Genomic DNA, 56040 nt, shown 5'->3' with positions numbered 1-56040 from the left:
GGCCGGCCGATTCTGGCGGCGATTGAAGCGCAGGATTGCGACCAGGTCGCGGTGCTGGTGATCCGCTGGTACGGCGGCATTCAACTGGGCACCGGCGGCCTGGCCCGGGCTTATGGCGGCGGCGCGAACAAGTGCCTGCAAGGTGCACCCAAGGTCGAGTTGATCAGCCGGGTGCCAATGAGTTGTGCCTGCGGATTTGGCGAGTTGGTGTTGGTGAAGTTGCGGGTGGCGGAGTTGGGCGGGTTGGTGGTGGAGGAGTCGTTTACCGCTAATGGCGTGGATCTGAAGTTGGCGATTGGCGAAGCGCAGATCGAAACCCTGCAATTGCAGCTCGCGGATTTGAGTCGCGGGCGGATTCTCTTGCAACGCTAAAAACAAGATCAAAAGATCGCAGCCTTCGGCAGCTCCTACAGGAGATCGCATTCCCGTCCGAAGGCTGCGATCTTTTGGGGCATTCATCATTTCCAATGCACCCGACACTTGCCCACACCTGCTGTGCACCCGCCTGTGGATAACCTGAGCACATCCCGCTGTAACCCTTCTGTCATGCGGCTTTGCGGGCGTTGTTCATTTTTCGTCCAAAGTGCTATCAAAAAAGCTAAATTCACGAAAAAACAATCAGTTAGCTCGGTTTATCACCTTTAGAAGATAGCGATGCAGTGCTTATGCCCGAGCGTCGGGCTTGCGCACAAATACTGTGGAGCAACCTGTGGATAACCCGTTCATGGCTGGCGCAGCCCCATATCTGGCATAGCTTGCAGCCGACTGCTCGTTTTTTGATCAAATTGTTGCGGGCAAAACCGGAGCTTGAATCGAAGACCTTGCCCTCAAGTGGTGCTTGATTCAGACGCGAAACAGTTCGATGCACATCTCTAACGTGCTGAACCGCATGGCTTTACGTAATTCCTGACTCAATGGCCAGAAAATTGCTTTGTCCACAGGCATAACTCCAATCGACCCGAGCCAGTCATGCCCAACCCCGTGCCGATCCCCGATCCGATCCCGAATCAAACCCCGCGCCTGCAACTGCGCAACATCAGTAAACGCTACCCCGGTTGCCTGGCCAACGATGCCATCGACTTGAGCATCGCCCCCGGTGAAATCCATGCCTTGCTCGGCGAAAACGGAGCGGGCAAAAGCACGCTGATGAAGATCATCTACGGCGTCATCCACGCCGATTCCGGGGAAGTGATCTGGCAAGGGCAAAGGGTAAGCATGCGCAATCCGGCCCAGGCGCGGGGGCTTGGGATCGGCATGGTGTTCCAGCACTTTTCGTTGTTCGAAACCTTGAGCGTGGCGCAGAACATTGCGTTGGCCATGGGTGCGGCGGCCGGGACGCCGAAACAGCTTGAACCGAAAATTCGTGAAGTGTCCCAGCGCTACGGCATGGCGCTGGAGCCGGAGCGACTTGTCCACAGCCTCTCGATCGGCGAACGCCAACGCGTAGAAATCATTCGCTGCCTGATGCAGGACATCCGCCTACTGATTCTCGATGAACCGACCTCGGTGCTGACGCCGCAAGAGGCCGACGAATTGTTCGTCACCCTGCGCCGACTGGCCGCCGAAGGCTGCAGCATTTTGTTTATCAGCCACAAACTCGGTGAAGTCCGGGCGCTGTGCCACAGCGCCACGGTGCTGCGCGGCGGGCGGGTGGCCGGGCATTGCGTGCCGGCCGAGTGCTCGGATCAGCAACTGGCGCGGTTGATGGTCGGCGAAGCGGCCGAGCTGATCACCGACTACCCGAAGGTCATCGGCGGCGCGGCATTTTTGAGCGTGAATGGATTGTCCTGGCACAACCCGGACCCGTTCGGTTGCTCGCTCAAAGACCTCAACCTGCAAGTGCGCAGCGGCGAAATTGTCGGCATCGCCGGAGTTGCCGGTAACGGTCAGGATGAGTTGCTGGCGTTGCTTAGCGGCGAGGAACGGCTGAACCGCAACGCAGCGCAAACCATCAGTTTCGCCGGGCAAGCCGTCGCCCATTTGCGCCCCGATGCGCGGCGTAAACTCGGCCTGGCTTTCGTGCCCGCCGAACGTTTGGGTCATGGCGCGGTGCCCGAGTTGAGCCTGGCCGACAACGCCCTGCTTACTGCATTTCAACAAGGGCTGGTGAGCCAGGGATTGATCCAGCGCGGCAAGGTCGAGGCGCTGGCCGAAGAGATCATTCGCCGCTTCGGCGTGAAGACGCCCGACACCCAAACGGCGGCCCGCAGCCTGTCCGGCGGCAACCTGCAGAAATTCATTCTCGGCCGGGAAATCCTCCAGCAACCGAAATTGCTGGTGGCCGCGCACCCGACCTGGGGCGTGGACGTCGGTGCGGCGGCGACCATTCACCGCGCGCTTATTGCCTTGCGCGATGCCGGCGCGGCGATCCTGGTGATCTCCGAAGACCTCGATGAACTGTTCCAGATTGGCGACCGCCTCGGCGCCTTGTGCAGCGGTCGACTGTCACCGCTGCGGGCAACCATCGATACCCGGCTGACCGACGTCGGCGGCTGGATGGCCGGCCAGTTCGACGCGCCTCAATCACCTGTCTCTGCAACGGTTTAACGGAGTTTCACATGCTGCTTTCTCTCGAACCCCGTGGCCAGCAATCGCGCCTGATGTTGTGGTGCTCGCCGTTGCTGGCGGCGGCACTGACTTTGGGCTGCGGCTCGCTGTTGTTTATCGCGCTGGGGCACGATCCGTTGCTGACGTTGCACACGCTGCTGATCGCACCGATCAGCGACTTGTATGGCGTCTCGGAATTGCTGGTCAAAGCCCTGCCGATCCTGCTCTGCGCGTTGGGCCTGGCGGTGGCGTATCAGGCACGAATCTGGAACATCGGCGCAGAAGGTCAACTGCTGCTCGGCGCCTTGGCCGGCAGTGCATTGGCGGTGAACATTATTGACATGCAAAGTCGCTGGGCGCTGGTGTTGATCCTGCTCACCGGCACCCTCGCCGGCGCTGCGTGGGCCGGGCTCACGGCGTGGTTGCGTACACGCTTCAACGCCAACGAAATCCTCACCAGCATCATGCTCAATTACATCGCCCTGAACTTGCTGTTGTTCTGCGTGCACGGGCCGTTGAAGGACCCGGCCGGGTTTAATTTTCCGGAGTCGGCGATGTTCGGTGATGCCAGCCGCTTGCCGTTGTTGATGGAGGACGGTCGCGTGCATGCCGGGGTGTATTTCGCCCTGCTCGCACTGGTCGCGGTGTGGGTGCTGTTGCAGAAAAGCTTTGTCGGCTTCCAGATCAAAGTGCTCGGTCTGGACAAGCGCGCGGCAGGGTTTGTCGGCTTTCGCGAGAAGCGCCTGATCTGGCTGGCGCTGTTGATCAGCGGCGGGTTGGCCGGGTTGGCCGGGGTCTGCGAAGTCACCGGGCCGATCGGTCAATTGGTGCCGCAAGTCTCGCCGGGTTACGGCTACGCGGCGATTACGGTGGCGTTTCTTGGACGGCTGAATCCCATCGGCATTCTGTTTTCCAGCCTGCTGATGGCGCTGCTGTACATCGGTGGCGAGAGCGCGCAGATGAGCATGAACCTGCCGCAAGCGATCACCCAATTGTTCCAGGGGATGATGCTGTTTTTCCTGCTGGCGAGTGATGTGCTGATTCTCTACCGACCGCGTTTGAATGTGCGCTGGGCGCGTCGTGCGCCGGTCGCCGCCGTAACCGCAGGAGCGCTGTGATGGATATCGATCTGCTGAGCAATATTTTCTACGCCATGGTCCGTTGCGGTACGCCGTTGCTGCTGGTGGCGCTGGGCGAACTGATCTGCGAGAAAAGCGGCGTCCTCAATCTGGGCCAGGAAGGCATGATGCTGTTTGGTGCGGTGATCGGTTTTATCGTTGCGCTGAACAGCGGCAATCTGTGGCTCGGCGTGCTGCTGGCGATGCTCGCCGGGATGCTGTTGTCATCGCTGTTTGCCTTGGTGGCGCTGGTGTTCAACGCCAATCAGGTGGCCACCGGGCTGGCGCTGACGATCTTTGGTGTGGGCTTGTCGACCTTTGTTGGCGCGGCGTGGGTCGGTAAACCGCTGGCGGGTTTTGAGCCGGTAGCGATCCCGTATTTAAGCGAGATTCCGCTGATCGGGCGGATGCTGTTTGCCCAGGATCTGTTGGTGTATTTGTCGTTCGTGCTGTTTGCGGTGGTGGCTTGGGTGATTTTGAAAAGCCGCGTCGGGTTGATCATTCAAGCCGTCGGGGAAAACCCTGATGCTGCCAGTGCTATGGGCTTGCCGGTATTGGGTGTGCGCACCTTGGCGGTGTTATTTGGCGGGGCGATGGCCGGGTTGGCTGGCGCGTATTTGTCCCTGGCGTATACGCCGATGTGGGCGGAGAACATGAGCGCCGGGCGTGGCTGGATTGCCCTGGCGCTGGTGGTGTTTGCCAGTTGGCGAGTGTGGCGATTGCTGCTTGGGGCGTATCTGTTTGGACTCGCCAGCATCCTGCATTTGGTGGCGCAGGGATTGGGGCTGGCGATTCCATCGAGTTTGCTGGCGATGCTGCCGTATGTCGCAACCATTGTAGTGTTGGTGCTGCTGTCCCGGGATGCGCTGCGCACGCGGTTGTATGCGCCGGTGTCGTTGGGGCAGCCGTGGCAGGGTGGCCATTAGCCGTTTGCAGGCCCGGCCTCTTCGCGAGCAAGCCCGCTCCCACATTGGATCGGGTTCACACAACTCCCTGTGGGAGCGGGCTTGCTCGCGAAGGCGTCCGCACCGGCAACACCTGAACCACGCCCCACGCCAATTCAAAGACCAAGAAAATCACCAATAGCGAACTGGCGTCATGCAGCAAGGCATACAGCTGCCAGGCCGAAAACAAAAACCGGCCCGCCGCGTCATACCGCCCAAACACCTGCTGCGGATCGCGAATCCGCAACACCGCCCAAACACACACAATCGACCCCAACAGATTCGCCATCAACATATGCATCGGCTCAAACGCCGGCAGTTCACCGGGCAAATTCAACGCCTGGCTCAAACCCGACAGCAATCCATGCAAAGCGGCAAAACTCCACGGCGTGACAAACGCCGCCGTCACGATCAAGTCATACCAGGCGCTGCCGCGCACCACTCGGCGATATTGCGTTGAAGTCCACATCGGTATTGCTCCATAAATTCAGGGAGCAACAAGGCTAAAGCCTGGAGTATGCTCCAGGGTCAAGCCCCTTTGAGACGTCATGATGCGCATCGGTGAATTAGCCCAGGCCAGCGCCGTCAGCCGCGACACGCTGCGCTTCTACGAGCAGCGCGGGTTGATCGCGGCGCAACGCAGCGCCAACGGTTATCGCGATTATCCGGCGGACATGGTGCAACTGGTGCTCTACATCAAGACCGCTCAGCGACTGGGCTTTACCCTCGGCGAGATCGGTAATAGCGTTGCTGCGTTGTGGCAATCGCCCGATCCCGACAGCGCCGTCACGCAGTTGCTGCAAGACAAGCTCAAGCTGATCGAAACCCGAATGGAAGAACTCGGCGCGCTGCGCACTGAGTTGCAGCAACGGCTCGGTCAGCGTTGTCCCTTAAATCCGTGATTCTCATTTATCAAGGAAGCCACTCATGTCCACGGCAAAAACCGCACTTATCATCGGCGCCTCCCGGGGCCTTGGCCTCGGCCTGGTAAAAACCTTGCTGGCCGACGGCTGGCAAGTCACCGCCACCGTGCGCAACCCGCAGAAAGCCGAGGCGCTGCAAGCGCTGGGCAAGGTGCGGATTGAAAAGCTCGACATGGATGATCAGCAAGCGGTCATTGCCTTGAGCCACGAGCTCAAGGGCGAAATGTTTGACCTGCTGTTCGTGAATGCCGGGGTCAAGGGCCCGGAAGTCCAGACACCGGGTGGCGCGACATTGGCCGAAGTCGGGCAACTGTTTTTCACCAACGCCGTGGCGCCGATCAACCTCGCGCAGCGTTTCGTCGGGCAAATTCGTGATGGCAGCGGCGTGCTGGCGTTCATGAGTTCCGGGCTGGGCAGCGTCACCGTACCGGACGCCCCGGAACTGGCGTTGTACAAGGCCAGCAAAGCGGCGCTGAACTCGATGACCAACAGCTTCGTCACGCAACTTGGCGAGCAGAAACTCACCGTGCTGTCGTTGCATCCGGGCTGGGTGAAGACTGATATGGGCGGTGAAGGTGCGGATCTGGATGTGGAAACCAGCACCCGTGGTCTGGTTGACCAAGTGAACGCGTTCACCGGCAAGGGCGGGCATTATTTTGTGAACTACAAAGGCGAAACGATTCCCTGGTGACACCGCGAATCCCCCTGTGGGAGCGGGCTTGCTCGCGAAGAGGGCGTGTCAGTCAACATTTATGTCGCTGACACACCGTATTCGCGAGCAAGCCCGCTCCCACAGGGAATCATTCCAGACAGAGGTTTGCGTCGTCTGGTCGGACCGGGCTTGCCCACAACGCCGTTTTGTTTGAAACTTCGCACCTCGTCCCCCGCGACGACCCTGGATCAGCAGACAGGGTAATCACTGAGCTGGCTAACCTGAACCCACTTTCAGAGGAGCCGGCCAACATGCCTGCGACCCGTACCTGGTTAAAAAATCCCCTCGCGATCTTCACTGCCAATGGCCTCGATGCCCGTGGCGGCCTGGTGCTGCAAGACGGTTTGATCGTCGAAGTGCTCGCCGCTGGCCAGCAACCTTCCACGCCCTGTGGACAAGTCTTCGATGCCCGCGAGCATGTGATCCTGCCCGGCTTGATCAATACGCATCACCACTTCTATCAAACCCTGACCCGCGCCTGGGCGCCGGTGGTCAATCAGCCGTTGTTCCCGTGGCTGAAAACCCTGTACCCGGTCTGGGCGCGCCTTACTCCGGAAAAACTCGCCCTCGCCACTAAAGTCGCGTTGGCCGAGTTGCTGCTGTCCGGTTGCACCACCGCCGCCGATCACCATTACCTGTTTCCCGAAGGCCTCGAGAATGCGATCGACGTACAAGTCGAAAGCGTTCGCGAACTGGGCATGCGCGCCATGCTGACCCGTGGCTCCATGAGCCTCGGCGAAAAGGACGGTGGCCTGCCACCGCAGCAAACCGTGCAGGAAGGTGAAGTAATTCTCGCCGACAGCCAGCGCTTGATCGCCGAGTACCACGAGCGTGGCGATGGCGCGCAAATCCAGATCGCCCTGGCGCCATGCTCGCCGTTTTCGGTGACCCCTGAAATCATGTCCGCCAGCGCCGAACTGGCGAACAAACTCGACGTGCGTCTGCACACGCACCTGGCCGAAACCCTCGACGAAGAAGACTTCTGCCTGCAACGCTTCGGCCTGCGCACCGTGGATTATCTGGACAGCGTCGGCTGGCTCGGCCCGCGCACCTGGCTGGCCCACGGCATTCATTTCAACCCGGACGAAATCGCCCGTCTCGGCGCGGCCGGCACCGGTATTTGCCACTGCCCGAGCTCGAACATGCGCCTGGCGTCCGGCATCTGCCCGACACTGGATTTGACTGCAGCGGGCGCGTTGCTGGGTCTGGGCGTGGACGGTTCGGCGTCCAACGATGCGTCGAACATGATGCTGGAAACCCGCCAGGCGCTGTACATCCAGCGCCTGCGTTACGGCGCAGAGAAGATCACGCCGGAATTGGTTCTGGGTTGGGCGACCAAAGGTTCGGCGAGTCTGCTGGGGCGTACTGATATTGGTGAGCTGGCGGTGGGCAAGCAGGCGGATCTGGCGTTGTTCAAGCTGGATGAACTGCGATTCTCCGGCAGCCATGATCCGGTGTCGGCGTTGCTGCTGTGCGGCGCTGATCGCGCGGATCGGGTGATGGTCGGCGGCAAGTGGCGAGTGATTGATGGGCAGGTTGAAGGGTTGGATCTGAAGGGGTTGATTGCGGATCACAGCCAGGCGGCCCGGCAGTTGATTGCTGGCGTCTGATCGGACGCCTTCGCGGGCAAGCCTCGCTCCTACAGGGTTTTCGCCAGCCAAGGGAATGGCGCAAAACCTGTAGGAGCGAGGCTTGCCCGCGAAGCTCTTAAAGCCCCAACAGCGACAACATGATAAACGTCGCAAACAACACAAAATGCGTCATGCCCTCGATGGCATTGGTTTCCCCGTCATTCAGGTTGATCGCGCTGACAATCAACGTCAGAAAAATCATCACCGTCTGCACCGGCGTCATCGCCATCTGAAATGGCTGCCCCGTATAGAGCGCCATCGCCTCCATCACCGGCACCGTCAGGATCACCGTCGACAACGACGCGCCCATGGCGATGTTCACCACCGACTGCATGCGATTGGCCAGTGCCGCACGCAACGCGGTCAAAATCTCCGGCGCCGCCGAAATCGCCGCCACCAAAATCGCCGTGATCACCGGTGGTGCGCCCGTGCCTTCCAACCCCAGATCGAGGGTCTTGGACATCACTTCGGCCAAGGCGCCAATCACCACCACGCCAAACACCAGCGTCGCGACACTGCGCGTCACGTTGACCGGCTCCGGTGCTTCTTCCGGGACTTTCTTGCGACGTTTTTCCGGGTAGCTGTAGCTGAAGAAATAACTGTGCGGCCCGACCTGCATGCGCAGGAACAAGGCGTAGAGCACGACCATCGCGCCGATGGTGAACCCCGAATAGATCTTCCAGTTGGCCTCGGGAATAAACTCCGGCACCACCATCGAAACGCCCATGGCGGTGAGGATCATCACGCTGTAGCTGCGCGCGGAGTCATCGTTGTAGGACTGTTCGCCATGCTTGATCCCGCCCATCAACGCGGCGAGGCCGAGGATGCCGTTGATGTCGAGCATCACCGCCGAGTAAATCGTGTCGCGCACCAGAGTTGGCGAGGCTTCGTTGCTCATCATGATCGCCAGGATCACCACTTCCACCAGCACGGCGGCGAGGGTCAGGATCATCGTGCCGTAGGGATCGCCGACTTTTTCAGCGAGTAATTCGGCGTGATGGGCCACACGCATCGAGGCGGCGACGATGAAGGCGATCAGCACCAGGCCGGCGACCAGGGCGATGGGCTGGCCGTTGTGCAGCATCCACGGTTCCAGCGGATACGCGACAACGGCGGCGACCAGGGCCAGCAACAGAAATTTTTCTTGCTTGAGGAGTGTGAGCATTGCAGGCCTTTTGCACAGTGGAGCGAAATCAGAGTGATGAGCTACTGACTGCGGAGCGGCGCTAACGTTTCGTTACACCTTAGCGCACCAGTGGATGGCAGCAGTGCCAGGGCATGCACTTTTATCGGACTTGCGGGCCTCTTCGCGGGCAAGCCTCGCTCCTACAGGCATGCAGCGTTCTTGTAGGAGCAAGGCTTGCCCGCGAAGGCCGTTACGCGGTTTTGGATTTATTGTTGTCCTGTTGGTCAGCAATTTGCATTGACCTCGCCATCCTCAAAACAATATGGAGTTCGAGTTCATGCATAAACGTCCGTTGAAGAAGCTGCTGTGCGCCGTTGCTGCGGCCATCGGTCTGAGCGCCAGCCTGACCGCGAGTGCCGCCGACCCGCTGAAAGTCGGCTTCGTCTATATCGGCCCGATCGGTGACCACGGCTGGACGTATCAGCATGAACAGGGACGCAAGGCGCTCGCAGAAAAATTCGGTTCGCAGATCACCACCAATTACGTGGAGAACGTCGCTGAAGGCGCCGATGCCGAGCGGGTGATCCGCAACATGGCCAAGGACAACTACGACCTGATCTTCACCACGTCTTTCGGCTACATGAACCCGACGCTGAAAGTCGCCAAGCAATTTCCCAAGGTGACCTTCGAACACGCCACCGGCTACAAGCAGGACAAGAACCTCGGCACCTACCTGGCGCGCACCTATGAAGGTCGCTACGTCGGCGGTTTCCTCGCGGCGAAGATGACCAAGACCAAGAAAATCGGCTACGTCGCCTCGTTCCCGATCCCTGAAGTAATCCGCGACATCAACGCTATCCAGTTGGCCCTGAACAAGTACAACCCGGGCACCGAAATCAAGGTGGTGTGGGTCAACTCGTGGTTCGATCCGGGCAAAGAGGCGGATGCCGCCAACGCGCTGATCGACCAGGGCGTGGACGTGGTGTTCCAGCACACCGACAGCCCGGCGCCGATCCAGGCCGCCGAACGTCGCGGCGTCTATGCCGTGGGCTACGCTTCGGACATGGCGCACTTCGGGCCGAAAGCGGTGCTGACCTCCATCGTCAACGACTGGGGCCCGCATTACATTCAGGCGACCCAGGCCGTGCTCGACCACACCTGGAAATCCCAGGATTACTGGGGCGGATTGAAGGAAGGCACGGTTGAATTGCCGATCAGCGATTTGGTGCCGGCACCGGTGAAAGCCGAAGCGGAGCAGATCATTGCCGACATCAAGAGCGGCGCGCTGCATCCGTTTACCGGGCCGATCAAGGATCAGGCCGGTGCAGTGAAAATTCCGGCGGGAGCAACGGCGAGCAATGCGGAACTGGCGTCGATGAACTACTACGTTGAAGGCATGAAGGCCGATATTCCGAAGTAATTCCCCAACCCAACACAAATCCAGTGTGGGAGCGGGCTTGCTCGCGAAAGCGGTGTGTCAGCCACATAAAGTTTGACTGACACTCCCTCTTCGCGAGCAAGCCCGCTCCCACATTAGACTTTCAGCGTTCTTGAGGACTGCGCATGAACCAACTCCCCATCATCGACATCGCCCCGCTCTACAGCACCGACGAAAACGCCTGGCAATCCATCGCCACGCAAATCGACCACGCCTGCCGCAACTGGGGCTTTTTCTATATCAAGGGGCACCCGATCAGCGCTGCCCGCATCGACGCGGTGCTCGACCACGCCCAACGCTTCTTCGCTTTACCCGCCGCCGAAAAGCTCAAGATCGACATCACCCAGACGCAGCATCACCGCGGCTACGGCGCCATCGCCACCGAGCAACTGGACCCGAGCAAACCCAGCGACCTGAAAGAAACCTTCGACATGGGCCTGCACCTGTCGGCGGATCACCCGGACGTACTGGCAGAAAAACCCCTGCGCGGTCCCAATCGCCATCCTTCGTTACCCGGTTGGGAAGCGCTGATGGAACAGCATTACGTCGACATGCAGGCCCTCGCCCAAACCCTGCTGCGAGCGATGACGATGGCGCTCGGCATCGAGCGCGACTTCTTCGACACGCGCTTCAATCAACCCGTCAGCGTGCTGCGGATGATCCATTACCCACCGCGCCACACCGCCAGTTCCGCAGAACAACAAGGCGCCGGCGCCCACACCGATTACGGCTGCATCACCCTGCTCTACCAGGACGCGGCCGGTGGTCTGCAAGTGCGCAATGTGAACGGCGAATGGATCGACGCGCCGCCCATCGACGGCACGTTCGTGGTCAACCTCGGCGACATGATGGCGCGCTGGAGCAACGACCGTTACCTGTCGACGCCACACCGGGTGATCAGCCCGCTGGGTGTGGATCGCTACTCGATGCCATTCTTCGCCGAACCGCACCCGGATACGCCTATCGAATGCCTGCCCGGTTGCCAGGATGCCGCGCACCCGGCGAAATATCCCGCGACCACCTGCGCCGAATTCCTGCTCTCGCGCTTCGCCGATACCTACGCCTATCGACGGGAACCGGAAGCAGTTTGATCAACCGTCTGGTCAGGTTTTACCAATTGTTGCGGCGAGCATCTGTAGAATGCCGTCATTGCACCTGATGAGAATTCGAACATGTACGACTGGCTGAACGCCCTGCCCAAGGCAGAACTGCACTTGCACCTGGAAGGCTCGCTGGAGCCCGAGTTGCTGTTTGCCTTGGCCGAACGCAACAAAATCGCCCTGCCGTGGGACGACGTGGAAACTCTGCGCAAGGCGTACGCCTTCAACAACCTGCAAGAGTTTCTCGACCTGTACTACAAGGGTGCGGACGTTTTACGCACCTCGCAGGATTTCTACGACCTGACCTGGGCCTACCTGTTGCGTTGCAAGGCGCAGAACGTGATTCACACCGAACCGTTCTTCGACCCGCAGACCCACACCGACCGTGGCGTGCCTTTCGAAGTGGTGCTCAACGGCATCGCTGCCGCATTGAAAGATGGCGAACAGCAACTGGGCATCACCAGTGGTTTGATCCTGAGCTTCCTGCGCCACTTGAGCGAAGACGAAGCGCAGAAAACCCTCGACCAAGCGCTGCCGTTCCGCGATGCGTTTGTGGCTGTCGGCCTGGACAGTTCGGAGATGGGTCACCCGCCGAGCAAGTTCCAGCGCGTGTTTGATCGTGCCCGTCACGAAGGCTTCCTGACCGTCGCCCACGCGGGCGAAGAAGGCCCGCCGGAGTACATCTGGGAAGCCATCGACCTGCTGAAAATCCAGCGCATCGACCATGGCGTGCGCGCCATCGAAGACGAGCGCCTGATGCAGCGGATCATCGACGAGCAAATCCCGCTGACCGTGTGCCCGTTGTCGAACACCAAACTCTGCGTGTTCGATCACATGTCCCAGCACAACATCCTCGACATGCTGGAACGTGGCGTGAAAGTCACGGTGAACTCCGATGACCCGGCGTACTTCGGCGGCTACGTCACCGAGAACTTCCATGCGCTGTATACCGACCTGGGCATGACCCAGGATCAGGCCAAGCGCCTGGCGCAGAACAGCCTGGATGCGCGGTTGGTGAAACCGTAAGGTCACCGCATAACCATTGTGGGAGCGAGCCTGCTCGCGAATAGGGCGTGTCAGTCGACATTTGTTTAACTGACACACCGCTTTCGCGAGCAGGCTCGCTCCCACATTTTTTTTAGATCGCGGTTGCTTCTGTCAGCTCCTCCAACGACTTGCCCCGCGTCTCCATCCCGAACAACCACACCACCCCCGCCGCAATCGCAAAGCACATCGCCCCCAACGCGAACACCCCGCCCTGCCCGGTAATCGGGAACACCAGCCCGGTCACCAACGGCCCGAGCAACGAACCGACGCGCCCGATCGCCGAGGCAAATCCCGAGCCCGTTGCCCGCGCCGAAGTCGGGTACAGCTCCGGCGTGTAGGTGTAGAGCACCGCCCACATGCCGAACAGGAAGAATTGCATCAACAGACCCGAAGTGATCAACAGGCCGACGTTGCCGCCAAACACCGCACTCTGGCCATACAGAAACGCCATCACCCCACCACCCAGCAGCGTCACGATGCACACCGGTTTGCGTCCCCAGCACTCCACCAACCAGGCAGCCATGAGGAAACCGGGAATCCCGCCGAGGGAAATCAGTACCGTGTAATACACCGACTGGGTCACGGCGAAACCCGACTGCTGCAGCAAAGCGCTGAGCCACGAGGTCAAGCCATAGAAACCAAGCAAGGCGAAGAACCACACGCTCCAGATCATCATCGTGCGCTGGCGGTACAGCGGCGACCAGATCTGCTGCAATGCGGAAAAGAAGTTACCCGGCGTACTCGCCACCCGTGGCAAGCGAATCGGCGTCGGCAACTCCGCGCGCCCCAACGATGTGCGAACCCGCTGTTCAATGCCCAGCAACACCTTGTCCGCCGCGTCATGTCGCCCGGCCTGTTCGAGCCAGCGCGGTGACTCGGGAATGAAGAAGCGAATCGCCAGGACAAACACCGCCGGCACCGCCAACACCAGGAAGATGTCGCGCCAGCCGATCACCGGCAGCAAGAAGTACGAGAGCACCCCGGCAGCAACGAAGCCCAGCGGCCAGAACCCGTCCATCAACGCGATATAACGCCCGCGCTTTTTGGCCGGAATCAACTCCGAAAGCATCGACTGCGCAATGGGAAACTCCATGCCCATGCCGATTCCCAGCAGCACACGGAACAACGTCAAGGTCTCCACGTTCTGCGCCGTGGAGCACAAATAACTGGCGATGCCCCACAACACGATGCTCCACTGGAACACCGGTTTGCGCCCGAAGCGGTCCGCGAGCATGCCGGACAATGACGCTCCCAGCACCATGCCGAAGAAGCTCGAACTGGCCAGCAATCCGGCCTGTGCGCTGCTCAAGCCGAACTCGGTTTTGATCGAGCCGAGCAGGAAAGTCATCATCGCCAAGTCCATGGAGTCGAAGAAAAACGCCAGGGCAATGATGATGAAAATGATGCGGTGATAGCCGCTGATGGGCAGCCGTTCCAAGCGTTCTGCTGCGCTGAATCCTTGTATTTCCATGCCAAACACCCCCGTCCGAAAGTCCCCGGATCGAGTGTGCGCGATAGCGGCTGGGGGTTATTGCTGGATGCGACCTGCCCGCACCCCTGAACGACGCCCGAGACCTCAGACGTCGGCGCCGACGCGTCTACAACGCCATTTCCAGCTCGGCTTCCTTGGCAAAGCGATGAACTTCTCGCTGCCCGGTCGCGGTGATCTGCAAGGCGCGGGAATCGTTGGGCAGGGTCAACCAGCCGGACTGCATGAACAACTGCAACAACGCCGCGCCCACTGAACCACCCATGTGCGGACGGCGTTCACTCCAGTCCGGGCAGGCGCAGGCAATTTGCCCGCTGCGGTGGGCCAGGGCCTGGATGAACACCCCGCGGCTGGCCAGTTGCCTGGAGCCCTTTTGGGTGATGACGACCCGCTGATCGAACTGCTCGATCCAGCCGGCATCCAGCAATCGCTGGTACAGGTCGGCCGCCAGCGTGCCGCCCAAGTGGTCCTCGCAGAGCCGCGCCTGCAACAGCGACGAGGGTGCGGCCTGACGTTTGCCCAATAGGTTGCCGCGCTTGATCGTCTCCGGAATCTCCCGTGGCGTGCTGGCCAGGGTGGCACTCGCCAGCGCCTCCACTGCCGCGCCAACTTCGGGGGCTGCCAGGCGGAAGAATCTTTTGCGCCCGCGCTCTTCGACTTTCAACAGACCTCCGGCGGACAAACGCCCCAGGTGTGCACTGGCCGAAGACGGCGACAGCCCGGCCAATAAGGCCAGCTCTTCGGTATGCCGCGCGGAGCCATCCATCAAGGCCCACATCATTGCGCTGCGCTTGGGGTCAGCCAGCAGCGTGGCGATCTGGCTGATGCAAGGTGCATGTTCCATGTATTCACTCCCTGTTGAATCGTTTCGTCTGCTGCTCACAGACATCTTGACCAGTAATGTGTCGTCGGCCAAGGCGTGAAAACCGCCATGAACTCGCTCAGGCAAGTCACCCACACCCAGTGTTCCATCGAGCAACCCGCATGGGCTCCCGGGCAAGGACGACTGGAGGCTGGATGCGTCCGGGCCGGCTCGACGGTGCAGGCATAAGGCGGGCGCTAGTATAAGCGGGTTGACCGCCGGTTCCTGCCCTTGGGAGGCCGCGGTTGGTGATAGTTCCTGACAGAAATTTCGCTATTTGCCTGCGACTATTGATCAGTGCCCGATAACGACGGAAATTGACTACTCAACTTCGCGCATCGGCTGGCAAGCATTTCCCGCAAAAGGTTCACCGGCTTACTCAATTGTGCGCGATGGGCGCACAGCAAATTCAGCGGTGCGCGCTCACAGAGCAACTCCGGCAACAACACTTTCAAGCGACCTGCCAGCACATCGGCGCCCACATCAAGCCAGGACTTGTAAGCGATCCCGGCCCCTGCCACCGCCCAAAGCCGGACTACATCGGCGTCATCGCTGAAACGGTCACCGCTGACCGTCAAACCGACTTCACGCTTGCCATCGTGGAAACTCCAACGATCGTGAACCCGGCTGCCCAGCATGAATAACAGGCAATTGTGCTGCGCCAGTTGTTCCAGTTGCCGGGGCTCGCCGTGTCGGGCCAGGTATTCGGGCGATGCGCAGAGCACGCGACGGTTCTGTGGGGCGATGGGCAACGCCACCAGGCTCGAATCCTCCGGCTCGCCGTAACGCAGCGCAATGTCCACCGGTTGACGAAACAGGTCGGCGATGCGATCTCCCAGCAACAAACGCACGGTCAGTTTCGGATGTTCACGCTGAAACTCGTCCAGCCACGGCAGCAACAGGTTGCGACCAAAATCCGAAGGCGCCGACAGTTGCAAGATCCCGCTGACCTGATCCTGACCACTGGCCAGTAAACGCCGCCCTTCATCCAGATTGCTCAGGGCCGCCCGCGCATATTCCAGGAAGCCCTCGCCTTCGGCGGTCAGGCGCAGGCTGCGGGTGGAGCGTGCCAACAGCCGCGCGCCGAGTTGCTGCTCGATGCGCTTGAGTGCCGCACTGGCCACCGCCGCCGACATGTCCATCACCCGTGCCGCCGCCGACAGGCTGCCCAGGTCCGCGGCCCGGACAAACAACTGCAAGTCATCGAAACGCAGCATCTTCAGCCCCGATTATCAAAAAAATATTGAAAGAGACTGCTCTTTTAGCGGGTTTTATCTTGCCGGGAAATAGCCAATCATCTGTCCCATCGAAAATCACTCAGCGTCAGGAGTCGAACATGTCCCAGCCGTTTACCGCCATTGCCACCCTCATCGCCAAACCCGGTCAGCAGGACGCCCTCGAACAGCACCTGCGGGCGCTGCTGGAACCAACCCGCGTCGAGGCCGGTTGCGGTCAATACGATTTGCACCAGGACCTCGCCAACCCGTTGGCCTTCTACATGATCGAACAATGGAGCAGCGACGAAGCCCTGCAAGCCCACGACGACAGCGCCCACATCCAGAATTTCCGCGCCAGGGCCGGTGACTTTCTCGAACACTTCGAGCTCAAGCGCCTGCGCACCCTGGCCTGATTTCTTCCTTTATTACGACGGAGCCCCTTTATGAAAGCGATTGCCTACTACGCCTCCCTGCCGATCAGCGACGCCAAATCCCTGCAAGACATCGAACTGCCAGAACCGGTCGCCGGCCCTCACGACTTGCTGGTGGAAGTCAAAGCAATTTCGGTCAACCCGGTGGACACCAAGGTCCGGCAGAACGTCCAGCCTGAAGGTGGCGCGGCGAAAGTGCTGGGCTGGGACGTGGCCGGTGTGGTCAAAGCCGTTGGCAGTGAAGTCACGCTGTTCAAGGCTGGCGACAAAGTGTTCTACGCCGGCTCCATCGCCCGTGCCGGCGGCAACAGTGAACTGCATGTGGTGGATGAGCGAATTGTCGGGCACATGCCAAAATCCCTCGGTTTTGCTGAAGCCGCCGCGCTGCCACTGACCGCGATCACTGCGTGGGAATTGTTGTTCGAGCGCCTGCAAGTGCGTGAAGGCAACATGGATGAAGGCCAGAGTTTGCTGATCGTCGGCGCGGCCGGTGGCGTGGGTTCGATCCTGACTCAGTTGGCTCATCAACTGACCGGGCTGAAGGTGATCGGCACCGCATCCCGCCCGCAGACCCAGAGTTGGGTGCGTGAGTTGGGCGCCGACCTGGTGATCGATCACAGCCAACCGCTGAGCGAAGAACTCAAGCGTGCGGACGTCCAGCACGTAACCCACGTCGCCAGCCTGACCCAGACCGATGAACATCTGGATCAATTGGTCGAAGCGCTGGCGCCTCAGGGCAAACTGGCGTTGATCGATGATCCGAAGGCGCTGGACGTGACCAAGCTCAAGCGCAAGAGCATCTCGCTGCACTGGGAATTCATGTACACCCGCTCGCTGTTCGAGACAGCCGACATGATCGAGCAGCACAAACTGCTCAACCGTATCGCCGAGCTGATCGATGCCGGGACCTTGAAAACCACAGTGGGTGAGCACTTCGGCACGATCAACGCGAGCAACCTGCGCCGCGCCCATGAACTGCTGGAGAGCGGCAAGGCCAAGGGCAAGATTGTGCTGGAAGGGTTCTGACCCACCCTTGTGTAGGAGCGAGGCTTGCCCGCGAAAGCGTCCTCAAGATCGCCTTCGCGGGCAAGCCTCGCTCCTACAAAAAGCCGTATGGCGAACCGTCAGTCTGAGAGTTGACCGTTGTCACAATTGCGATCGTATTCGGGTCTACAATCGAGACCTCTGCGACACAGTCTTTTACTTAAGGAGGTCAGCAATGAAGATCCTGATAAAAGAAGTGGCAACATCCCAGTGGCAAGTTCGTCTCGATCAACACGCCGTCACGTTCCGCAGCGAAGCTGAAGCGCGCGCCTTCACCCGCACCCTTGAAGCGCGGCTCCACGCCCCTCACCAAATCCCCGACCGCCAGCAGCGTGCCGCTGGCTAACTCCGGTATCAGACCGCGGCTTGGGCCAGCGCCCGGGCATTTTGTAAACGTCGGGTGAGCATCGCGGCGCTCACCACCAGAATTCCGCACAGGCTGATGACCATGGCCATCGGCATGGCGCTGCCGTCGTGCAAAACTCCCACCAGCGCCGATGCCCCGGCGGCGATGCTGAATTGCAGGCACCCGAGCAACGCCGACGCACTGCCGGCGCGGGCGCCCTGCCCGTTCATGGCGCAAGCCGAGGCGTTAGGCAGGATGCAACCGAGGCTGGCGATACACACAAACAATGGAATCAGCAGCGGCCATAGTTGTTCGGTGTGCAACGCGCTGACGGCAAGCAATGTCAGGCCCGCGCCCAGATAAATCCAGACCGTGCGCACCAGCAGGAACGCCGGGCCGCGCTTGGCCAGCAATCGCGCGTTGACCTGCGCCACCAGAATGAATCCCGCCGCGTTGGTACCGAACAGCCAGCCGAAATGCTCGGCCGGCACGCCGTAAAGCTTGATGAAGACAAACGGCGAACCGGAGATGTAGGCAAACATGCCGGCGACAGCCAGACCGCCGGTCAAGGCGTGGCCGAGGTAGACCGGATCAGCCAGCAACCGACCGTACTGACGCAACGCGCCTTTCAACGGTTGGCGCGGCACGTAGTCTGGCAGGCTTTCCGGCAACCCAAGGGCCACGGCCAATGCAGCCAGGGCGCTGAACCCGGTCAGCACCAGGAAGATCGACTGCCAGCCGGTGGTGTTGACCAACAACCCGCCGAGCATCGGTGCCAGGATCGGCGCCAGCCCCATCACCAGCATCAACTGCGAAAAGACTTTTGCCGAGCCCACCGCATCGCATTTATCGCTGACCACCGCCCGTGAAATCACCATCCCCGCGCAACCGCCCAGCGCCTGGATGAATCGCGCGCCCATCAGCCATTCCAGGTTCGGTGCAAACGCGCAGGCCAGGGACGCCACCGTGAACAAGCCGACGCCGGTAAGCAGCGGAATGCGCCGCCCGAACCGATCCGCCACCGGGCCGTAGAGCAACTGACCAATGGATAAGCCGAGGAAATACGCGGCCAGCGTCATCTGCACATGTTTTTCGTCGGTGCCAAATGACTGCGCGATCGCCGGGAACGCCGGCAAGTAGAAATCGATCGCCAGCGGACCGAAAGCGGTCAAGGCGCCAAGAATCAGAATGGTACGGAAGTTCATCGGGCATCCAGTTGGGCGTGAGTCGGCAGCTCGACAGTCTAGCCGGGCGGGGACGCCTTGAACATTCCGATAGGTCGCTAACTATTAAAAACCCCTGGGATGAATGCAAAACTTTTGTGGGAGCGAGCCTGCTCGCGAAGACTGAGCTTCAGTCGACATTAATGTTAATGACACACCGCTTTCGCGAGCAGGCTCGCTCCCACATGGATTTGTGGTTAGCTTCAGGCAACCTTGGCGTCATAGCCTTCTTCAGTGATCGCGGCGATCACCTGCTCGGGGGTCAACGCGCTTTCAACCCCGACCTCCTTTGCCGCCAGATCAACCCGCACACTGGCCGCCGGATCCTTCGCTTGCAGGGCTTGGGTGATGGCTTTGACGCAGTGACCGCAGGACATGCCTTGAACGTTGAACACTTGCATGGAATAACTCCTTGAGTGAGGCTTTTTAGTAACACTGCAGGCAGTCTCGAGCTTGCCACCATGGCAAGGTCAAGTTCTGGAATAAACTGCCGGGCTGGCAATCGCCGTCGCGCTCGGCCAAGCTGCATCATCAATGACTCGACCTCAGGAGATTCAGCCATGCGCTGGTCAGCTCTCAGCCTGTTTGGCTTCCTCAGCCTTTTCGCCGCCCTGCCTTCGGCCAATGCCGCCGGGGAAGATTACGGCGTCCTGATCATTTCCCGCGAGCGCCTGGAAGTCGCGACCTCCTGCGAGATCGGCGTTTATATTCAGGACCAGTTGTCGGCGCGGCTGTTCCAGGAACAGAGCACCTCGTTCAACCTGCCGCCGGGCAATGTGTCCCTACGCCTCAAACTGCTGCCGGGCCAGGCACCGGGTTGCAACGCGGGAATGCTGGCACCGGGCTCGCAGAACATCACGCTCAAGGCTGGCGATGTATTGAAGTTCCGGATTGCGATGACGCAGGAAGGGATGTACCTCAAACCCGCAGCTCTCGAATATTGAGTCGTCTGTAAAAAGATCGCAGCCTTCGGCAGCTCCTACGGGATCGGGTTAACACGCGGTCAATGTAGGAGCTGCCGAAGGCTGCGATCTTTTGATCTGCGACATGGCGCTTGACCTTGCCCGCATGGCAAGGTTGATCCTGTAGGCACTTTCTACAGGGAGCGTGACCGATGTCCGAATCCACCACTTTCGATCTGCCGATTGCCGGCATGACCTGCGCCAGTTGCGCCGGGCGTGTCGAGCGTGCCTTGAGCAAAGTCATCGGCGCCACCGCGGTCAGCGTCAACCTGGCCACGGAACAGGCGCGCATCCAGGCCCCCAGCGACAGCCTGCCAGCCTTGATGGACGCCGTGCAGCAGGCCGGCTACAGCGTGCCGCAGCAAAGTCTGGAATTGAGCATCGACGGCATGACTTGCGCGTCCTGCGTTGGTCGGGTCGAACGGGCCTTGAATAAAGTGCCAGAGGTGAAAAGCGTCAGCGTCAACCTCGCCAACGAACGCGCCCACCTCGAATTGCTCGGCCAGGTCGATCCGCAAATCCTGATCGCCGCAGTGACAAAGGCTGGTTACAACGCCAGCGTCTGGGAAGTCGAACACCCTACCGATAATCAACAAACCCGCCTGCAGCGCGAGCGCTGGATCTTGCTCGCGGCCATAGCCCTGGCCTTGCCGCTGGTGCTGCCGATGCTGCTGCAACCGTTCGGCGTGCACTGGATGCTCCCGGCCTGGGCGCAATTCGCCTTGGCCACGCCGGTGCAATTCATCTTCGGTGCGCGTTTCTACGTGGCGGCCTGGAAAGCCGTGCGCGCCGGTGCCGGCAATATGGATTTGCTGGTCGCCCTGGGCACCAGCGCCGGGTATGGCTTGAGCCTTTATGAGTGGGCCACCGCCGCCGGACGCATGCCGCACCTGTATTTCGAAGCGTCGGCGGTGGTGATTGCGCTAGTGCTGCTGGGCAAATACCTGGAAAGCCGCGCCAAACGCCAGACCGCCAGCGCCATTCGCGCCCTCGAAGCGCTGCGACCAGAACGGGCGATTCAGGTAATCGATGGCCGCGAGCAGGACGTCGCTATCAGTGCCTTGCTCCTGAATGACTTGGTCATGGTCAAACCCGGCGAACGTTTCCCGGTGGACGGCGAAGTAGTGGAAGGCCAAAGCCACGCCGACGAAGCGCTGATCAGCGGCGAAAGCCTGCCCGTACCGAAACAACCCGGCGACAAGGTCACCGGCGGCGCGATCAATGGCGAAGGCCGCTTGCTGGTACGCACCTTGGCGCTCGGTGCGGAAACCGTGTTGGCGCGGATCATTCGTCTGGTGGAAGACGCCCAGGCGGCGAAAGCGCCGATCCAGAAACTGGTGGATAAAGTCAGCCAGGTGTTTGTGCCAACGGTGTTGGTCCTGGCCCTGGCGACATTGATCGGCTGGTGGTTGTACGGCGCGCCCATCGAAACCGCGTTGATCAACGCCGTCGCGGTGTTGGTGATCGCCTGCCCTTGCGCGTTGGGCCTGGCCACGCCGACCGCGATCATGGCCGGCACTGGCGTCGCTGCGCGCTACGGGATTCTGATCAAGGACGCCGAAGCATTGGAGCGTGCCCATGAAGTCAGCGCCGTGGTCTTCGACAAGACCGGCACCCTGACGTCTGGTGCACCACGTATCGCGCATCTAAGTGCGTTGGACGGTGACGAAGCCGCCCTGCTGCAAATGGCCGGCGCGCTGCAACGGGGCAGCGAACACCCGTTGGCCAAGGCTGTGCTGGATGCTTGTGCTGAACGTGGATTGATCGTAGCCGATGTCACCGACAGCCAGTCGCTGACCGGGCGCGGCATTGCCGGCACGCTCGACGGTCGTCGGTTGGCGCTGGGCAATCGTCGTCTGCTGGAAGAAAGCGATTTGAGCACCGGTTCACTAGCCGATTCCGCTAAAACTTGGGAAACCGAAGGCCGAACCCTGTCCTGGTTGATCGAACAAAGCCCCGAACCCCGCGTGCTCGGCCTGTTCGCGTTCGGCGACACCCTCAAGCCCGGCGCCCTGCAAGCGGTGCAGCAACTCAACGCGCGCAACATCAGCAGCCACCTGCTGACCGGCGACAACCGTGGCAGCGCCAAAGTCGTCGCCGAAGCGTTGGGGATTAAAGATGTGCACGCCGAAGTCCTCCCGGCAGACAAAGCCGCCACCGTCGCCGAACTGAAGAAAACCGGCGTAGTGGCGATGGTCGGTGACGGCATCAACGACGCTCCGGCGCTGGCCGCTGCGGATATCGGTATCGCCATGGGCGGCGGCACCGATGTGGCGATGCACGCGGCCGGGATCACCCTGATGCGCGGCGATCCGCGACTGGTGCCGGCGGCGCTGGAGATCAGCCGCAAGACCTACGCGAAGATTCGCCAGAACCTGTTCTGGGCCTTCGTCTATAACCTGATCGGCATTCCGCTGGCGGCGTTCGGCTTCCTCAACCCGGTGCTGGCCGGCGCGGCCATGGCACTGTCGAGCGTCAGCGTGGTGAGCAATGCGCTACTGTTGAAAACCTGGAAACCCAAGGATCTGGAGGACAATCGATGAACATCGGCCAAGCGGCCCGCCACAGCGGCCTGAGCGCGAAGATGATCCGTTATTACGAGTCCATCGGCTTGCTCAAGGCTGCCCATCGCACCGACAGCGGCTACCGGGTCTACGGCGACGACGACCTGCACACGCTGGCCTTTATCAAGCGCTCGCGGGATCTCGGCTTTTCACTGGAAGAGGTCGGCAAATTGCTGACCCTCTGGCAAGACCGCCAGCGGGCCAGCGCCGATGTGAAGGCCCTGGCCCGTCAGCACATCGACGAGCTGAACCAGAAGATCCGCGAACTCGGCCAGTTGCGCGACACCCTGCAGGACCTGGTCGAACACTGCCATGGCGACCACCGCCCGGACTGCCCGATTCTCAAGGAGCTGGCGTCGGGCTGCTGCGCCGAACCCGCACGCGTCTGAGGGACAAACCCTTCACCACCAGCAACGTGGTGAGGGGAATACCGTGGAACAACAGCACCACCGCGCCGGGCGTCCACCAGGCGTAGAACGGTGCGGCGATCAGCATGCCGATGCCGAACCCGGTCATTTGCAGCAGGGTCAGGAAGCTGAAAATCGGCAGGCGCAAGTGATCCGGTTCCCGTTGCAGACGTGACATCAGGCCGACTTCGGAAAACCCGTCGCCCAGCCCGGCCGGCAACGAGAACAGCAGCAAACCGTACAGCGTGTGTTGCTGGAACATCAGGATGAAACCGCAGGACATCAGCAGCACACCGTAGAAAAAACGCCGCTCCAGGTTGATGTTGTCCGAGCCTTTGAGGCGACTGGCGATCCGCGCGCCGATGAGTTTGCCGCTGGCCCAGACTGCCAGCATCAAGCCCAATGTAGTGCTGGCGGATTCGGGCGTCAGCAGTCGCGAGATGATCGGGTACCCGACGTTGTGCGCCGCGCTACCCAAGGTGTCCGCCATGGCCACCGCGAGCATCGCCGCCAGCACTGGAGCCGAGCGTAAACCTTGCAGCAGCGCCGACCATTCTCCTCGCTCAGCCGTTGATCCAGCACTCGGGGCGGCTGCGCGGAAATGCAACGGCACCAGCAGCAACGCCGCCAGCAGGTACGTGACCACGTTCAGCGCGAACACTGCTTCAAAGCCAAACGCCGCGACGACCAACCCCGCCACCAGACTGCCGGCGACCATCGCAATCGACGCCGCCGAGGTTATCCAGGCGTTGGTCTTGAGCAGGTGTTCACGGTCGATCAGGTTCGGCAATTGGCTATTGAGGCCGATGGCGAACATTGAATTGCCGAAGCCCAGGCCGAAGGCAATCACCGGCAGCAGCAAGGCTTGCTGGGGCACCGGCAGAATCAGCAACAGGCCGAGCACCCCGGCGCGCAGCAAGTCGAAGGCAATCAACGGTAGGCGCCCGGCCCAGCGGCGATAGAACGTGGTGCCGATCAAACTGGCAAAAATCCCCCCGGACACGCGGCTGGCGAGGAAGATCGCGACGCTCATGGCGCTGTTGCTCAGCACGTAGACGTAAGTGGCCAGGGCGACCATGTTGAGAAACGCGCCGAAGTCCGAGATCAGACGGGCGGTGATAATCAGGTGGGCATTGCGGGTGGAGTTCACATTCAATCCTTGAGTGTGGGGATGTCCTCTGTAGGAGCTGTCGAGTGAAACGAGGCTGCGATCTTTTGATCTTGTTTTAAAAAATCAAAGTCAAAAGATCGCAGCCTCGTTTCACTCGACAGCTCCTACAGGAGATCTGTGTTTCGACAAAAAAACCCGGCCGAAGCCGGGCTTTTTTAACCGATCACTGCATCCACGGTGGAGGCGGTTCTTCGGTTTTACCCGGTGGCGCATCATCTGCCGCGCGCACCGCTTGCTTGCGCTCTTCGTCCAGGCGTGCCGCCTCGATTTCGCGGATGACGCCGCCAACATCGGCCAGCTCTTCCGGCTCATCGAACTCGCCGGTCAGGATGCTGGCCGGGTGCAAGGTGCCGGCTTCGTACAGGGCCCACATTTCCTTGGCGTACTTGGTCTTTTTCAACTCCGGCGCAAACCGCCCGAAGTAGGACGCCATGTTGCCCACGTCCCGCTCCAGCATGTTGAACGCGTGGTTGTTACCCGCCGCGTCCACTGCCTGGGGCAGGTCGATGATGACCGGGCCGGTCGGGGTCAACAGTACGTTGAACTCAGACAGGTCACCGTGCACCAGACCAGTACACAACATCAGCACGATCTGGGAAATCAGGAACGCGTGATATTCACGGGCCTGGTCCGGCTCCAGCACCACGTCGTTCAGACGCGGCGCGGCATCGCCGTATTCATCGGCTACCAGCTCCATCAGCAGTACGCCTTCGAGGAAGTCATACGGCTTGGGCACCCGCACACCGGCGCCGGCCAGACGAAACAGGGCCGCCACTTCGGCGTTCTGCCAGGCATCCTCGGTTTCTTTCTTGCCGAACTTGGAACCCTTGGCCATCGCCCGAGCCTGACGGCTGTTGCGCACCTTACGGCCTTCCTGATACTCGGCCGCCTGCCGGAAACTGCGTTTATTCGCCTCCTTGTAGACCTTCGCGCAACGTAGCTCGTTACCGCAGCGCACCACATAAACAGCTGCTTCTTTACCACTCATGAGTGGGCGCAGCACCTCGTCGACCAGACCGTCCTCGATCAGGGGTTCAATGCGTTTTGGAGTCTTCATCAGCTTTTATTGTGGGTCCTTTATTACCAAACACGCGAAAGTCATTCGTTATACGGCAATCCTCGCAGCTCGGGGAGGGGTTACCGACCTATGAACATTGCCAATGCACACAATGTGCCGAATTTAAGCGGAAAATTTTGCGCCGTTCATCGACCGGTGGAGATCATAGCTGAGCCGTCGACACTTGTTGGCGAAGGGATGACAGGGCATTTACGACAGAAGCTGACATCCGTATTCCTTCCATTTGTAGGTTTTTTCTCAACGGTCCTCAATTTCCCGTTTTTTCAGCCGAAGTCCTGAGAGAGAAAGGATTTGTCCGACAATCGTCCCGACTAAAACGACGATGCCGCCCTCAAGGAAACGAGTCGATCTATACCGTTTTCGGCTGCCAATAATCCGCGAGTCATCTGCACTGCGTGGGCCTACAAGAAAATCTGGAGCGCGGATGAACATCAAACAGAAGTTGACGTGGGCGTTTGCAATCATCGCCTGCTTGCCGGTGGTGCTGGTTGCCACCCTGGTCGTGTTGAACTTGCGCAGCGATGCCAAGGACAATTTCGTCGACGGCAGTGGTCGCGAGATCCGCCAGGTCGCGAATGCCATGCAGTTGTTTTTCGACGGCATCAGCCAGAACGTCGATTACCTGGCCTCCCAGCCGCTGATCAAGAACACCGACGACAGCCTCAAGACCTACATGGCCGCCAACGCCGAGAGCATTCCTCAGGGCGAGATGGACAAAAAGGTCTTCACGCTCCTGCAGGACCTGGGCAACACCCACCCGTCCTACGCCTACGCGATCGTCGGCACCGCGGCCGGCGGTTATGTGTCCTGGCCGGACGACGCGAAACTGAACAACTACGACCCGCGCCAGCGTCCCTGGTACAAAGCCGCGCAGGCCAAACCCGGCAAGCCGTTTCGCACCGAGGCCTATTACTGGGCCCAGGACGACGCGTCCTACGTCAGCACCGTGCGCACCATCGATAACAAGTTGGGCACCAACGGCGGCGTGGTGAGTATTGATGTGACGCTCAAGCAGCTCACCGAAATCGTCAAACAGATCAAGCTCGGTGAAACCGGCTACCTGATGCTGCTGGAAAACAGCGGCACCGTGCTGGTCGATCCGAAACAACCGGAACACAACTTCAAGGCGCTGGGCAGCCTCGGCGAGGGCTACGCGCAACTGGCCAAGGCCGGCAAAGGCCTGGTGGAAGTCGAGCTGAACGGCGAGCGCTACATGGCCAACGTCTGGCCGTCGGAGCAACTGGGCTGGACCTTTATCGGCCTGATCAAGCAAACCGACGTGATGAGCTCGGCGACCCAACTGACCTGGCTGATCGCGGGCATTGCCGCAGTACTGGCGGTGTTCTTCGCCATCCTCGGCGCCAGTTTCGCCCGCGTCATCGTGCGGCCGATCAGCAGCGTGGCCAGCGGCCTGGAAGGCATCGCACAGGGTGAAGGCGACCTGACCAAGAACCTGGAAATCCGTGGCAGTGACGAAACTGCGCAACTCGCCAGTTGGTTCAACCAGTTCCTGGCGGCGATCCGCAACCTGATCCAGAGCATCGGCGGCGCCGCGAACAAAATCCTCGCGACCTCGCAGAGCTCGACCCGTGTTTCCAGCGACATGGCCGAAGCCGCCGGGCGTCAGCGTGAAGCGGTGGACATGGTGTCCACGGCGTTCCACGAAATGGTCGCCACCGCCAACGAAGTCGCACGCTCGTGCAGCCAGGCCGCCGAGTCGGCCGACAGTGGCCAGCGCCAGGCCCGCGAAGGTCAGCAGCAGATCGATGCCGCAGTGACCAGCGTCGATCGCTTGAGCCAGGAAATCGAATCGTCGGCTCAGTCGATGCAACAACTGGAACGCGACAGCAATGACATTCAGTCGATTCTGGGGACCATTCGCTCGATTGCCGAACAGACCAACCTGTTGGCACTGAACGCCGCGATTGAAGCAGCTCGGGCCGGTGAGCAAGGTCGCGGGTTTGCGGTGGTGGCGGATGAAGTCCGCGCCCTGGCCAAACGCACGGCCGATTCCACGGCGGAAATCGACGGCTTGCTCGGCAACCTCGCCAAGCGCACCAGTCAAGTGACCCAGCAGATGCATGCGAGCCTGGAAGTGTCGCAGCAATCCGTGACCCGGATTGGCGAAGCACGCAGCAGCTTCGGGCAGATTCGTGAGTCGGTGGATGTGATTCGCGACATGAACACGCAGATCGCGACGGCGGCGGAAGAACAGCATCAGGTGGCCGAAGACATCAATCGGCACATCAGCCAGATCCATGGCGATGCGCAGTTGGTGGCGGAACTGGCGAACTCGGCGCGACTGGATTCCCAGAGTTTGGCTGGTTTGTCGAATGAACTGGATGGGTTGGTTCGGCGATTTAGAACCTAAGATCAAAAGATCGCAGCCTTCGGCAGCTCCTACAGGGGATCAGCGCACTTCTGTAGGAGCGAGGCTTGCCCGCGAAGACGGCCTCACTGCCGAAACAATTCCCCCGGGGTAAAGCCGAACAACCCCTTGAACGCCGCAATAAACGCCGACGTCGAGTCATACCCGCAAGCCAGCGCGGCATTGGTCACGCTGTCGCCCTCCTCCAGCAAACTCAACGACGACAGCAACCGCGCGCGCTGACGCCAACCGCGAAAGCTCAACCCCGTCTCACGCTGAAACAACCGCATCAGGGTTTTCTCCGAAGTCCCCAACCGCGCCGCCCATTCTTGCAACGTCACGTTCTGCTCAGGGTTTTCAATCAGCTCGTTGCACAATCCAAGCAAGCGTTCATGCCGGGGCAGCGGTAGCGAGAATTCAACTTCGGGCAAACTCGCCAACTGATCCAACAGCACATTCACCAACCGTGCTTCCTGGCTGTCGCCCTGTGGATATTCCACTGGCAGCAGGCAAAAACTCTTGATCAACTCCCGTGCCAGCGGCGTCACCTCCAGCACCCGACAGCGTCCGTCCGCCCATTGGCAATCCTCGCGACGCACATACAGGCTGCGCATCTCGGCGCGCATCGAGGTGACGACTTGGTGTTCGAGATCGGCGGGAATCCAGATGCCCCACTGCGGCGGCGCGAAGAAACTGCCCTCGGCGGTGTGCACGCCGAGAACGCCGCTGATGGCGTAGGAAAATTGCACCCAGTCGTGACGATGCGGCGGCGTCCAAGAGCCGGCGTTGAGGCTTTCGGCGCGGGCGAATAGTGGACGCGGTAAAGCCGTCAGCGCTGGAATCGAGCGTTCGAGTGAGAGTTGTCCGTTGGACGTCATTGACGGGCCTTATGTCGCAGGGCGGCAGATAACACGACGTTAGGCCAACTCGTCCGCCCCTGACAAACACAATTCCCCTTGTGGGAGCGGGCTTGCTCGCGAAGGCGGTGTATCAGGCAATATTTATGTCGACTGACACACCGCATTCGCGAGCAAGCCCGCTCCCACAGGGATTGTGCAGGGATCAGCGTTCGATGATGGCCGTGACGCCCTGGCCACCCGCCGCGCAGATAGAGATCAACCCCCGCCCCTTGCCTGCCGCATCCAGCAACTTCGCCAGGTTGGCGACGATCCGTCCACCGGTCGCAGCAAACGGATGCCCAGCCGCCAACGAGCTGCCCTTGACGTTGAGTCGGCTGCGATCGATGGAACCCAGCGGCGCGTCGAGGCCGAGGCGGGTTTTGCAGTATTCGGGATCTTCCCAGGCTTTCAGCGTGCACAGCACTTGCGCGGCGAAGGCTTCGTGGATTTCGTAGTAGTCGAAGTCTTGCAAGGTCAGGCCGTTGCGGGCGAGCAAGCGCGGCACGGCATACACTGGCGCCATCAGCAGCCCTTCGGCGCCGTTGACGAAATCCACCGCCGCCGCTTCGCCATCGCGCAAATAGGCAAGGATCGGCAAGCCGCGCTCCTTGGCCCACTCTTCACTGCCCAGCAACACCAGCGACGCGCCATCGGTGAGCGGCGTGGAGTTGCCGGCAGTCATGGTGCCCTTGGCGCTTTTCTCGAACGCCGGTTTGAGCGAGGCGAGTTTTTCCAGGGTCAGGTCCGGGCGCAGGTTGTTGTCGCGGGTCAGGCCAAGGAACGGCGTCATCAGGTCGTTATGCCAGCCTTCGGCGTAGGAAGCGGCCAGTTTCTGATGGCTTTCGAGGGCCAGTTGGTCCTGCTCGGCGCGAGGAATGTTCCAGGTTTGGGCCATCAATTCGCAGTGTTGGCCCATGGACAGGCCGGTGCGCGGTTCGCCGTTACGCGGGAACTCAGGGATCAGGTGGCCGGGACGCAGTTGCAGGAAGGTTTTCAGTTTGTCGCCGGTGGTCTTGGCGCGGTTGGCTTGCAGGAGGATTCTGCGCAGGCCTTCGTTGATGCCGATCGGCGCATCGGAAGTGGTGTCTACGCCGCCGGCAATGCCGCACTCGATCTGGCCCAAGGCAATTTTATTCGCCACCAGCAACGCGGCTTCAAGACCGGTGCCGCAGGCTTGCTGGATGTCGTAGGCCGGGGTGGTCGGCGACAGCCGCGAGCCGAGCACGCATTCGCGGGTCAAGTTGAAATCCCGGGAATGCTTGAGCACCGCCCCCGCCGCCACTTCACCCATGCGCAGACCGTGCAGGTTGAAGCGTTCGATCAAGCCTTCAAGCGCTGCGGTGAGCATCGCCTGGTTACTGGCGGTGGCGTACGGCCCGTTGGAGCGGGCGAAAGGGATACGGTTACCACCAATGATCGCGACGCGGCGCAGCTGGGTCATGAAAAGCTCCTTCCGAAATTTAAAAATGTGTACACGGTCCACTGTGGGAGCGAGCCTGCTCGCGAAGAGGCCGGCACATCCAACATTTCTGCTGACTGACACACCGTCTTCGCGAGCAGGCTCGCTCCCACAGGATCGGTGTTTTCCTGAAAGTCCTGCTACACATCAATCACCTGTGTTCAAGCGTAGGCCTAATCTCATGGATCGAACGACTGATCGCCATTCGTGGTCCACACTTTGAACCCCAGCTGCCGGAGAGCGTTCCATGTCAGACCGTTATATCGACTTCGCCAATTCGTCCATCGGCCATCGTCTGGTCGGGGCCTTGGGCCTGCCGTCGCCGGTGCGTCTGGAACGCTGGCAGGCCGGACGCCTGCGACCGGTCGAAGGGGCACTGCTGATTGGCGGCGGACCGCTGGCAGAAAATGTCAGCGTGTTCGCCAATCGCCTGACCGATGCGATCTACAGCTACGGCACCGAACCGTCCCTGGCCACCGCGTGGATTCCCGGGCATGGCCCGAAACTCAAGGCAGTGGTGTTTGACGCCAGTCACCTGGTGCAGACCGATCAGCTCAAACAACTGCGCGAGTTCTTTCAGCCATTGATGAAAAACCTCGATAGCAGTGCGCACGTAGTGATCCTGGGACGGGCACCGGAAAGCCTCAGCGATCCGATCGCCTCCAGTGTCCAGCGTGCCCTCGAAGGTTTCAGCCGTTCGCTGGCCAAAGAACTGCGCAGCGGCGGCACGTTGCAATTGATTTACGTCGGCGACGGCGCCGAGGATCAGTTGGAAGGACCGCTGCGGTTTTTCCTCTCGCCCAAAAGCGCTTTCGTGTCCGGGCAAGTGATTCGCCTGGTCGCTTGCGATACGCCGGTGCAGGACTGGACGCGTCCGTTATCCGGGCGCAAAGCGCTGGTGACTGGCGCGGCACGCGGCATCGGCGCGTCCATCGCCGAAACCCTGGCGCGTGACGGCGCCGAGGTCATCCTGCTCGACGTACCACCGGCCAAGGCAGATCTCGAAGCCCTCGCTGCACGCCTCGGCGGGCAGAGCATCACTCTGGATATCTGCGCCGAAGACGCCGCCGCGCAGTTGATCGAACACCTGCCCGATGGCATCGACATTGTGGTCCACAACGCCGGCATCACCCGGGATAAAACCCTAGCCAACATGACCCCGGAATTCTGGGATGCGGTGCTGGCGGTCAACCTCAATGCACCGCAAGTGCTGACCAAAGCCCTACTCGATGCCGGTAGCCTGCGCGATAACGGCCGGGTGATTCTGCTGGCTTCCATCAGCGGCATCGCCGGCAATCGCGGGCAAACCAACTACGCCGCGAGCAAGGCCGGGTTGATCGGTTTGGCTCAGGCCTGGGCACCACTGCTGCATGAACGCGGCATCAGTATCAACGCGGTGGCGCCGGGGTTTATCGAAACCCAGATGACCGCGCACATTCCGTTCGGCCTGCGCGAAGCCGGGCGCCGCATGAGTTCCCTGGGCCAGGGCGGTTTGCCGCAAGACGTCGCCGAAGCGGTGGCGTGGCTGGCGCAACCGGGCACCGGCGCATTCACCGGGCAAGCGTTGCGGGTCTGTGGGCAAAATGTCTTGGGAGCGTAGCGATGAGCACTGACTGGCACACACTCAACCGAGAACCGAGCCTGCCCGGTTTGTACGCGCGAGCAGCCCTGCGCCGAAAAATCACCGGTACGACCCTGCCGGATACAGGTTTGCATTGCTGGCTCGATGTCGATCCGAAACGCCTGGCGGATTATCGCAAGGTCTGTGGTTTTGCCGATAACGGGTTGCTGCCACCGACGTATCCACATGTCCTGGCGTTTGCCTTGCAGATGCAATTGCTGACGTCCAAAGAGTTTCCGTTCCCGTTGCTGGGGCTGATTCATTTGAGCAATCGCATTCGCGTGCTGCGGCCCATGGGCGGTGTGCATCGCGCGCGGGTCAGCGTGCAGGTGCAAAACCTGCAACCGCATGCCAAGGGTGCGACGTTCGATTTGATCACGACCCTGGATGATCAGTTGGGCACGCTGTGGGAAGCGCAAAGCCAGATGCTGTGTCGCGGGGTCAAACTCGATGGCGAGCCGATTGAAGAGGTTTTGGCACCGACGCTGGCTCTGACGGAAGTGACGCGCTGGAAAGCCCCGGCGGACATTGGCAGGCAGTACGCCAAGGTGTCCGGGGATTACAACCCGATTCACCTGAGCGCGGCGAGTGCCAAGCTGTTCGGTTTTCCTACGGCGATTGCCCACGGATTGTGGAACAAGGCGCGGACGCTGGCGGCGCTGGCGGATCATCTGCCGACGGCGAACATCGAGATTGCGGTGCAGTTTCGCAAGCCAGTGCGTTTGCCCAGTGAGGTGACATTGCTGGCCAGTGCGGCGGCGTCGAGCGGCGACCTGCAGTTGGTCGGTGCCGGGGAGCTGGAGCATATGGTTGGGCATTGGCGGCCTGTTGCCTGAAGATCAAAAGATCGCAGCCTTCGGCAGCTCCTACAGTGATAGCGCGGCGTACGCTGAATCTGTAGGAGCTGCCGAAGGCTGCGATCTTTTCGGGTCTGGAACATGATTAATTGTGTATATAACTTAAGTGTCCTTCGCGCCCGCTCTCGCCTCGCTAAAAACCCGCGCCATTGATTTAAAACGAATTTCCTTCAAGCCAACCACCCGACCTACACCCAAGGCATTAGTCCTTAGGCTGCATCCGCACGCCCCTGCATAAAGGGGTTAATACCAACTTGAGAATGGTACGAAAGCGCCCCCTGGATTGTGATGCGCACAACGGACGAAGGCATTGTCGGCGAAAGATCGGCAGGCCATCGAAGACAACGAACGTTGTAACAGGTGCAGGGAATCACTCTCATGAAAACTCCAGTGTGGTGCAAGTCGGCAACAGCTTTGGCGTTGATCCTTTCTCTCGGCCTCGCGGGCTGCAGCAGCGGCGGTGGCGGCCATCACAGCACTTCCGGCGGTTCTTCCGACGGTGCGGCGGGTGCGGCGGGCGACGGCAGCGGCGGTTCCGCAAGCGGTGGGACTGACGGCTCGGGTGGTGGTACGGCCGGGACCGGAGGCACTGACGGCACCGGCGGCGGTACGGGTGGAACTGCCGGAACAGGTGGCACCGATGGCACGGGGGGAACTGGTGGCACCGCAGGTACAGGCGGCACAGGTGGTACGGGTGACGGAACTGGCGGAACGGCTGGAACAGGTGGTACTGGAGGTACGGATGGCGGAACCGGTGGCACGGCCGGAACGGGCGGTACTGGTGGAGCTGGCGGCGGGACAGGTGGAACAGGCGGCACTGCTGGCACCGGAGGCACAGGCGGCACCGGTGGCACCGGTGGTGGAACTGGCGGTACTGGCGGGACCGGAGGAACTGGAGGAACTGGAGGAACCGGCGGCACACCCGTCACGCCGCTGGTCACCAGCACCGTGGTTTCCAACCTGGGCAAAACCGTCAGTGGCGTGGGCGATGGTGTCAGCAGCATCGGCAATTCTTTATCGACAGTGCCTGTCGTAGGAGGCGTTGTACAAAGCGCCGTTAACACCACCGGCAATGTCGTGGACAGTATCGGCGGCGGGCTGACTGGGGGTCTCGGCAAGATAGGTACCGACCCGCAAGCCCTCACCAAGACCACCGCCATCGCTGGCAACGTCGTGTCTGATGCCGGCATGGGCGTGACCGATATCAGCGGCAAACTGGCGACCGCCACCGGCAGCATTCCACTGGTGGGCGGTGTGGTCAGCAAAGTCACCCCGGTACTCGGTGGTGTCGGCGAAAAAGTCACCATGCTCGGCGATACCTTGAACGTCGCCACCAGCACCGGGCCATTGGGATCACTCAGCAACGGCCTCGGCAACAAAGTCTTGGTGCCAGTGGTCACGCTGACCGAGGGCCTGACCGGCAAAGTCGGCAGCGCAACCGGCCTGGGCGCTCCAGTCAACGGCCTGGTCAGCAACGTCGCCGGTGCCGTCGGCGGTCTGGGCGGCAAAGTGACGGCGGCCGGCGACGGTAATCCGTTGACCAACACCGTGGGCGCAGCACTGACCAACGTGGCAACCACCGCTGGTGCAACCGGCGGCCTGGTGGCGACTCCGGGCGCCGGTGCGGGCGGCCTCGGCACCACCGGATTGCTGCAAACCGTCGGCGGTGCCGTAGCGAATGTCGGCGCTGGTTTGAATGCCGGCAACACCAACCCGGTCGTCAGTGCCGGCGGTGTGAACCTCGGCGCTGTCGGCGGCACGGTGGCTTCGGTAGGCGGTGCATTGGGTGGTTCGAGCGCACCCAACCTGACCCCGACCGCACCTCTTGCGAGTGTCGGCGGCGCCGTCGGTACGGCATTGAATCCAGTCACCAGCGCCGTCACCACCGTCACTCAACAAGTGGGCACCACCACCGGCATCGGTGCACCGGCCAACGGTCTGGTCACTCAGGTTGGCGGCGCGGTCGGCAACGTCGGCAGCAGCATTGCCGCCGCCGCGCCCAACCCGGTGGTGGCAGCGGTCGGTAACACCGTCACGACCGTCGGCGCCACGGTTGGCGCGGTCGGTGGATTGGTCACCAGCGCTACCGGCGGCGGCACTAACGGCACCGGCACAACCGGCGGAATTGGTGGCTTGCTGGGCGGCCTGACCGGCAACAAACGCTGAATTGCACCTGGCCGATTCGACGGCCTTAACTACGGCGCCTACGCTTGGTTGGAGGCGGAAGATTCGAATGGAGTCTTCCGCTTTTTCTTTTGGAGCATGACACCTCGTGGTTCCGGTTCAGTCAGCTGACGAGCCTCGGGATGTTGCGATATGACCATGGAGTGTCCTATGCGCGTTATGGCTTCCCTGCTGTGCCTGACCGTCAGTACTTTCGCTTTCGCCGACACCCTTCCCACCTTCCTCAACAGTAACGAAACCATCCGCAACCTCCCCGCGCCGAACCTGCCCGCCGACGCCTACCGCCCGAAAGCGGCGCCGCTGCAAGTGCCGGAGCCCGGTGCGCCCCAGGCCCAACCGTTGACGATGGGCACCAAGGTCACGATCAAGACCGTGCAGATCGAGGGCGGGACGCTTTACCCGCTCAACGAACTGGCGACGCTTTATCAACCGCTGCTCGGTCATGAAACCAGCGTCGGCGAATTGATCGAAGCCACCCGCGGTATCACCCGCCGTTATCAGCAGGACGGCTACTTGCTGTCCTACGCCTTCCTGCCCCAACAGGATTTCAGCCAAGGCGTGGCGCGGGTGGTGTTGGTGGAAGGCTACATCAAGGATTACCAGGTTCAGGGTGACCTCGGACGGGTCAAAGGCCTGCTGGACAAACTGGTGGCCAAGCTCCAGGCCGAACGACCACTGACCCGCAAGACCTTCGAGCGCTACACCACGTTGATGACTCGCATCCCCGGCGTGACCGTGCAAGCACAAGTGCCGCCGCCGGGCACCACTGACGGCGCGGCGTACCTGGCGGTGCAAGCCAGTCGCAAACCGTTCACCAGCAGCCTGAGCACCACCGAAGACAACCGCAACAGCACCCAGGCCCTGCTCGGTGTAAGCAGCAATTCCCAGACATCTATGGGCGAACAACTGAGCCTCAGTGGGTTGTTTCCGCCGGGACACGATGATGAGCATTACTATCGCCTGGACTACAGCCAATTCCTCAACGCCGAAGGCACGCAACTGAATCTGTCCGCCTCACGCTACCGCGCCGATCCTGGCACCAACGTGTTGCTCGACAACGGCCTGGAGCTCAAGCCGCACCGGGAAAATGATCGCTACTCCATCGGCTTCAGCCATCCGCTGATCGCCTCGCCGACCGAACAACTCAGCGCCGGTGCGCGGCTATATGCGGTCAACGACAAAACCCGCTACGACGTGGTCGACGACCCACGCAGCGTCGAAATCCGCACCGACATCCGCGCCCTCGCCTTCGAAAGCGACTGGCGCCAGGCCGATGCCCGGCAACTGCGGATTCTCAGTGGTGGTGTGTATCAGGGTCTCGACAGCATGGGGGCGAAAACCAATGCCGACGTGGACCTGAATTTCCTGCGCCTGCGGCTATCGGGCGTGCAGAGCGACAAGTTCTTCGACAACTGGCAAGGCGTGCTCTCGGGCGCGCTGTACTGGAGCGACGACACCCTGCCCGACAGCGAACGCGCGGTGTTCGGTGGGCAGAATTTCGGCCGCGGCTACCCCGACGACCAGGCGTCCGGCGACAAGGGTTGGGGCGTGGCGTATGAGGTGAACTACAGCTTCAACCGCGACGGCAACTGGGTGCGGGTGCTGCAACCGTATGTGGTGCTGGACCGCTCCAAGACCTGGTTCAACCAGCTTCCGGTGCAAGGCAACAACTTGTCCTCGGCAGCGCTGGGGTTGAGGTTTGGCGATGCGAAGTACTACAACGTCGCGCTGGAAGCGGCCAAGCCGATGTCAGATGAAGCGCTGGATACGTTCAACCGACGGCCGCGGTATAGCATCAGTTTCAGTTATCAGTTGTAGGGTGGCGGCGGCGGTCAGGACGCCTTCGCGAGCAGGCTCGCTCCCACAGTTGATCGCATTCTCCTGTGGGAGCGGGCTTGCTCGCGAATTAGTCTTCAGCTTCGACATCATCGTCGGCTGGCACACCGCCTTCGCGAGCAAGCCCGCTCCCACAGGGGAAATTTGCTGTTCACGATAATTGTTCCCGCCGCCAATCAGTGTGGGAGCGGGCCTGCTCGCGAAAGCGCTGTGCCAGTCAACACTTCAGCCGGGGAATTACCCACCCATCACCACAGGCTGCGGAAACAGATTGTTCAATGTCTCCAACAACCGCACGTGGTAAATGGGTTTGCGAAACAGGTCGAGCACCTGCAAGCGCAGCATGTCGCTGACGTCTTCCATGTCCGCATGCCCGGACGTGACGATCACCGGCAGGTGCTGGCGTGAGGTGTGTTCGCGCAGGCGCTTGATCAGCGACATGCCGCTCTCCTCCGGCATGCGCAGGTCCGTGATGACCAGGGCGATATCCGGGTTGCGCGTCAGGTGATGCAGGGCGAGTTTGACCGAAGTGGCCGTAAAGCAACAGAAGCCCTCGCCCTCCAGCAACTCCGCCAGCTCCAGCAACGCGTCCTCTTCGTCGTCAACCAGAAGCAACTGTTGGCGCGGCGGCGAGGAAGCGTTCATGGGCAGCACCTGAGAACTGAATGTAGAACCGAGTGTAGCGTGTCATTCACCCACCGCGAGGTTCGCCGTGGTCAGGGGGTTTGCACCGGCGCGGTCTGGGCCGTTCCACCCAACGCCACCAGCACACTGTTGAAAATCGCCAGGACCTTGGCGCCCACCGGAGTGATGAACACCACGACAACGACTGCAACCATCGCCACCACAATCGCGTATTCGATGGCCGATGCGGCTTCAGTGTTTTTCAGGAACAGACGTGCCCGCAGCATCAGGTATTCAAAGAGCATGGAATTCTCCTTTGTGCCGCAGGCACTCAGTCAACATCAATCCAAAGCCTCGACTAAGGCACCACAGGTTTGACGACCGCCGTACCACCCAGCGATGTCAGGACCGCGTTGAAGATGTTCAGGACCTTGGTACTGACCGGCGACACAAACACCACGACAACCACCGCCACCATGGCCACCACAATCGCGTACTCGATCGCCGAGGCACCTTCAGTGCTTTTGAAGAACAACCGGGCTCTGAGCAACAGATATTCGAGAATCATACGTCTACTCCTTCGCGCCTCTGGCGCCGACGAAACGGTACTGCGACAGGGTTCCACTGTGCTATCAGAGCATTGCCAACAAACCTGCGACCAACAACTGTAACAACGGATTAATCACAAAGTATGAGTGGCAACCCTCAGTCGAAAATCAGCGGTTAATTGGCCAATTCTCAGTACTTTGTACAGATATTTTCGGGCCCGTAATGGCGTTTTGATTTAGATCGACTAGCGTGGAAATAGCGAAATAGTTGCATGTTCATAGCTGCCTGATTGCCAGAGCGCCCCGTCAGGAATGCGGGTTGTGAGAGCAGCGGGAAAGGGAGAGCCGTCATGAACAGCCGCGTCACCATAGGCCTTGCCGGCTTGCTTTTGCTCGGGGCGATTTTTGTCGGTTATTGGGGCTTGGTGCTCAGCCGTCAGCCGGTTCCTGTCGCTGCGCCCGTCGCCCCGCCGAGCGCCGTCGTGAGCGTGGAAAAAACCGTCGCCGCCGCCGAAGACCAGACCCGTCAACCGGTGGTCGTGCTGACTCACGACGTGCCGCCGTTCACCCCGCTGACCGCCGCCGACCTGAGCGTGGAAAAACTTCGCAACCCACCCGCCGGCAGCCTGAACAACCTCGACCAGGCCATCGGCCGCACACCCTGGCGCCACCTCAGTGCAGGCACCTGGCTCAGCGATGACAGCTTCGAAGCCGGGGGCACCTTGGCGCGGATGATTCGCAGCAATGAACGCGCCCTCGCCGTGGCGGTGGACGAAGTGATCGGCGCTGCCGGGCAACTGGTGCCGGGGGATTACGTCGATGTGTTGCTGTTTCTGCGTCAGGACACCAGCAACTTGCAGCAGTCGGCGCAGATCGTCGTGCCCGCCATGCGCGTGCTCGGTGTGGGCGAGCAATACGGCCTGACCAACGACGGCCGACCGGCCTCACCGACCCTCAGCGCCGACGACAAACTCAAACAGGACCAACGCCGAATCGCCGCGCGCACCGTGGTGCTCGCGGTGCCCGAACAACTCTTGAGCCGGTTGATGCTGGCGACCCAGGTCGGCACCTTGCGCCTGGCGGTGCGCAGCAGTGAGGAGCAACGCCTGGCCAAGTACTGGGCTGGCGAAAACCAAGCGACGGGCAAGCTCGACAGCGCCAACAGCCAGCTCTTCCAGTTCACTCAACTGGCCCTCGGCGCGGCACCGAAAAGTCCGGCCAGTGGCGGTCATGGCGGCTCGACGCGCCCCGCCATCGAAGTGATTCGCGGCAATCAGCTGACGCAACAAACCCCATGACTGATCAAGGATGCCGCTGCATGCAGAGTCGTTCCATGCCGATAATCAAACCCGCGCTCTGGGCTTTGATGCTGCTGGCACTGCCCCTGGAAAACGCCTACGCGGTGACCGGCAATTGCGCCGCGCTGGGGCGTTTGCCGCCGGTGATAGAGATCGGCGAAGGCCTGCAACAGGACCTGCAATCGCCAGTGGCGATCACGCGCCTGGCCATCGGCGATCCGAAAATTGCCGACGTGCATCCCAATGGCAGCAGCTCGTTTCTATTGACCGGCATCGCCCCTGGCGCCACCAGCCTGATGATCTGGACCGCCTGCGCCAGCGAACCGCGCCAGAGCATGGTGTTCGTCCAGGGCCGCGCCACTGCCGCACTGACCGGCGACACGTTGCTGCCGTCCGATGACCCGTCGCTGCCGTCGCAGGTACAAACCGATATCCGTTTCGTCGAAGTCAGCCGCACCAAACTCAAGGAAGCCACCGCCTCGTTGATCGGCACTCGCGGCAACTTCCTGTTTGGCTCCCCCGGCACCTTGCCGCCCATCGACGGCGTGCCGACGCCCAGGCTGCCGGTGGATAACAGCCTGTTCAACTTCTCCTGGATCGGCGGCAAAACCATGATGATCATCAACGCGCTCGAGGGCAGCGGCTTCGCCTACACCCTGGCGCGGCCGAGCCTGGTGGCGCTCAGCGGACAGAGCGCAAGCTTCCTCGCCGGCGGTGAAATCCCGATTCCGGTGCCGAGTGCCGGCAGCGATAACGTGTCGATCGAGTACAAGGAATTCGGTATCCGCCTGACGCTGACGCCGACCATCATCGGCCGCAATCGCATCGCCCTGAAGGTCGCGCCAGAGGTCAGCGAACTGGATTTCAGCAACGCGGTGAACATCGCCGGCACTACGGTTCCGGCCCTGACCATCCGCCGCACCGACACCAGCATTTCCCTGGCCGACGGTGAAAGCTTCGTCATCAGCGGCTTGATCAGCACCACCAACAGTTCCCAGGTGAACAAGTTTCCGGGGCTGGGCGATATCCCGGTTCTCGGAGCGTTTTTCCGCAGTTCTCAAATCAATCGCGAAGAACGGGAGTTGCTGATGATCGTCACCCCGCACCTGGTTCAACCCTTGGCTGCCGACGCGCAACTGCCGTCGTTGCCGGGGGAGAAACTGCGCAATTACGACCCGAATTTCTATCGCATGTTCTTCTTGGAAAACGGCAACTTCGACAAACGCAGCGGACTGTCGCAATGAGCCAGAGCCTGAGCCAGACCTTTCTCGCCATCACCCGCAACAGCACCGACCTGGAATGGCTGCAAGGCGCCCTCGCGCCTCTCGGGCAAGTGGTCAGCGCCGGTGGTGGCAGCCTCGACGAATTGCTCGCGCTGGTGGACGTGACCTTCGCCAGCCTGGTGTTTGTCGGCCTCGACCGCGAACACGTGGTGGCCCAGAGCGCGCTGATCGAAGGTGCGCTGGAAGCCAAGCCGATGCTGGCCATCGTTGCCCTCGGCGACGGCATGGACAACCAATTGGTACTCAACGCCATGCGCGCCGGGGCGCGGGATTTCGTTGCCTATGGTTCGCGTTCCAGCGAAGTCGCCGGGCTGGTGCGACGCCTGAGCAAACGCCTGCCGCCCGTAACGCCGAATACGCAGCTGGGCGGCCTCACCGTGTTGTATGGCACCCAGAGCAATGGCGACGGTGCACTGTTGGCCAATCACCTGGCGCTGGTGGTGCAAAAAAGCGGGCAACAAACCTTGCTTCTGGACCTCGGTCTGCCCCGTGGCGACAGCCTCGCATTGCTGGGGCTGGAGAGTTCGTTTCACTTCGGCGACGCGTTGCGCCACTTGCGCCGCCTCGATGCGACGCTGATCGACAGCGCCTTCACCAGCGCCGAAGCCGGACTGCGAATCCTCGCCTACGCCAGCAATGACGCGCCGCTGGAAAGCACCAGCGCCGCCGAGCTGTACATGCTGCTCAGCGCCTTGCGCCAACACTTTCAGCACATCGTGGTGAACCTCACTGGCCAGCCGGACAGCGAAGCGCTGCGCACGTTTGTCAGCCACTGCGACAAGTTGCTGTGGTACAGCGACCAGAATGTTCTCGACTGCCGCCGCAATCTGGCGGTGCTCAACCTGTGGCGAGAAAAAGGCATGAAACTCGATCACGGACGGCTGTTGATCGATCGCTACCTGGGCCATATCGCCCCGGACTCTGACACCCTCGGCAAGACCTTCAACCTGGAAGTCATCGCGGTGCTGGCCTACAGCCCGGAAGTACGTCTGAACGCGAAAAATCAAGGCGTCACCCTGTTCGAACTGGCGCCTCGGGAGAAACTCACGCAAAGCCTGCGGACCCTCGGCGAACGTCTGGCCAAGCGCTCCGAAGGCCTGGCCAAACCCAAGGCCGGTTGGTTCGACCGTTTGAGGGGCGCGCAATGAGCAGCGAAAAACTCTTCGGCGCGCCCCAGCGCAGCACCGCCGGCAACACCGACCATGAAGGCCTGAAACTGGTGCTGCATCGCTACATCATCGATGCCATCGAAGAGTCCGGGAAAAACTTGCTGGAAGGTTCGCGGCAGTTGCTGTCGCAGTTTGTCACCGACAAAGCCGCCGAATACATTGCGCGCCTGCACCTGGCAATTTCCCGTTATGAAATGGAGCGGCTGGCCGAGGAAATCGTCGATGAACTCACCGGTTTCGGTCCGCTGGAAGTCTTGCTGCGCGATCCGGCGGTCACGGAAATCCTGGTCAACGGCCCGCACCGGGTGTTCATCGAACGCGACGGTGTACTGCACCAGAGCGACCTGCGATTTATCGATGCGCACCATGTGGAGCGCGTCATGCAACGCATCCTCGCGCCGTTGGGGCGGCGGCTCGACGAGTCTTCACCGATGGTCGATGCGCGCATGCCGGATGGCAGCCGGGTCAATGCGATCATCCCGCCGATTGCGCTGGATGGTCCGTGTTTGTCGATTCGAAAGTTTCGCAAAGACATGCTCAAAAGCAGCGACCTGGTGGCGATGCAAACCATCGACCAATCGATATTCGAATTCTTTCAGAACGCCGTCGGCAAGCGCTGCAACGTCCTGATCAGCGGCGGCACCGGCACCGGTAAAACCACGTTGCTGAATATCCTCAGTCAACTGATCAACCCCCACGAACGACTGGTGACCATCGAAGACGTGGCCGAGTTGCAACTCGGCCACCCGCATGTGGTGCGCCTGGAAACCCGGCCGCCGAACGCCGAGGGCCATGGTGAAGTGAAGGCCAGCGACTTGATTCGCAACGCCCTGCGGATGCGCCCGGACCGGATCATCCTTGGCGAGATTCGCGGCGTCGAGGTGCTCGACGTGCTGACCGCAATGAACACCGGCCATGACGGCTCGATGAGCACCGTGCACGCCAACAATGCCCAGGACGCATTGCTGCGCCTGGAAACCCTGGTCGGCCTGACCGGGCGCGCAGTGGCGGAGCGTACGCTACGGCAGATGATCTGCGCCGCGCTCGACGTGATCATTCAACTGACACGCATGCCGGATGGCCGACGCTGTGTCAGCGAAGTGGTGGAAGTGGTTGGCGTGCGCGAGGACGTCTATGTCACCAACACCCTGTTCCAGCTCGACCGACGCACCGGTGTCGGTTTCCTGCGCGAGGCGGTCAACCCGGCGGGTGACAAGCTGCGACATGAGCTGAGCCTGGGCTGATTCCATGGAGCATTCGGCATGATCGTCCCGCTGATTCTCAGCCTGATTTGCGTGGTGCTGCTTGGGCTGTCGGTGTGGCTGTTTTTGCACGGGATCCGCAAGACCGGCAACGAACGGGTGCTCACCAGACTCGCTCAGGGACAGCCACAACTGGCGGCGGAAAAAGCCACATGGGTAGGCCTTGAGCGTATGTTTTTAAGGGCGGGTCTGGGTCGTCCCACCGAACGCCTGGGGTTGTGGCTGACGTTGTGGGGCGCGGCGATGCTGCTCGGTTTTTTAGTCGCTGACTGGGTCGGTTTGCTAACCCTTTTACTCGCGCCGCCATTGGCTTTAAGGCTGTACATCTCATGGCTGTATCGCCGTCGCCTCAAGCGCATGATCGAACAATTGCCGCAGCTGCTCGATCACACCGTGCGCAGTCTGAAATCCGGGCGCACTTTGGCCGACGCGGTCATGGGCGGGATCGAGGCCAGTGACGATCCGCTGAAACGCGCCATGGGCCGGGTGCAGCGCAACGTGCAGCTCGGGGTGAATCTGCCGGACGCCGTGAGTGATTTCGCCGAGCTGTATGAACAGGACGAACTGCGCATGTTTGCCCTCGGCCTGAAGGTCAATCATCGCTACGGCGGCAATGCCAGCGAGTTGCTGGAGAACCTGATCAAACTGATTCGCGAACGGGACCAGGGCGCCCGACAACTGCGCGCGATGACCGGCGAAACCCGCATGACGGCATGGGTGTTGGGCTCATTGCCGATGATTCTGGTGAGTTACTTCATGCTGACCAATCCCGGCTACATGCTCGGCATGTGGCACGACTCGGGCGGCCAGACGATGTTGATCATCGCGGTGGTGCTGCAGGTGTTTGGCTGCCTGGCGCTGTGGCGCATGTTGCGGAGTGTCTGACATGGTCTTGCTGGCGAGTCTGATGCTGTTGCTCGGGGCCTTGCTGCTGGTGGTCAACCACTTGCTGCAAGAGCGTCGCCGCGTGCGCCAGGTGACTCAACGCTTGCAGGGGCAACTGGTGCGCGAGAACCGTTTCGGCAGTTGGCTGCGAGTGCTCGGCAACAGCCGGTTCGGCCAGCGTTCGGTCAGCATCGACAGCGAAACCCAGACCCTGCTCAGCCGCTTGGGCTGGCGTCGGGCCAATGAGCGCGCGGTATTTGCGGCGTGTCAGATCGGCACGCCGTTGTTGATGTTGGGGCTGGGGCTGTTCTTGAAAGAAATGTTCTTCCCCCTCGCGGCCAACGGCTGGTTGTTGCCGATGTTCGGTGCCGGCCTCGGTTATTTGCTGCCCAAACGCTTGCTGGCTTATGCGGCTGCACGCAGGCAGCAAACCATCGGCGTGGAAATAGCGACCTTCATCCCGCTGCTGCGCATCCTCTTCGAGTCGGGCATGGCGGTCGAACAGGCGCTGCGGGTACTGAGCACCGAAGGGCAAAAACTCTTGCCGGAACTGACCAGCGAATTGCGCCTGATCCTGGCCCGCGTCGACTCCGGCCTGGAGCTCAGCCAGGAACTGCACAAAGCCGCCGTGATGCTGGCGGTGGATGAATTCAGCGACACCTGCGTGATCCTCGAGCAATTGATCCATCAGGGCGGCGGCGCGATGAAATCCCTGCTGGCGCTCAAGCAACTGCTCGATGATCGGCGCCTGACGCGGCTGCAAGAATACATTTCGAAAATGTCGGCCAAGATGTCGGTGGTGATGATGCTGTTTCTGTTTCCGGCCCTGTTGATCGTCTTGGCCGGCCCCGGATTTACCGCGATTACCCGGGCGTTCGCCAATTGAGTTGCGCACTGTTTGAGGGACCAAGATGAAAGCATTGATCGCTGTTGTGAGCCTGTTGATGCTCGCGGGCTGCGCCACCGATGGCCAGGCGCCGTGGTCGGCAATGATGTCGCCGGCCAGTTGCAGCAAGTTGAGTTCTGATCAGGAACTGGCGTTGAACCTGGCCGATGATTTGGCCAATGACGGCAAGCTGCACGCCAGCCTGGCGAATTTGCAGAGCCTGCCGGATAACCTCAGCGAAGTACGATTGCGCAAGGCCAAGGTTTATCGCCTGCTGGGGCGCAGCGAGGCGGAACCGTTGTATCGCAGCCTGTTGGGGACGTGCCTGTCGGCGGATGCCGAACAAGGCCTGGGCCAGTTGTTCGCCGCACGCGGCGACTACGGCCAGGCCCAGGCCCACCTGCAACGGGCCGCGCGCTTGGCACCGACCAACGAGAAAATCCGCAATGATTTGGGCGTGGTCTACCTCAATCAGTTACGCCTCGAAGATGCGCGTTTCGAATTCCTCACCGCCATCGAACTCAAGCAGCAGGACACGTTGGCGGCGGCGAATCTGGTGACGTTGTTGCTGTATCAGGACAACTGGCAGCAAGCGGCAGAAGTGGTCAGCCGCTCGCACCTGACGCCGGAACAATTCACCGATGCCCAGGCCCGGGCGGAAAAACTCAAGCAGCCGGGCAAGGGGAAAACGGTGGCGGGTGATCAAGTGGCGACGGTGACGAGTGCCCAACCGGTATCGGTTAAATAGGAGTTGGCGATGATGAAATTATTCGGCTTGAGCCTGCTGATACTCCCGTTGAGCTCGATGGCCATCGACGCTGGCCCGTCGTCGGCGCAACAGCAGGAAACCGAGGGTTGGCTGGTGTTGCAAAGCCGCAACCAGGCCGCCTCCAAGACACCGCAAACTGCGAGCGCGGCGGAGCGGGAAGAAGCGATGCAGCGTTGGCTGAAGAAATATCGGTATGAGATTCCGGATTTGTACGACCCGGATGCGGGCGGGAAGATTGAGATCAGCAAGTAGTGCGTCGTGCACAACTGTTGTGTTCACTGAAGATCAACTGTGGGAGCGGGCTTGCTCGCGAAAGCGGCGGCACATCCAACATTAATTTGACTGACACTCCGCTTTCGCGAGCAGGCTCGCTCCCACAGGGGGCAGTGTCGATCACAGATTCTGTGTTCACTGAAGATCAACTGTGGGAGCGAGCTTGCTCGCGAAGGCGGCGGCACATCCAACATTAATTTGACTGACACTCCACTTTCGCGAGCAGGCTCGCTCCCACAGGGGGGCAGTGTCGATCACAGATTCTGTGTTCACTGAAGATCAACTGTGGGAGCGAGCCTGCTCGCGAAGGCGACGGCACATCCAACATTAATTTGACTGACACTCCACTTTCGCGAGCAGGCTCGCTCCCACAAGGTGTCAGTGGGCGGTCACGCGCTGGCGCATCCCGGAGTTACTTGGCGAGAGTGCCAATGCCAGTTGCGTGCGGTTATGCATATGGGTCAACCGCAACACTTGCGACACGTACAGCTTCACCGTGTTTTCGGTAATCCCCAGCTCACAGGCAATCTGATAGTTGGTCTGCCCCTTTCCGACCAACCGCGCCACATCCAGTTGCCGGGGTGACAGCTGATTGAAGATCGACGGCATCTCCTCCTGATCCGCTTGGCTGACCACAAAATCCCCAGGCTCGGAAGACGCGCGCGGACTGCGGCGCACCTTGTCCAGGTCCTGGTAAAGATCATCAATCGACTCGGACAGGTATTGCAGCTTTTGATTCAAGTGCCCCAGTTGCACTTCCTTCTGGCGCTCCTGCAACGACACTTCCTGTCGCTGCAAACCCTCGAGCAACTCATCCAGATCAATCGGCTTCTGGTAGTAATCGGCAATCCCGGCGCGCAAGGCCTTGATCACGTCCTGCTTGTCGGCGCGACCCGTGAGCATGATCGCCTCGAACGCCCGATGTCGGCCGCTCAACCGCTGCAGCTCTTGTACAAGCTGGATGCCATCCATGTCCGGCATGTGCAGATCACACAGCACCAGACCGATGTCTGGATCCTGTGTAAAGCGCTCGATCGCCTGCGTACTGGATTCACACGGTACACAGCGATAACCGCTGCTCTCCAGGAATTCACACAGTTCTTCGACAATGAGTGGCTGATCGTCGACCACAAGGACTTTTACCGCAGACGTAAGCTTGTTCACGTGCTACTCCATGCAGGCTGAAAGCTGACCATTCCTGTACTAATAGCCACCAGTTGTATAACTACTCTAACTTTGAAAGTAGACGCACTTTCCGACTATGTACATAGAACGGGTGGCTTCTGGCGACTAATGGATCCAGACGAGCGTACACGCCATGCCGACCAACACGAACGGCGCATATGGTTGTTTTTCTGACAATTTTGGATTCACATTTCGACGATCATGCTTAAGCCATTGATTCATATGCAGCCAGACTTTTGGCGCAAGCAGCAGCCACAACGCACCCGCCACTCCGGCACCGATAAACGCGCCAAGCAGGTGCATACCGTCGGTCGCCAAACCCAAAGCTGTCATTAGTTTCACATCGCCGGCGCCCATTCGCTTCATCGCGTAGCCCGGCAAGGTGAAGGCCAGCGCCAGTAAAAACGCCCAACCGCCCTGCTTTGCCTCCGCTCCAAGCCATGTGCTGCCGGTCCATAGCAGATACACCAGCGCCGCGGCGCCAGCACCAAGGGTCAGGACGTTGGCGATGTGCCGGTAGCGCGCATCCTGAACCGCGCAAAGGGTTAGCCAGACAATCACGACAAGGCTTTGCATCCGGTAAAAACCGTCCGTTTTGGCTGAATGATTCTATGCTGATATTACGCAGTGACTGTCAGGGTAGACGCACTCATGAAAGCAGGCCTCCCCAATAAGCAAAAAGGCGCTGTGGCGATTGAATTCGCCTTGGTGTTCGTGATCTTTTTCGCGGTGTTCTACGGTTTGGTCAGCTACAGCTTGCCGTTCGTGTTGTTGCAGTCGTTCAATCAGGCCACCGCCGAAGCCGTGCGCCGCAGCGTGGCGGTAGACCCGAATACGCCGAGCTACGCGACCGTGGTGCAAAACACTGCGAACGCTACGTTGCAGCAGCAATTGTCGTGGGTGCCGACTGCGCTGAACCTGGTGATCGGCGTGGATACCAGCGCGGTCTATGACGCCAGCAAAGGCACCCTCACCGTCAGCGTGAATTACCCCACCAGCAAGTTGAATCAGGTCATGCCGTTTCTGGTGCTGCCGGGCGTGGGCACGGTGCCCAACCTGCCGACCAACCTGAGCGCCACGTCGAGTCTGCAATTTTGACCTCCGGGGACAAGCTTTTCGCTCGCTTGCTCAAGCGCCCCACCCTCCCCGCCATCGAGGCGTCCGAGCCGTTGCGGGTACAACCGCTGGGCTTGCATTTGCATCTGGACGACGAGGGTCGTGTATTGCACATGACCGGACCACTGCGGCACGCGCTGGCCCAACAACCGCCCAACGATCAGCCGTTGCCGCTGCATCGATACGTGCAAGTTCATAGCACCCTGGCGATCGAGGGTCAGCCCGCAGACTGGCAAGGGCAAAGCCTGGACCTGGATTTCCTCGGCCTGGCCGACCAGACCTTGCACCTGCGCGGCTGGGTGCAACCGTGCCCGGGCGGATGGCTGTTGCAGTTGATGGACATCGGCGACCTGTTGCTCGAACGCCATCAGGCCCACAGTCGAGACGAATGCCACGCCGTGGCCGGGCAGATCAGCGAGCATCTGCGCGCGTGCAGTCTGGCGCGGTTGCCGGTGATCGTCAGCGAACAACTGCAAACCATCGCCCAGCGTTGGCACATGCCGTGTGTGGCCCTGGCGTTGCTCGACGAGCAGGAAGAAGGCTGGCAAATCCATCGCCAATTCAGCGCCCACGATGCACCGCAGTTGTGGCAAAACGATCAGCGCCTGGGCACGGTGCTCGACAGTTTGAACGGCTCCGCGCCCCAGCGTTTGAGCATCAGCCACGGCATCAGCGAACACCTGCGCGTGCAAGACTTGTTCGGCAACGCCGAGGGTTTTGCCGTGCCCTACAGCGACGACCACGGTGTCGCCGCATGGCTGCTGTGCGGGTTTTACCCGGTGCACGAACACGCGCCGGACTTGGGTGATCGCGACTGGTTGCTGCTGGTCAGCGCGCTGGCCGGGCCGTTGCTCGGTCGCTTGCGTGAGCAGCATCACCACTTGCAACTGGAGCGGCTGGAATCGTTGCAAGTCTTGCTGGGGACGGGATGGTGGGAAGCTTTTGGTGCCAGCGATGAAATCCTCCTGGCACCGTCCCTCGCCGCCACTTTGCACCTGGACACTACTTGCCTGACGCTGAATGACTGGCTGCTGCAAATCCATCCCGCCGATCGCGAGGAGATGCGCAGTCGCCTGCACGCCTTGCAACAATACGACGAGCCGTTGACCCTGTGCGTGCGCCTGCATCGCTGCGACTCGGAACAGCATCCGCTGTGGTACAGGCTTCAGGGGCAAGCCATCGGTAGCGGCGACAGTCGGCGGCTGGTGGGTTTCATGCTGGACATCAGCGACATCAAGAACCAGCAGCAACACACCGCCGCCGCCCATGCGCGGCTGGACAACCTGATCGCCAGCTCGCCGGCGGTGATCTACGTCCAGCGCTATGTCGAAGGCGCGCTGCACCCGACGTTTTTCAGCGCCAGCCTTCAACCGCTGTTGGGCTGGAGTCTGGAAAACTGCGACGCCGCCGCGTTGATCGAGCGTGTTCACCCCGAGGACCGCGACCGCTATTTCGAGCGCACTCGGCACTTGCTGCGCGAAGGCTCGGTACGCGCACGCTATCGTCTGCGCGACAGTCGCGGCGATTATCACTGGCTGCTCGACGAAGCCAAGTTGTTGCGCGATGACCTCGGGTTGCCAGTGGAAGCGGTCGGCCTGTGGCTCGATGTCACCGAGGCGACCTTGGCCGCCGAGCAGGTGAAACAGAGCGAAGAGCGCTATCGGATTTTGGTGGAAGATTCCCCGGCGATGATCTGCCGTTATCGCCCGGACCTGATCCTGAGCTTCGGCAATCGGCCGCTGGCGACGTACCTGGAATGTGAGCCCGAACAACTCCCCGGCGTGAACCTCGGCAGCTGGATGTCGGACGAACAACGCGCAGCGTTTCTCCAGCGGCTCAGCCTGCTGACCCCGGAGCACCCAGTCAGCAGCGCCGAAATCAACCTGCAATTGCCCGGGCGCGAACACGCCTGGTGGGTCTGGTCGGATCGCGGGGTGTTTGACGATCAGGGGCAGTTGGTTGAAGTCCAGGCTGTGGGCCGCGACAACACCGAGGTCCGGCGCTCCCAGCAACAACTGACCCAGAGCGCGAAAATGGCCACCCTCGGCGAAATGGCCACCGGGCTGGCCCATGAAATCAACCAGCCGCTGAACGTGATGCGCATGGCCATCGTCAACGTGCTCAAGCGCTTGAGCAACGGCGATGTGCAAATCGATTACCTGACCGACAAGCTCAATCGCATCGACACCCAGGTGCAGCGAGCGGCGCGGGTGGTGGATCACATGCGCGTGTTTGGCCGCCGTTCGGAGGTTGAGCAACACCCGTTCAACCCGGTCGACGCCATCGAAGGCACGATGTCGCTGCTGGCCGAAGGCATGCGCGGCAAGGGCGTGGAGCTGCGGGTCAGCGAGACCGGTTTTGAAGTGCAGGTGCGCGGTTATGTCGATCAACTGGAGCAGGTGTTGATCAACCTGATGGTCAACGCCAGGGATGCGCTTTTGAGCAAGCGCGAGGCTGATAGGGAGTTCAAACCGTGGATTTCGGTGTACGCCGAGCGCGATAAGCAATCGGTGCGGTTGTGGGTCGAGGACAACGGTGGCGGTATCGATCCACGCTTGCTGGAGCGGATTTTCGAGCCGTTCTTCACCACGAAACCGGTCGGCGTGGGGACTGGGCTGGGGTTGTCGGTGAGCTATGGGATCGTCGAGAACATGGGCGGGCGACTGAGTGTTGTGAACTCAGAGCACGGTGCTCGATTCTGTATTGAGCTGCCGATTTATCAGGACGATCAGATCACCAGGTAAGCCTTGCCGGGCTGGCCGCAGCTGAGGTTGGCGCCGACCTGGATTTTCCCGACTTCGATGCCCAGGACTTTCAGGACATTGTTGAGCAGGTTGTCCAGCAGCGGGCTCAGGATCGAATTCAGGGTTGTCGTCAGCAGCGTTATCACACCGCTGAGCAACGTGTTCAGGGTGTTGAAGACGATCGCCAGCAAGGGACCTGCATTGAAGGTCGGTGTGTGCAGGATCAATTGCACGCCATTGACCGCTTGCGACATCCCGGCAATCGCGTTGGAGGCGGTCAGGGTGTAAGGCGGATCGGAGGGAGCCAGCCCGACTTTCGGCGGGTTGGTAAATGCGCTGCTGGCGCTGGTCTGCAAGGCGGGACTGTCGATCCGCAGCTCCGCACCGCCGCCCGAGAAGGGAACGCCTGCATAGCGGATATCGAGCAAGGTCACGGGGCTGACGCTCATGGGCGACGTTGATGAAGCCCAGTCCGAGTTGATTCGCCCGACACGCAGTTCAGCCACGGAGGTGGTCGTATTGGCGGTGAGGCTTTTGTTGGTATCGCTGACGCAGGTGTAATCGGTGACGTAACTGCTGCCGCCACCTGCTTCGAGGCTGACGTCCAGATTGGGATTGGGCAGGACGTACAAGTCCAGCCCCAGCAACCCGGTGACCACTGACAGGGTGCTGGTCACGACACCGATCAGGTTGGTGACCAGGGACAAATCCACGGACACCAGCACCCGGACCTGGGCGGTACGCACGTAGATTCGATTGGCGCCCAATGGCGCCAGTTTTGCCAATGCGGGGTTGCCCACTACCGAAAATTGCGCGGGCTCGATGACTTTTAGCTTGGCGGTAGCGCCGACGCCAAGGCCCAGCAAATTTACGGGGATGGTGCCTGCGACGGCACTCTTGCTGTTGCCGAGTTCGAGGAAGGCCTGGACCAGTTGAAGCGCGTTTACGCTGGCATTCAGCGCGGACGACGTCGTGCCGGTTTGCAGATTCAAGATGTCGCCCAAACGCACCTTCACAGGGCTGACGACTGCGCTGACCAATGAATTCAAGCCGAGTTGTACATCCGCAGTCGCGCCGTTGAGGCGAGCCACAGTGGCGGCGGCCTGCAGCAATTGGCCGACGGTGGCATCGGCGGCGAGCAGTTGGGTGTAGTTGCCTGCGGTGACGTGCAGGTCGATGGCGAGCTGATCCATGAAGTTGAGCAGGTTGACGTTGGCGGCGAGCAAACCGTTCCAGCTGGCGACGGTCAGGTTGATCGGTACGCCGCCGAGGGCGGAGCTCATACCGTTCAACAGGTTGACGTCGACCAGGGTGCTGCGAATCGTCAATTGGGCCACTGGCGGCACCGGCAGCGCGGCTACGGCTGTGGCATTGAGTTGAGTGTTCAGGCTGACCGGCGTGCCGCTGACCAAGGCCTGCACACCGCCGGCAAAACTGGTGGTGACGGTGCGGCTGGCAACGACTTTGATTGCTGCGGCCTGGGTGGCATCCTCGGTGAAATTGCGCAGCCCGGTGGCCGCCGTCAGCAGCGTGCCGCAGGTGGTGGCGAGGGTGTTGCTGGCGTCGAGGGTGAAGCCGTTGCGCGTCGCACTTTGATTGGCATAACTGGCGGCGGTGAGCCCCGGCAGGCAGGTGCCGCCGCGACTGACGGCCTCCAGCGCGGCGGTGTCGACCACCCGCTGCAGCTTGCGCTGCTCCATGTAGAGCCGGCCGGTGTCGACCACCAATAGCATCAACAACAGCGCCAACCCGAGGGTCGCCGCCGCCATCAAACCGATAGCCCCCCGCTGCCGGGCCGGACCGCGAAACCGCGACATCGCGAACTCCTTCGCTGGCGCACCGATCAGTGCCGCCTCCATTGGTGAAATGCAGTGTAGACAAGGGTTGGCGAGGTTGCTGACGACACGCCAGCGCAGACCACACAAAACCAAATGTGGGAGCGAGCCTGCTCGCGAAGGCGGTGTGTCAGGCACATCCATGGTGAATGTGCCGGCGCCTTCGCGAGCAAGCTTTGCTCCTACAGTGGATCTTCGTGGACACGGAATCAGCGCACGACGCAGTTCCCTTGTAGGAGCGAAGCTTGCTCGCGAAGGCGGTGTGTCAGGTACATCCATGGTGAATGTGCCGCCGTCTTCGCGAGCAAGCCCGCTCCCACATTAGATCTGCATGGACACGGAATCAGCGTATGGCACAGATCCCCTGTGGGAGCGGGCTTGCTCGCGAAGGCGGTTTGTCATTCACCACAGATCCCACATTGAATGGTGGTGGTTAGCGCGGTGGATAATTCGCCAGGATCCGGCTTACCGTTTCGCGCACGGCATTGCTGCGATCAGTCGGGTTGGGAGTGCTGCTGAGCATTTGCTCATCGCTGCCGCGCCACACCAGTTTGCCGTCCTTGCCGTCGAGCAGGTCGATCTGGATGGTCGCTACTTTATAGGTGATGTTGCGGGTTTCGTTGTACATCGGTCCGCCCCAATAACCATTCCATGGGCCGCCCCAACCGCCGCCGTAGTTGGTGGTCACTTGTTGCTGGCGGTCTTCGACGATCAGGTAGGTCTGCACGCTCACATCACCCTTCTGGCCCGCGGCAGCCGGGCGTAAACCGCGCTGGTCCAGCTGATCGGCCACGGCCTGGCGAATCCGTTGTTCGGTCAGGTCGCTCTTGATCCGTGGGTCATCGGGGCGGTATTGCAGGGCGGGGTCTTTCCAGCTCCAGCTGCGATAGGCGGCGAAGTCGCGGCTGGCATCGAAGTCATGATTGACCTGGTGAGCCGCGCAAGCACTGAGCAGCGCGGCCACGGCCAGTAAAGCGAGGGGGCGGAACATGATAATTCTCCGTTGGAAGACAAGAACCATGGGAATGCTTCTTATCTACAAGAAGCTAACTAGGAGGATACGCCGACATTGCCTTTTCCACAGCCTCCCGAATCGCATCCGCGCGCTGGCTCTGATTGCCCTGGCTGGCGGTTTCGGCGCTGGCGCTCCAGACCGGCTGGCCGCTGCCCGCGTCGAACAGATCGACCCGCACCACCACAACCTGCTCCTGATAAGTACGCACGATCGGAACGCTGTTGTACATGCCGTAACCACCACCGTAACGGTTGTAGCCACCATAACCGCCGCCGTAATAACCGTAGTCGTCCTGAACCTGACGCAAGCGGGTTTCCAGGTGCAGGTTGGCGCTGACGAACAGGTCCGCCGGGCGATTGTCGTGCAACGGGCGCAAGCCACGCTGATCGAGGGCATTGCTGACCGCTTCAGCCACTTGCGCCGAATCCGCCCAGGCCGAGCCCGGCGGCAGTTGCCCGTTGAGCCAGGCCCAACTGCGGTAACGCCCGTAGTCCCGAGGCGCCGCCGGATAAGCGCTGCGGTCGAAGGTATTCGCCGCTTGCGGTGGGGCTGGCGGCAAGGGGTTGGATGTCGCCACATAAGGGTTGCTGCCCTGGCAGGCCGCCAACCCCAGACACATCAGCAGTAACCCTGAACGCGCTTTCATTTCGTTCTCCGATCAGATCGGCCGGCAGATCCAGTGCAAGTAGCGCCCAAGCCCGGCAAAGCTTGGGTGACGACGGTGGGCCAGCTCCATTTCCAGCAAGTCCACCAGTTCGGCGCGGGCCTGGAATTCCACCGGCATGTAGTCGTGGAAAACCCGTACCCCGCTTTGAGTTTCGACCTGCCACATACCTTCAAGTTGCGCCGCCAGTTCTCGTGGATCAAGGGGCTGTTGCGGGGTCAGGCTCTGCTTCTCGCCGGCCATGTCGTTCTTGCGCATCTTGCGAAAGTGGCCCTTGAGCAGGTTGCGGTAAATCAGCGCGTCGCGGTTATAGAAGGCCAGGGACAACCAGCCATCCTTGGTGGTGAGCTGATGCAGCACCGGCAGGATCGCGTGGGGTTCGGCGAGCCATTCCAACACGGCGTGACACAGCACCAGGTCGTAGGGTTCGGTGAGTTGGCCGAGCAAATCCTGCCACGGCGCCTGGATGAAGGTCGCGTTCTGCCCGGCGTCGGCGAAACGTTGGCGAGCGCCTTCGAGCATCGGCGCGGCCGGTTCGGCGAGGGTGACGTCATGCCCGCGTTGGGCCAGCCACAACGACATGTGACCCAGACCGGCGCCGATGTCCAGCACTCGCAACGGACGATCCGGCAAGGTTTCGGCCAGATCGGCCTGCAACACCGCCAGGCGAATCGCGCCTTTGGCCCCACCGTAGATTTTTTCGGCGAAACGGGTCGCCAGCTGATCGAAATGACGGTCGCTCATCAGCTGAACCGCCGTTCGCTGTCCGCGAGTTTGCTGCGCACCACTTCGTTCATGTCCAACCCCAACTCGCTGCACAGCAGTAATAGATAGAGCACGATGTCGCCGACTTCCTGCCCGGCATGCGCGAGTTTGTCCGCCGGCAACTGGCGCGACTGGTCTTCGGTCAGCCACTGGAAGATTTCCACCAGCTCGGACATTTCCACGCTCGCGGCCATGGCCAGGTTTTTCGGGCTGTGAAATTGCCGCCAGTCGTTGCGGTCGCGGATGGCGTGCAGGCGTTCGGTCAGTTCAACAAGGTTCATCGGGCTCTCCTGAAGGCGTATAGCTTCGGGGGGATGGGCAATGAAGGCAAGGCCTTCTCCTGTAGGAGCGAAGCTTGCTCGCGAAGGCGGCGTGTCAGTCGGCATTAATGTTAAATGTACCGCCGTCTTCGCGAGCAAGCTTCGCTCCTACAGGGTTCATCAACAGGCCGGATACTTTGCGCCATACTCACACGATCCCGGCATCAGGGAACTCGGCACCGCGATCCGTGGCCCAAGTCTGGCGCGGCAAACTTGCCACCACTTTCATCAGGACGCCCACATGCAGGTAGAAAGTTTTTTCGAATGGCTCGGCCAGGCACTCGGTTCGGTCATCCGCTTTATCGTTGACGGCCTCAGCGGTCTGTTCAACCTCCTCAGTCACGCCGGCGGCAACTTCGTCGAAGGGCTGTCCCGGGCGCTGGGCATGGACACATCGATCATCAGCATCATCGCGCTGATCCTCGGGCTGATGCTGTTGTGGTCGGCGATCCGGGCGTTCATGAATGCGTCGATCATCATGGGGATTATCTGGTTGCTGCTGGGGCTTTGGTTGCTTAGCTGGATAATCCACTAACACCGCCAATCCCCATGTGGGAGCGAGCCTGCTCGCGAAAGCGGTGGCACATCCAGCATTGATGTGACTGACAACCCGTCTTCGCGAGCAAGCCCGCTCCCACAATGAATCGCTGCGGATTCAGATGTATCGCTACAATGCCCGCTCCCCCAAGGAGCCTGCATGTCCAACCTGATCGCCGACTGGCGCGACCGCCCGACCCACCGCAAGGTCTGGGCCCTCGCCGCGCCCATGATCCTCTCGAATATTTCCGTACCGCT

General features: G+C 61.0%; 55 protein-coding genes and 1 pseudogene (2 of these 56 cut by a window edge). 35 read left to right on the top strand and 21 right to left on the bottom strand.

Annotated elements, in window-relative coordinates:
* The 4 genes from LOY68_RS03515 to LOY68_RS03500 all read left to right on the top strand — a co-directional run.
* A protein-coding gene (locus LOY68_RS03515) for an IMPACT family protein (protein ID WP_265042912.1) crosses the window boundary here: on the top strand, positions 1–372 show its 3' portion. Its footprint begins 210 nt before the window's first position; the window shows 372 of its 582 coding nt (coding positions 211–582); the start codon falls outside the window, past its left edge; the stop codon is at positions 370–372.
* Positions 373–969: 597 nt separating this feature from the next.
* Complete coding sequence (locus LOY68_RS03510; RefSeq protein ID WP_265042910.1) at positions 970–2547, top strand: ABC transporter ATP-binding protein; 1578 nt, start codon at positions 970–972, stop codon at positions 2545–2547.
* A gap of 11 nt (positions 2548–2558) precedes the next feature.
* Positions 2559–3665: an ABC transporter permease gene (locus tag LOY68_RS03505; RefSeq protein ID WP_163908209.1), complete on the top strand. Its 1107-nt coding sequence runs from the start codon at positions 2559–2561 to the stop codon at positions 3663–3665.
* Positions 3665–4591, top strand: a complete 927-nt coding sequence (locus LOY68_RS03500; protein WP_163908207.1) for an ABC transporter permease — start codon at positions 3665–3667, stop codon at positions 4589–4591. Before LOY68_RS03505 ends, LOY68_RS03500 begins: the two co-directional genes overlap by 1 nt.
* Before the next feature lie 55 nt (positions 4592–4646).
* On the opposite strand, the gene LOY68_RS03495 is transcribed toward LOY68_RS03500, so the two are convergent.
* The gene (locus LOY68_RS03495) at positions 4647–5078 is read right to left on the bottom strand and encodes a hypothetical protein (protein ID WP_265042908.1); all 432 of its coding nucleotides are present in this window, start codon (positions 5076–5078) and stop codon (positions 4647–4649) included.
* An 82-nt stretch (positions 5079–5160) separates the two neighbouring features.
* On the opposite strand from LOY68_RS03495, the gene LOY68_RS03490 reads away from it, so the two are divergent.
* The 3 genes from LOY68_RS03490 to LOY68_RS03480 all read left to right on the top strand — a co-directional run bounded on the left by LOY68_RS03490 (position 5161) and on the right by LOY68_RS03480 (position 7854).
* Positions 5161–5511 carry a MerR family transcriptional regulator gene (locus tag LOY68_RS03490; RefSeq protein WP_054043966.1) on the top strand — a complete coding sequence of 117 codons (351 nt, stop codon included), beginning with the start codon at positions 5161–5163 and terminating at the stop codon, positions 5509–5511.
* A gap of 25 nt (positions 5512–5536) precedes the next feature.
* A complete protein-coding gene (locus tag LOY68_RS03485) occupies positions 5537–6223 on the top strand; it encodes an SDR family oxidoreductase (RefSeq protein ID WP_265042906.1) in 687 nt (228 codons plus the stop codon).
* Between the two features lie 272 nt (positions 6224–6495).
* Positions 6496–7854, top strand: coding sequence for an 8-oxoguanine deaminase (locus LOY68_RS03480; protein ID WP_265042905.1), 1359 nt, complete (start codon positions 6496–6498; stop codon positions 7852–7854).
* Positions 7855–7951: 97 nt separating this feature from the next.
* On the opposite strand, the gene LOY68_RS03475 is transcribed toward LOY68_RS03480, so the two are convergent.
* On the bottom strand, positions 7952–9040 hold the full coding sequence (locus LOY68_RS03475; RefSeq protein WP_163908200.1) for a calcium:proton antiporter: 1089 nt from the start codon (positions 9038–9040) through the stop codon (positions 7952–7954).
* Between the two features lie 298 nt (positions 9041–9338).
* Between LOY68_RS03475 and LOY68_RS03470 the strand changes: the two genes are divergently transcribed.
* From LOY68_RS03470 to LOY68_RS03460, 3 genes are all read left to right on the top strand, one after another.
* Positions 9339–10421, top strand: a complete 1083-nt coding sequence (locus LOY68_RS03470; RefSeq protein WP_265042901.1) for a BMP family ABC transporter substrate-binding protein — start codon at positions 9339–9341, stop codon at positions 10419–10421.
* Positions 10422–10564: 143 nt separating this feature from the next.
* Complete coding sequence (locus LOY68_RS03465) at positions 10565–11530, top strand: isopenicillin N synthase family dioxygenase (RefSeq protein WP_265042900.1); 966 nt, start codon at positions 10565–10567, stop codon at positions 11528–11530.
* Between the two features lie 81 nt (positions 11531–11611).
* The gene (locus tag LOY68_RS03460) at positions 11612–12565 is read left to right on the top strand and encodes an adenosine deaminase (RefSeq protein ID WP_054043972.1); all 954 of its coding nucleotides are present in this window, start codon (positions 11612–11614) and stop codon (positions 12563–12565) included.
* A gap of 112 nt (positions 12566–12677) precedes the next feature.
* Here LOY68_RS03460 and LOY68_RS03455 read toward each other — a convergent pair whose 3' ends face one another.
* From LOY68_RS03455 to LOY68_RS03445, 3 genes are all read right to left on the bottom strand, one after another.
* On the bottom strand, positions 12678–14057 hold the full coding sequence (locus tag LOY68_RS03455) for an MFS transporter (RefSeq protein ID WP_265042898.1): 1380 nt from the start codon (positions 14055–14057) through the stop codon (positions 12678–12680).
* Between the two features lie 127 nt (positions 14058–14184).
* Positions 14185–14919: an ArsR/SmtB family transcription factor gene (locus LOY68_RS03450; RefSeq protein WP_163908192.1), complete on the bottom strand. Its 735-nt coding sequence runs from the start codon at positions 14917–14919 to the stop codon at positions 14185–14187.
* Between the two features lie 305 nt (positions 14920–15224).
* Positions 15225–16154 (bottom strand): LysR family transcriptional regulator, encoded by a 930-nt coding sequence (locus tag LOY68_RS03445; protein ID WP_054043975.1) that lies wholly within the window; start codon positions 16152–16154, stop codon positions 15225–15227.
* A 119-nt stretch (positions 16155–16273) separates the two neighbouring features.
* Between LOY68_RS03445 and LOY68_RS03440 the strand changes: the two genes are divergently transcribed.
* The 3 genes from LOY68_RS03440 (at position 16274) to LOY68_RS03430 (ending at position 17975) form a co-directional block, all read left to right on the top strand.
* Positions 16274–16567 (top strand): putative quinol monooxygenase, encoded by a 294-nt coding sequence (locus LOY68_RS03440; RefSeq protein ID WP_265042896.1) that lies wholly within the window; start codon positions 16274–16276, stop codon positions 16565–16567.
* A 30-nt stretch (positions 16568–16597) separates the two neighbouring features.
* Positions 16598–17611 (top strand): zinc-binding alcohol dehydrogenase family protein, encoded by a 1014-nt coding sequence (locus tag LOY68_RS03435; RefSeq protein WP_265042894.1) that lies wholly within the window; start codon positions 16598–16600, stop codon positions 17609–17611.
* Between the two features lie 193 nt (positions 17612–17804).
* Positions 17805–17975 (top strand): hypothetical protein, encoded by a 171-nt coding sequence (locus LOY68_RS03430; protein ID WP_166656054.1) that lies wholly within the window; start codon positions 17805–17807, stop codon positions 17973–17975.
* 8 nt (positions 17976–17983) lie between these two features.
* Here the strand turns inward: LOY68_RS03430 and LOY68_RS03425 are convergent, their stop codons facing one another.
* Together LOY68_RS03425 and LOY68_RS03420 are read right to left on the bottom strand one after the other, a co-directional pair.
* The gene (locus LOY68_RS03425) at positions 17984–19180 is read right to left on the bottom strand and encodes a multidrug effflux MFS transporter (protein WP_054043978.1); all 1197 of its coding nucleotides are present in this window, start codon (positions 19178–19180) and stop codon (positions 17984–17986) included.
* A gap of 221 nt (positions 19181–19401) precedes the next feature.
* Positions 19402–19599: a heavy-metal-associated domain-containing protein gene (locus LOY68_RS03420; protein WP_265042890.1), complete on the bottom strand. Its 198-nt coding sequence runs from the start codon at positions 19597–19599 to the stop codon at positions 19402–19404.
* Positions 19600–19758: 159 nt separating this feature from the next.
* Here LOY68_RS03420 and LOY68_RS03415 point away from each other — a divergent pair, with 159 nt between their 5' ends.
* The 3 genes from LOY68_RS03415 (at position 19759) to cueR (ending at position 23113) form a co-directional block, all read left to right on the top strand.
* The gene (locus LOY68_RS03415; protein WP_054043980.1) at positions 19759–20142 is read left to right on the top strand and encodes a hypothetical protein; all 384 of its coding nucleotides are present in this window, start codon (positions 19759–19761) and stop codon (positions 20140–20142) included.
* A gap of 170 nt (positions 20143–20312) precedes the next feature.
* Entirely contained in the window at positions 20313–22703 is a 2391-nt protein-coding gene (locus LOY68_RS03410; RefSeq protein ID WP_265042887.1) for a heavy metal translocating P-type ATPase, read from the top strand.
* On the top strand, positions 22700–23113 hold the full coding sequence (cueR, locus tag LOY68_RS03405; protein WP_133839309.1) for a Cu(I)-responsive transcriptional regulator: 414 nt from the start codon (positions 22700–22702) through the stop codon (positions 23111–23113). The genes LOY68_RS03410 and cueR overlap by 4 nt, the downstream gene beginning before the upstream one ends.
* On the opposite strand, the gene LOY68_RS03400 is transcribed toward cueR, so the two are convergent.
* Both LOY68_RS03400 and LOY68_RS03395 read right to left on the bottom strand, forming a co-directional pair.
* Positions 23067–24281 (bottom strand): MFS transporter, encoded by a 1215-nt coding sequence (locus tag LOY68_RS03400; protein WP_265042884.1) that lies wholly within the window; start codon positions 24279–24281, stop codon positions 23067–23069. The genes cueR and LOY68_RS03400 overlap by 47 nt on opposite strands.
* Positions 24282–24465: 184 nt before the next feature.
* Positions 24466–25359: a PA4780 family RIO1-like protein kinase gene (locus tag LOY68_RS03395; RefSeq protein ID WP_163908180.1), complete on the bottom strand. Its 894-nt coding sequence runs from the start codon at positions 25357–25359 to the stop codon at positions 24466–24468.
* A gap of 90 nt (positions 25360–25449) precedes the next feature.
* Between LOY68_RS03395 and LOY68_RS03390 the strand changes: the two genes are divergently transcribed.
* From LOY68_RS03390 to LOY68_RS32190, 3 genes and pseudogenes are all read left to right on the top strand, one after another.
* On the top strand, positions 25450–25659 hold the full coding sequence (locus LOY68_RS03390) for a hypothetical protein (RefSeq protein ID WP_265042882.1): 210 nt from the start codon (positions 25450–25452) through the stop codon (positions 25657–25659).
* A gap of 43 nt (positions 25660–25702) precedes the next feature.
* Positions 25703–26893, top strand: a pseudogene (locus LOY68_RS32195) (cache domain-containing protein); the annotation flags it as partial.
* Positions 26894–26983: 90 nt separating this feature from the next.
* Entirely contained in the window at positions 26984–27751 is a 768-nt protein-coding gene (locus LOY68_RS32190) for a methyl-accepting chemotaxis protein (protein ID WP_413787186.1), read from the top strand.
* Positions 27752–27834: 83 nt separating this feature from the next.
* Here LOY68_RS32190 and LOY68_RS03380 read toward each other — a convergent pair whose 3' ends face one another.
* The gene (locus LOY68_RS03380; protein WP_054043985.1) at positions 27835–28626 is read right to left on the bottom strand and encodes an AraC family transcriptional regulator; all 792 of its coding nucleotides are present in this window, start codon (positions 28624–28626) and stop codon (positions 27835–27837) included.
* Positions 28627–28810: 184 nt separating this feature from the next.
* Positions 28811–30088 (bottom strand): acetyl-CoA C-acetyltransferase, encoded by a 1278-nt coding sequence (locus tag LOY68_RS03375; protein WP_054616330.1) that lies wholly within the window; start codon positions 30086–30088, stop codon positions 28811–28813.
* Positions 30089–30353: 265 nt separating this feature from the next.
* Here LOY68_RS03375 and LOY68_RS03370 point away from each other — a divergent pair, with 265 nt between their 5' ends.
* The 4 genes from LOY68_RS03370 to LOY68_RS03355 all read left to right on the top strand — a co-directional run bounded on the left by LOY68_RS03370 (position 30354) and on the right by LOY68_RS03355 (position 36586).
* The gene (locus LOY68_RS03370) at positions 30354–31706 is read left to right on the top strand and encodes a 3-oxoacyl-ACP reductase (RefSeq protein WP_265042879.1); all 1353 of its coding nucleotides are present in this window, start codon (positions 30354–30356) and stop codon (positions 31704–31706) included.
* 2 nt (positions 31707–31708) lie between these two features.
* Positions 31709–32563, top strand: a complete 855-nt coding sequence (locus LOY68_RS03365) for a MaoC family dehydratase (RefSeq protein ID WP_265042877.1) — start codon at positions 31709–31711, stop codon at positions 32561–32563.
* 399 nt (positions 32564–32962) lie between these two features.
* On the top strand, positions 32963–34750 hold the full coding sequence (locus tag LOY68_RS03360) for a collagen-like triple helix repeat-containing protein (RefSeq protein WP_265042875.1): 1788 nt from the start codon (positions 32963–32965) through the stop codon (positions 34748–34750).
* 168 nt (positions 34751–34918) lie between these two features.
* Complete coding sequence (locus tag LOY68_RS03355; RefSeq protein WP_265042873.1) at positions 34919–36586, top strand: ShlB/FhaC/HecB family hemolysin secretion/activation protein; 1668 nt, start codon at positions 34919–34921, stop codon at positions 36584–36586.
* Positions 36587–36841: 255 nt separating this feature from the next.
* Here the strand turns inward: LOY68_RS03355 and LOY68_RS03350 are convergent, their stop codons facing one another.
* The 3 genes from LOY68_RS03350 to LOY68_RS03340 form a co-directional block, all read right to left on the bottom strand.
* The gene (locus LOY68_RS03350) at positions 36842–37249 is read right to left on the bottom strand and encodes a response regulator (protein ID WP_265042872.1); all 408 of its coding nucleotides are present in this window, start codon (positions 37247–37249) and stop codon (positions 36842–36844) included.
* A 71-nt stretch (positions 37250–37320) separates the two neighbouring features.
* A complete protein-coding gene (locus LOY68_RS03345; protein ID WP_054043992.1) occupies positions 37321–37533 on the bottom strand; it encodes a Flp family type IVb pilin in 213 nt (70 codons plus the stop codon).
* Between the two features lie 53 nt (positions 37534–37586).
* Complete coding sequence (locus LOY68_RS03340) at positions 37587–37796, bottom strand: Flp family type IVb pilin (RefSeq protein ID WP_054043993.1); 210 nt, start codon at positions 37794–37796, stop codon at positions 37587–37589.
* Positions 37797–38126: 330 nt separating this feature from the next.
* Between LOY68_RS03340 and cpaB the strand changes: the two genes are divergently transcribed.
* Genes cpaB through LOY68_RS03300 form a run of 8 tightly spaced genes read left to right on the top strand, consistent with a single transcriptional unit; the run spans position 38127 to position 45580 of the window.
* Positions 38127–39074: a Flp pilus assembly protein CpaB gene (cpaB, locus tag LOY68_RS03335; RefSeq protein ID WP_265042869.1), complete on the top strand. Its 948-nt coding sequence runs from the start codon at positions 38127–38129 to the stop codon at positions 39072–39074.
* Positions 39075–39094: 20 nt separating this feature from the next.
* The gene (locus tag LOY68_RS03330) at positions 39095–40318 is read left to right on the top strand and encodes a type II and III secretion system protein family protein (RefSeq protein WP_265042867.1); all 1224 of its coding nucleotides are present in this window, start codon (positions 39095–39097) and stop codon (positions 40316–40318) included.
* The gene (locus LOY68_RS03325; RefSeq protein WP_054043996.1) at positions 40315–41505 is read left to right on the top strand and encodes an AAA family ATPase; all 1191 of its coding nucleotides are present in this window, start codon (positions 40315–40317) and stop codon (positions 41503–41505) included. Before LOY68_RS03330 ends, LOY68_RS03325 begins: the two co-directional genes overlap by 4 nt.
* Complete coding sequence (locus tag LOY68_RS03320; RefSeq protein WP_265042864.1) at positions 41502–42770, top strand: CpaF family protein; 1269 nt, start codon at positions 41502–41504, stop codon at positions 42768–42770. Before LOY68_RS03325 ends, LOY68_RS03320 begins: the two co-directional genes overlap by 4 nt.
* An 18-nt stretch (positions 42771–42788) precedes the next feature.
* The gene (locus LOY68_RS03315) at positions 42789–43673 is read left to right on the top strand and encodes a type II secretion system F family protein (RefSeq protein ID WP_265042862.1); all 885 of its coding nucleotides are present in this window, start codon (positions 42789–42791) and stop codon (positions 43671–43673) included.
* Between the two features lies 1 nt (position 43674).
* Positions 43675–44559 carry a type II secretion system F family protein gene (locus LOY68_RS03310; RefSeq protein ID WP_163908142.1) on the top strand — a complete coding sequence of 295 codons (885 nt, stop codon included), beginning with the start codon at positions 43675–43677 and terminating at the stop codon, positions 44557–44559.
* 25 nt (positions 44560–44584) lie between these two features.
* A complete protein-coding gene (locus LOY68_RS03305; protein WP_054044000.1) occupies positions 44585–45307 on the top strand; it encodes a tetratricopeptide repeat protein in 723 nt (240 codons plus the stop codon).
* A 9-nt stretch (positions 45308–45316) separates the two neighbouring features.
* Entirely contained in the window at positions 45317–45580 is a 264-nt protein-coding gene (locus LOY68_RS03300; protein ID WP_163908140.1) for a DUF3613 domain-containing protein, read from the top strand.
* Between the two features lie 399 nt (positions 45581–45979).
* Here the strand turns inward: LOY68_RS03300 and LOY68_RS03295 are convergent, their stop codons facing one another.
* Positions 45980–46765 (bottom strand): response regulator transcription factor, encoded by a 786-nt coding sequence (locus tag LOY68_RS03295; protein ID WP_265042859.1) that lies wholly within the window; start codon positions 46763–46765, stop codon positions 45980–45982.
* A gap of 126 nt (positions 46766–46891) precedes the next feature.
* Positions 46892–47362: a prepilin peptidase gene (locus LOY68_RS03290; RefSeq protein WP_265042858.1), complete on the bottom strand. Its 471-nt coding sequence runs from the start codon at positions 47360–47362 to the stop codon at positions 46892–46894.
* A 75-nt stretch (positions 47363–47437) separates the two neighbouring features.
* On the opposite strand from LOY68_RS03290, the gene LOY68_RS03285 reads away from it, so the two are divergent.
* Both LOY68_RS03285 and LOY68_RS03280 read left to right on the top strand, forming a co-directional pair.
* The gene (locus LOY68_RS03285) at positions 47438–47884 is read left to right on the top strand and encodes a TadE/TadG family type IV pilus assembly protein (RefSeq protein ID WP_265042856.1); all 447 of its coding nucleotides are present in this window, start codon (positions 47438–47440) and stop codon (positions 47882–47884) included.
* Positions 47881–50646 (top strand): ATP-binding protein, encoded by a 2766-nt coding sequence (locus LOY68_RS03280; protein ID WP_265042854.1) that lies wholly within the window; start codon positions 47881–47883, stop codon positions 50644–50646. The genes LOY68_RS03285 and LOY68_RS03280 overlap by 4 nt, the downstream gene beginning before the upstream one ends.
* Here the strand turns inward: LOY68_RS03280 and LOY68_RS03275 are convergent.
* From LOY68_RS03275 to LOY68_RS03255, 5 genes are all read right to left on the bottom strand, one after another.
* Entirely contained in the window at positions 50631–52463 is a 1833-nt protein-coding gene (locus tag LOY68_RS03275) for a pilus assembly protein TadG-related protein (RefSeq protein WP_265042852.1), read from the bottom strand. The two genes, LOY68_RS03280 and LOY68_RS03275, sit on opposite strands and share 16 nt — an antisense overlap.
* Positions 52464–52914: 451 nt before the next feature.
* Positions 52915–53472, bottom strand: a complete 558-nt coding sequence (locus LOY68_RS03270; protein WP_265042850.1) for a DUF4136 domain-containing protein — start codon at positions 53470–53472, stop codon at positions 52915–52917.
* A 55-nt stretch (positions 53473–53527) separates the two neighbouring features.
* Entirely contained in the window at positions 53528–54142 is a 615-nt protein-coding gene (locus LOY68_RS03265; protein WP_265042848.1) for a DUF4136 domain-containing protein, read from the bottom strand.
* A gap of 12 nt (positions 54143–54154) precedes the next feature.
* The gene (locus LOY68_RS03260; protein ID WP_265042846.1) at positions 54155–54904 is read right to left on the bottom strand and encodes a methyltransferase; all 750 of its coding nucleotides are present in this window, start codon (positions 54902–54904) and stop codon (positions 54155–54157) included.
* Complete coding sequence (locus LOY68_RS03255) at positions 54904–55206, bottom strand: MazG-like family protein (RefSeq protein WP_007951009.1); 303 nt, start codon at positions 55204–55206, stop codon at positions 54904–54906. Before LOY68_RS03255 ends, LOY68_RS03260 begins: the two co-directional genes overlap by 1 nt.
* A gap of 280 nt (positions 55207–55486) precedes the next feature.
* On the opposite strand from LOY68_RS03255, the gene LOY68_RS03250 reads away from it, so the two are divergent.
* Complete coding sequence (locus tag LOY68_RS03250) at positions 55487–55780, top strand: hypothetical protein (protein ID WP_054044011.1); 294 nt, start codon at positions 55487–55489, stop codon at positions 55778–55780.
* Positions 55781–55942: 162 nt separating this feature from the next.
* Positions 55943–56040: the start of an MATE family efflux transporter gene (locus tag LOY68_RS03245; RefSeq protein WP_265042833.1), read on the top strand. Its footprint extends 1252 nt past the window's final position; the window shows 98 of its 1350 coding nt (coding positions 1–98); its start codon is at positions 55943–55945; its stop codon lies off the right edge, out of view.

Source organism: Pseudomonas sp. B21-053, from assembly GCF_026016365.1.
GTDB lineage: Bacteria > Pseudomonadota > Gammaproteobacteria > Pseudomonadales > Pseudomonadaceae > Aquipseudomonas > Aquipseudomonas nunensis.
The sequence above is the reverse complement of the archived record's forward strand: the minus strand, read 5'-3'. Positions and strand labels throughout refer to the sequence as shown.

Bases quoted from the DNA above. Each gene is read 5' to 3' on its own strand.
- LOY68_RS03510 (WP_265042910.1), top strand. From the start codon at position 970: ATGCCCAACCCCGTGCCGATCCCCGATCCGATCCCGAATCAAACCCCG.
- LOY68_RS03505 (WP_163908209.1), top strand. From the start codon at position 2,559: ATGCTGCTTTCTCTCGAACCCCGTGGCCAGCAATCGCGCCTGATGTTG.
- LOY68_RS03500 (WP_163908207.1), top strand. From the start codon at position 3,665: ATGGATATCGATCTGCTGAGCAATATTTTCTACGCCATGGTCCGTTGC.
- LOY68_RS03495 (WP_265042908.1), bottom strand. From the start codon at position 5,078: ATGTGGACTTCAACGCAATATCGCCGAGTGGTGCGCGGCAGCGCCTGG.
- LOY68_RS03490 (WP_054043966.1), top strand. From the start codon at position 5,161: ATGCGCATCGGTGAATTAGCCCAGGCCAGCGCCGTCAGCCGCGACACG.
- LOY68_RS03485 (WP_265042906.1), top strand. From the start codon at position 5,537: ATGTCCACGGCAAAAACCGCACTTATCATCGGCGCCTCCCGGGGCCTT.
- LOY68_RS03480 (WP_265042905.1), top strand. From the start codon at position 6,496: ATGCCTGCGACCCGTACCTGGTTAAAAAATCCCCTCGCGATCTTCACT.
- LOY68_RS03475 (WP_163908200.1), bottom strand. From the start codon at position 9,040: ATGCTCACACTCCTCAAGCAAGAAAAATTTCTGTTGCTGGCCCTGGTC.
- LOY68_RS03470 (WP_265042901.1), top strand. From the start codon at position 9,339: ATGCATAAACGTCCGTTGAAGAAGCTGCTGTGCGCCGTTGCTGCGGCC.
- LOY68_RS03465 (WP_265042900.1), top strand. From the start codon at position 10,565: ATGAACCAACTCCCCATCATCGACATCGCCCCGCTCTACAGCACCGAC.
- LOY68_RS03460 (WP_054043972.1), top strand. From the start codon at position 11,612: ATGTACGACTGGCTGAACGCCCTGCCCAAGGCAGAACTGCACTTGCAC.
- LOY68_RS03455 (WP_265042898.1), bottom strand. From the start codon at position 14,057: ATGGAAATACAAGGATTCAGCGCAGCAGAACGCTTGGAACGGCTGCCC.
- LOY68_RS03450 (WP_163908192.1), bottom strand. From the start codon at position 14,919: ATGGAACATGCACCTTGCATCAGCCAGATCGCCACGCTGCTGGCTGAC.
- LOY68_RS03445 (WP_054043975.1), bottom strand. From the start codon at position 16,154: ATGCTGCGTTTCGATGACTTGCAGTTGTTTGTCCGGGCCGCGGACCTG.
- LOY68_RS03440 (WP_265042896.1), top strand. From the start codon at position 16,274: ATGTCCCAGCCGTTTACCGCCATTGCCACCCTCATCGCCAAACCCGGT.
- LOY68_RS03435 (WP_265042894.1), top strand. From the start codon at position 16,598: ATGAAAGCGATTGCCTACTACGCCTCCCTGCCGATCAGCGACGCCAAA.
- LOY68_RS03430 (WP_166656054.1), top strand. From the start codon at position 17,805: ATGAAGATCCTGATAAAAGAAGTGGCAACATCCCAGTGGCAAGTTCGT.
- LOY68_RS03425 (WP_054043978.1), bottom strand. From the start codon at position 19,180: ATGAACTTCCGTACCATTCTGATTCTTGGCGCCTTGACCGCTTTCGGT.
- LOY68_RS03420 (WP_265042890.1), bottom strand. From the start codon at position 19,599: ATGCAAGTGTTCAACGTTCAAGGCATGTCCTGCGGTCACTGCGTCAAA.
- LOY68_RS03415 (WP_054043980.1), top strand. From the start codon at position 19,759: ATGCGCTGGTCAGCTCTCAGCCTGTTTGGCTTCCTCAGCCTTTTCGCC.
- LOY68_RS03410 (WP_265042887.1), top strand. From the start codon at position 20,313: ATGTCCGAATCCACCACTTTCGATCTGCCGATTGCCGGCATGACCTGC.
- cueR (WP_133839309.1), top strand. From the start codon at position 22,700: ATGAACATCGGCCAAGCGGCCCGCCACAGCGGCCTGAGCGCGAAGATG.
- LOY68_RS03395 (WP_163908180.1), bottom strand. From the start codon at position 25,359: ATGAAGACTCCAAAACGCATTGAACCCCTGATCGAGGACGGTCTGGTC.
- LOY68_RS03390 (WP_265042882.1), top strand. From the start codon at position 25,450: ATGAACATTGCCAATGCACACAATGTGCCGAATTTAAGCGGAAAATTT.
- LOY68_RS32190 (WP_413787186.1), top strand. From the start codon at position 26,984: ATGGCCGAAGCCGCCGGGCGTCAGCGTGAAGCGGTGGACATGGTGTCC.
- LOY68_RS03380 (WP_054043985.1), bottom strand. From the start codon at position 28,626: ATGACGTCCAACGGACAACTCTCACTCGAACGCTCGATTCCAGCGCTG.
- LOY68_RS03375 (WP_054616330.1), bottom strand. From the start codon at position 30,088: ATGACCCAGCTGCGCCGCGTCGCGATCATTGGTGGTAACCGTATCCCT.
- LOY68_RS03370 (WP_265042879.1), top strand. From the start codon at position 30,354: ATGTCAGACCGTTATATCGACTTCGCCAATTCGTCCATCGGCCATCGT.
- LOY68_RS03365 (WP_265042877.1), top strand. From the start codon at position 31,709: ATGAGCACTGACTGGCACACACTCAACCGAGAACCGAGCCTGCCCGGT.
- LOY68_RS03360 (WP_265042875.1), top strand. From the start codon at position 32,963: ATGAAAACTCCAGTGTGGTGCAAGTCGGCAACAGCTTTGGCGTTGATC.
- LOY68_RS03355 (WP_265042873.1), top strand. From the start codon at position 34,919: ATGCGCGTTATGGCTTCCCTGCTGTGCCTGACCGTCAGTACTTTCGCT.
- LOY68_RS03350 (WP_265042872.1), bottom strand. From the start codon at position 37,249: ATGAACGCTTCCTCGCCGCCGCGCCAACAGTTGCTTCTGGTTGACGAC.
- LOY68_RS03345 (WP_054043992.1), bottom strand. From the start codon at position 37,533: ATGCTCTTTGAATACCTGATGCTGCGGGCACGTCTGTTCCTGAAAAAC.
- LOY68_RS03340 (WP_054043993.1), bottom strand. From the start codon at position 37,796: ATGATTCTCGAATATCTGTTGCTCAGAGCCCGGTTGTTCTTCAAAAGC.
- cpaB (WP_265042869.1), top strand. From the start codon at position 38,127: ATGAACAGCCGCGTCACCATAGGCCTTGCCGGCTTGCTTTTGCTCGGG.
- LOY68_RS03330 (WP_265042867.1), top strand. From the start codon at position 39,095: ATGCAGAGTCGTTCCATGCCGATAATCAAACCCGCGCTCTGGGCTTTG.
- LOY68_RS03325 (WP_054043996.1), top strand. From the start codon at position 40,315: ATGAGCCAGAGCCTGAGCCAGACCTTTCTCGCCATCACCCGCAACAGC.
- LOY68_RS03320 (WP_265042864.1), top strand. From the start codon at position 41,502: ATGAGCAGCGAAAAACTCTTCGGCGCGCCCCAGCGCAGCACCGCCGGC.
- LOY68_RS03315 (WP_265042862.1), top strand. From the start codon at position 42,789: ATGATCGTCCCGCTGATTCTCAGCCTGATTTGCGTGGTGCTGCTTGGG.
- LOY68_RS03310 (WP_163908142.1), top strand. From the start codon at position 43,675: ATGGTCTTGCTGGCGAGTCTGATGCTGTTGCTCGGGGCCTTGCTGCTG.
- LOY68_RS03305 (WP_054044000.1), top strand. From the start codon at position 44,585: ATGAAAGCATTGATCGCTGTTGTGAGCCTGTTGATGCTCGCGGGCTGC.
- LOY68_RS03300 (WP_163908140.1), top strand. From the start codon at position 45,317: ATGATGAAATTATTCGGCTTGAGCCTGCTGATACTCCCGTTGAGCTCG.
- LOY68_RS03290 (WP_265042858.1), bottom strand. From the start codon at position 47,362: ATGCAAAGCCTTGTCGTGATTGTCTGGCTAACCCTTTGCGCGGTTCAG.
- LOY68_RS03285 (WP_265042856.1), top strand. From the start codon at position 47,438: ATGAAAGCAGGCCTCCCCAATAAGCAAAAAGGCGCTGTGGCGATTGAA.
- LOY68_RS03275 (WP_265042852.1), bottom strand. From the start codon at position 52,463: ATGTCGCGGTTTCGCGGTCCGGCCCGGCAGCGGGGGGCTATCGGTTTG.
- LOY68_RS03270 (WP_265042850.1), bottom strand. From the start codon at position 53,472: ATGTTCCGCCCCCTCGCTTTACTGGCCGTGGCCGCGCTGCTCAGTGCT.
- LOY68_RS03265 (WP_265042848.1), bottom strand. From the start codon at position 54,142: ATGAAAGCGCGTTCAGGGTTACTGCTGATGTGTCTGGGGTTGGCGGCC.
- LOY68_RS03260 (WP_265042846.1), bottom strand. From the start codon at position 54,904: ATGAGCGACCGTCATTTCGATCAGCTGGCGACCCGTTTCGCCGAAAAA.
- LOY68_RS03255 (WP_007951009.1), bottom strand. From the start codon at position 55,206: ATGAACCTTGTTGAACTGACCGAACGCCTGCACGCCATCCGCGACCGC.
- LOY68_RS03250 (WP_054044011.1), top strand. From the start codon at position 55,487: ATGCAGGTAGAAAGTTTTTTCGAATGGCTCGGCCAGGCACTCGGTTCG.